The organism is Arthrobacter sp. Y3223151 (assembly GCF_059091125.1).
The window spans coordinates 57,312-113,522 of the sequence record NZ_JBNHGI010000005.1; the positions used below are offsets into that span (position 1 = coordinate 57,312).

Below are 56,211 nucleotides of genomic sequence, written 5' to 3' on the forward strand. Positions count from 1 at the left end.
GTTCGAGGGGCGGTTCCGGTACGCCTGATACAGGGGAGGAACCCATCATGCAGAAGATCACGCCGTGCCTGTGGTTCGACAGCGAGGCCGAAGAGGCGGCACAGTTCTACGTCCAGCTGTTCAAAAACTCGAAGATCCTCGACGTGACGCGCTACGGCGAGACCGGTCCCGGGATGGAAGGCCAGGTGCTGACCGTAGAGTTCGAGTTGGACGGCCAGTCCTTCACGGCCCTGAACGGGGGAGCCCAGTTCACGTTTAATGAGGCCGTCTCCCTGCAGGTGGACTGCGAGGACCAGGCGGAGGTCGACCGGCTCTGGGACGCGCTGACTGCCGACGGCGGTGCCGAGAGCCAATGCGGATGGCTCAAGGACAAGTACGGATTGTCCTGGCAAATCATTCCCTCGGTGCTGCCGCGGCTGATCGGCGGGCCGGATCCGCAGAAGGCCCAGCGTGCCATGGAAGCCATGCTGCAGATGAGGAAGATCGACATCGGCGAACTGCAGCGCGCCTACGACGCCGGCTAGCGCCTTGTGAGCCGCGAGCCCCTTTGTTCGCTCCCGCCGGCCGAGAGCTCACAGGATGCCGGCCGGAAGGTGCGTGTTCCTGACGGCGTCGAAGACGACGTCGGTGAGTCTGTGCTGGCGCGCGAGGACTCCCCGCTGCCTTGCCGCGCCGGTACCGTCGCGAAGGATTCCGTCGACGACGGCCCGTATGGGATCCAGATCGTCCGTTTCCGCCAGCACGGGTCCGACATGTTCGAGCAGTGCTGCGACCACGTTGCGGGCCGGGGCGCGGTCGCTCTTCACAGGGTGCAGCAGTTCTTCTTCCAGTCCCGACCTGCTGGCCCGCCAGGACGCAAGACGCAGCAGCTCCGCCGGTACCGGAGGCGGCGGGCTGCCGTCGCTCCATTGCCGGGCAGCCGTTTCTACCAGCGCCCGGCACAAGGCGGCCACGGCGGCGGCATGTTCCGCTTGCAGGCAGACATCGGCCACGCGGATCTCGACCGTGGGATGCCGTTGACCTAGCCGCGCGTCGAAATAGATCATGCCCTTATCCAGCAGCACGTCGCACTCGAGCAGCATCCCCAACAGTTGGTGGTAGGCAGCGGGGGAGCCGAAGATGCCGGTCGGCCCGGCGGTGGGCCACCGTTTCCAGACCTGGTAGCGGAAGCTGGCGTAGCCACTATCCACGCCCTGCCAGAAGGGGGAGTTGGTGCTCAGCGCGAGCAGGACCGGCAGCCAGACGCGGATCCGGTCAAGCACGGCAACGGCTTCCTCATCGGAGGCAACCGAAACGTGCACGTGGAAACCGCACGTCAGTTGTTCGCGCAGGGTCATGCCGAACCGGGATTCCATGGCCTGGTAGCGCGGCCGCGGCACGAGGCTGGTAGTGGCGGGCAGGGGATAGGTGCCCAATGCTGCAGCCCTGGCGCCAAAACGCCGCGCCTGTCGGTCAGCCTCCGCGCGCCCGGCCCTGATGCCCGCTGCCAGGTCCTGCAGATCCTTGTACGGAGCGGACACCGCTTCGAGCTGTTCCTGCTTGACCTCGGACATCAGGCTGCCCTTGTAGCCGCCGCGGGACGCCGTTGCCCCGGGTGTATCAAGCACCGCAGGTTCTTCCTGCTCCCGGAGCAGTTGTTCCGAGACGGAGGCCAGGGCGCCGGTCTTGGCGTCCACCAGGAGCAGCTCTTCCTCCACGCCAAAGGTTCGCATGCTGTTTAGTGTTCACCACAGGCGGGCTTGGCGAAAGACCGTCGCGGTTCGCCGGACCTTCCGTGGGGGGCGGACGCGGCACGATGACGGAGACCATTCAGGTTGATCAGGTTCGGCTGCGGAGATGACCGCATTCAGGGGTCCCGCCGGGCTGCAAAACGGGATACCGTAGCCGACACGGAGGCGCGCATGCATCTCCGGCAGTGCCCGCAACCGATCAGAATCCCTCGGCCTGATCTTCGGCAAGGCCGCTTTGCAGCCCCGGGATCTGTGCCGTTGTGAGCCGGCTTATATCGGCCTTCAACCTAGGATCGTGCTGTGGAAATCGTTGAAACCATGCTCCCCGGCGTCGGCATGCGATATGACCTCAAGACGAGGACCAACGTCAATTTTTCCCTGGTGATAGACCGGAATGGCGCGGCCGACATCCTGACCTTTGACGAAGACGATCCGGACAGGGCAGTCAGCAAGCTCCAATTGGAATCGGAAGAAGCGTTACAGCTGGCCGAGCTTCTGGGCGCGCCCCGGATCATGCAGCGCTTTGCGGATCTTTCCAGGGAGGTCCCGGGACTGGAAACCAGCCGCTTTAGCGTTCGGCCGGACTCACCGTATGCGGGCCGGCCGCTGGGTGAGAGCAAGGCCCGCAGCCGGACGGGGTGCTCAATCGTGGCGATCATACGCGGGGAGCGCGTGATCACGGGCCCCACCCCACAAGAGCAACTCCTGGCCAACGATGACCTGATAGCCCTGGGATCGGCCGATGGGCTTGCCGCACTCGAAGCTCTCATCAATGCGCCGACCGCCACCTGAACGTGACACACCTGTCGCTCCTCCTGATCGAATTGGGAGTGCTGTTCACCGTCTTATCCGGGCTCGGGCTTCTGGCTCACAGGCTTGGCCTTTCACCGGTCCCGTTTTATCTCCTTTCCGGGTTGCCGTTCGGAGAGGACGGACTGCTGCCGGTGCACGCAGCGGGGCCCTTCGTGGAAACCGCGGGGGAGATCGGCATCGTCCTGTTGCTGCTCCTGCTGGGACTCGAGTTCTCCGCGGCCGAGCTGATGTACAGCCTCAAGCGGCATCGTGTCTCGGGTTTGATCGATTTCCTGCTGAACGCGGTGCCCGGGTTCCTGCTGGGGCTGGTGTTGCAGTTGCCGTGGCAGGCGGCTTTGGCACTTGGGGGAGTCACCTGGATATCCTCGTCCGGCATCATCGCCCGGTTGCTGGATGACCTGGGCCGTTTGGGAAACCGGGAGACGCCGGCGGTGCTGTCGATACTGGTTTTGGAAGACATCGCCATGGCGTTGTTCCTGCCAATCCTGGTTGTCGTCCTTGCCGGCGGCGGAGCTTGGCAGGCAGCGGGGGGAGTTGCCCTGGCCGCCAGCGCTGTGACGCTCGCCCTTGTCGCGGCACGTAAGGCCGGGTACCGGATGGGACGTCTGCTGTCTCATCCCCAAAATGAACAGGTCATGTTGCGCCTCCTCGGCATTACATTGGCGGTTGCCGGAGTGGCCGAGGGTATGGGCGCCAGTGCAGCAGTCGGCGCCTTCCTGGTGGGTATAGCGATTCCCCAGCACTTTGCCGACCGTGCCCGGCATGTCTTAAGCCCGCTGCGCGATCTCTTTGCGGCGATCTTCTTTGTCACCTTCGGTCTGGCCATCGATCCTGCGGACATGTGGCCCATCCTGCCTGCAGCACTGCTGCTGTCCGTCGTGACCGCTGCTACCAAACTGGGTACGGGCTGGTGGGCAGCAGGAAAGGAAGGAGTGCGGCAGCGTGGACGCCTCCGGGCGGGGGCCGCCCTGGTCACCCGGGGTGAATTTTCTGTCGTCATTGCCGGTCTGGCGGTTGCGGCAGGCTACACAGTGGTGGGGCCCATCGCCGCAGCATATGTCATGATCCTGGCGGTCGCGGGTCCACTATTGGCCCGCTTCAGCGATGCCTGGATGCCTCGTACGGGCGGAATGGACGTTCCGAAACCGGGTCCCGAACCGAGGTGAAGGACCTTCATGGCGTAGCCGGGGCACGCGGGACTTCACCGGCATCAAACGCCGAGCGATATCGCAGTGCAACACTAGGTCCGTGACTGCTTTCACGATATCGACCGACCTGCCAGTCTCCGATGCAGAACTGCTTGCGCTCTATGAGTCTGTTGGTTGGGCGGCTTATACCAACAACCCGGATCTGCTCTGTCGTGCGACAAGGAACTCGTCCTTCGTAGCAACGGCTCGGACTCAACACGGCAAGCTAATAGGCCTCGCGCGAACCGTTTCGGACGATGCAACATTCTGTTATGTGCAAGACATCCTGGTGCACCCGGCGTTTCAGGGCACCGGCGTCGGACGTGGCCTTTTCACCCAAATAGAAGAGCGGTACCAGCACGTTCGGCAAATGGTGCTCCTCACCGATGATGAGCCGCAGCAACGCGCCTTCTACCAATCCATGGGACTGACCGAGGGATCGGATTTCGCATCAGGTCCCGTTCGCGTCTTTGCCCGGTTCCGCTGACGCGCGACCGACCAAGACCGAACGGTGCCGTGCGCTTCATCACGCCGCCAAACGCACTTCGGCACAAGCTGACCTAGGGCAGCATTTTTTGAAGTCTCGGCCGTCAGGGGATAGGACGGCCAGCCCGCAGCCGAGCTCCTACTGGTAACGGTGCATATTCGTTTTCGAACTATTCAATGAGTGGAAGCCGTTGCTTCGGTCACAGCGATCAGCAGCCCTAGTGTAAGACCCGGTGCCATGCTCATCGGCCAGCGCTGGGTCTTTTTCTCTTAGGTACGCCCACCAACCATCAGTGCAGCTACACCCCCGCAGAGCGTCGCGGCAACCATAGCCGCGATACCAACTGCCAACACTTTCTTACGCTGGCTTTCCAATCTCCTCCCGGACAGGATCACGGTAATCGTGCCAAGGATAATGACTACCACGATCCCGACAAAGGCCACTGCCTCTTGTCCGGCGTAATTCGGTGGTCGCATGGGAGGCGCAACCGGAGCCAGGTTGTAGCGAAGGTGCATAATCCAGTACAACGAAGCGGCAAGCAGGCCGGTAACCGCGACAGCTATCAATGAAGTTGCCGATCGAGTAATTTTTATCCCTCCATTCACTTGGGACCAGCGTAACCCTCTTGACTGGAACGAATAGTGATCGGTGGTCCGCTTCAACGATTCCTACCAGACGGAGACGTCTTTCCAGGCGTGCGGAGGCCCGCAGTGTGGGCTTTGCACCGGTGGCCTGGCGGAATGTCTCGGAGCTGGAGCCAGGGTCGATGTGGTGTCGAGTCCATGGGGTGTGGTGCCGATGTGGCGGCGGAGGAGGGGCTGATCAAGTATCGGATGCAATGATCACTGTTCTACTGGTAACCGTGCATATTCAGTCTGAAACTATTCGGTCACCCCGTCGCTATGTACCTTTGTGTGATTTGCCGGGAAAAGTTTCTCTGCACTATAGAGTAAGCGTACTCTGCGCTGTAGAGTTCGCATATGCAAAATAAGCCGGCAAGCGCCGAACAAGAAGAAAACGGCATCATGAGCATGGGCCAGAAGGTGAGAGCACTTCGGCATGCCACCTCCATCCCTTTGATAGTCATCGGGCTTGGCGTCATCGTCGGATCTTTAGAGCCCATATGGGCAGCAGATGGGTTTATATGGGCATTACTTCTACCCCCGGCCACGTTTGCGATTCTCTACGCCATCATGCGGATCAGGGCAGATTCACTTGGAATCGGGATGGGACGCGAGGGGTATGGCTGGATCTGTGTGGTCATGCTGCCTGTTTCAGTTCTCACCCCAGTCTCAATCGTCTTGGGCTACACGTTTCTTTTAGGCATCGGACTCTGGATTATAGGGTGGCGTGGTCGCGATAGACGCCTTTGGCCAATGGGTGTAGCCCTTGCCGTCCTCTCGCCACTCTTGAATTTCTTCCTACTTCAAAATCTTGCCTACGCGATGGGTCTGCCCGTCGGCGGATTGTTCTCCGTCCCTTTCTATGGCTTCGATAATGTCGTGCTGGGTCTGGCAGGGGCCGCCACGCTCCTCACGGGGGTTCGGGCTGCCACGCTTGAGCGCAGGACCGTCCAACCGTGACTGAGCAGAGCGGCGAGATGCCGGAGGAAGTGTCATTCGGTTTCGAGGAGATTGTCCATCAGCGGACCCGCCTCGCGATTCTTGCCATCCTTAGCGAAGCCGGGGAAGCTGACTTCGCTTTTCTCCGAAAGACTCTCGGATTGACCGACGGCAACCTTGGCCGGCACCTTGAGATACTCGTTGAAGCCGGATACGTCAGCGCCAGGAAGGGCTATGACGGACGTCGAAGCCGGACTTGGGCGAGACTGACCCCAAAGGGCCAAAGCGCATTGCAGGTAGAAGTTGCGACTCTGAAAATGCTCATCGACCGGGTGGAAAGGTCTCCAGAAAATGACTGATGGTCACCGGTAGCCGGAATCTCCTGGGCCGCATCCTGCGTCGACGAGTGAGAGGTGCGGGCCCTCGGGCGTGAGGATCACGTCGGTGCTTTTCATCGCGGTGTGGTGCCGATGTGGCTGCGGAGGAGGGGCTGATCATGCATCGGATGCAAGGACCACTGTTTTACTTGACATAATGTGGATTATCGGCGTTACGTAAAGGCCTAAGCGGGGACCCAATCCGTAGCGGTTCGCCTCCTGCTGTGGCGCATGTTTACTCGGTCGTTGGCTGCGCGTTCTACCCAGTTTTGCGATGTCCCGGAATGCACCCGCTGACTGGACCATCTCGTGACAGGCCGACTGTGTGCTGCTGGTCGGCCCAATGATCCATGGAGGTTCACAGTCACACGAACTCACGGCCGAACGCCGGCTACAGGCAGCCAGGACTCGATGTCACGCCATGTGGGCGGCGAATTCGAGGCGAGACCCGACAGAGGGCTGGAAAGGCTGTTTTCCGGCAACCGCGTGTGCAATCGGGATCCCCGCGAACGACGTCGGCACTCCCCTGAAACCAGCATCAGGTTGACATAACTCCGCACCCACCTGCTGCCGCCGGAGTTCGGGACTCCGGCGGCAACCTTGGTCCTCAGGCGCCTACGTAGGCCGCCAGGTGCTTGCCGGTCAGTGTGGAACGATCGGCGACGAGATCGGCCGGCGTCCCCTCGAAGACAATGCGGCCGCCGGCATGCCCGGCCCCGGGCCCGATGTCGATAATCCAGTCGGCGTGCGCCATGACGGCCTGGTGGTGCTCGATCACGATGACCGACTTGCCGGAGTCGACGAGGCGGTCCAGCAGGCCGAGCAGCTGCTCGACGTCGGCCAGGTGAAGTCCCGTCGTGGGCTCATCGAGCACGTAGACGTCGCCCTTTTCGGCCATTTGGGTCGCCAGCTTGAGCCGTTGCCGTTCGCCGCCGGACAGCGTGGTGAGCGGTTGGCCGAGCGTCATGTAACCGAGTCCCACGTCGGCGAGCCGTTCCAGGATCTTGTGGGCGGCCGGGGTGCGCGCATCGCCCGTGCCGAAGAACTCCTCGGCCTCGGTCACCGGCATGGCGAGCACCTCCGCGATGTTCCGGCCGCCGAGCGTGTATTCCAGCACCGCCGCCTGGAACCGCTTCCCCTCGCATTCCTCACAGGTGGACTCGACGGTCTCCATGATGCCCAGTTCGGTGTAGATGACGCCGGCGCCGTTGCAGACAGGGCACGCGCCCTCGGAGTTGGAGCTGAACAGAGCCGGCTTGACGCCGTTGGCCTTGGCGAATGCCTTGCGGATCGGCTCGAGCAATCCCGTGTAGGTGGCAGGATTGCTGCGCCGTGACCCTTTGATCGCTCCCTGATCTATCACCACGACGCCGGGGCGGCGGGCGACCGAGCCGTGGATCAGCGAACTCTTGCCCGAGCCGGCGACCCCGGTGATCACCGCGAGCACTCCGAGCGGGACGTCGACGTCCACGTCCTGAAGGTTGTGCGTCGAGGCGCCCCGAACCTCTAGGGCACCCGTGAACGGGCGGACCGACTCCTTCAGGGACGCCCGGTCGTCGAAGTGGCGGCCGGTGGTGGTGTCGCTCCCCCGCAGTTCCTCAACGCTGCCTTCGAAGCAGATCGTCCCGCCCGACGTGCCCGCGCCCGGCCCGAGATCCACGACGTGGTCGGCAATGGCTATGGTCTCGGGCTTGTGCTCCACCACCAGCACGGTGTTGCCCTTGTCCCGCAACTGGAGCAGCAACTGGTTCATCCGCTCGATGTCATGGGGGTGCAGGCCGATGGTGGGTTCGTCAAACACGTAGGTGACGTCGGTGAGCGACGAGCCCAGGTGGCGGATCATCTTGGTGCGCTGTGCCTCTCCCCCGGACAGCGTCCCCGCCGGCCGGTCGAGCGACAGGTAACCCAATCCGATCTCCGCAAACGAATCGAGCAGGTGCTGCAGGCCGGTGAGCAGCGGCGCGACCGACGGCTCTTTCAGATCGCGGATCCACTCGGCCAGGTCGCTGATCTGCATCCGGCAAAGATCTGCGATGTTCTTGCCGCGGATTTTCGACGACAGCGCCTCCTGCGCGAGCCGGGTCCCGTTGCACTCGGGACAGGTGGCAAAGGTGATCGCGCGGTCCACGAAGGCCCGGATGTGCGGCTGCATCGCCTCACGGTCCTTGGAGAGCATCGATTTCTGGACCTTGGGAATCAAGCCCTCATACGTGAGGTTGATCCCCTCCACCTTGATCTTGGTCGGCTCCGAATAGAGCAGCTGGTGGAGCTCCTTCTTGGTGAACTTCGCAATCGGCTTGTCCATCGGCAGTCCTGCGCCGCTGAAGATGCGGCCGTACCACCCGTCCATGCTGTAGCCGGGTACCGTCAGCGCGCCTTCGGAGAGCGACTTCGTCTCGTCGTAGAGCGCGGCCAGGTCGAAATCGCTGACCGAGCCCATGCCCTCGCAACGCGGGCACATCCCGCCGAGGCGGTTGAAGGTCGCCTTCTCCGCCTTGGTCTTGCCGCCGCGCTCGACCGTGATGGCCCCGCTGGCCTTGACCGACGGGACGTTGAAGGAGAAGGCGTTGGGCGACCCGATATACGGGTCGCCCAACCTGCTGAAGAGGATCCGCAGCATGGCGTTGGCGTCGGTGGCCGTGCCCACGGTGGAACGCGGGTTGGCGCCCATCCGTTCCTGGTCCACGATGATTGCGGTGGTCAGGCCGGCGAGGAAGTCGACCTCGGGACGCGACAAGGTCGGCATGAAGCCCTGGACGAACGCGCTGTAGGTCTCGTTGATCAGGCGCTGCGACTCCGCGGCAATGGTGCTGAACACCAACGAACTCTTGCCCGATCCCGAGACCCCGGTAAACACCGTGAGCCGCCGTTTAGGGATCTCGATATTGATGTCCCTGAGGTTGTTCACCCGGGCGCCCTGCACCCGGATCAGGTCGTGGCTGTCCGCCGAATGCAGTGACGCCGGCTGCAGGTCCCTCGTCGTGGCCGTGCTCATTGCTGTCTCCATCCCTTGGGTGCCTCGCCCGCATGGCCCGACCCTGCGCCGGCAAGACCGCTGTCCGCTCGGTTCGTGTGCCTTGCCTGCGGGCGCCACTCCGCCCGCCGCGGCAACGATTACGTCTTTACCTTAATGGACTTGCCCGGAACCCGCTCCGGATTTTTGGTCCCCCGCGGCCGGCGTTACTCCGCCGCCTCGCCGACTGCCTCGAGTGCTTGGCGGATGCGGCGGGACGGTCCGCCCAGGTTCAGGTCCTTCGCGAGCTGCTCAAGCCGTTCTGCCTCTTCGGGGCGCAGCGGCCGGAGGGTGGCATCGAACGTCCCGAGCTCCAGGTCGCGGACGACGCCGACAACGGTCGGGGCGACGTCGAGGTAACCGGCGGCCTCCGTGATCTTGGCCCGCATCCGTGCGGCCATGGCAGCCGTCGGGTCCGCTGCCGCCGCGACGATTCCGTCGAGGCTGCCGTAGTCCTTCAGCAGCCCGGCCGCCGTCTTGTCGCCGATGCCCGCAACTCCGGGCAAGCCGTCGGACGTGTCCCCGCGCAACGTGGCGAAGTCCGCGTACTGGCTGGGCAGCACGCTGTACTTGCGCACCACCGACACGTCGGTCATCACCTCGAGGTTGCTCATGCCCCGGGCCGTGTAGATCACCCGCACCCCGCGGTCGTCGTCCACCAACTGGAAGAGGTCCCGGTCCCCCGTGACGATGTCCACGGGCACGTCGGCCTGGGCCGCGAGACTGCCGATGACGTCGTCGGCCTCGTGGTGGTCCGCGCCGATGACGGTGACATTGAGCGCGTCGAGCACCTCGCGGATCAGGGGCAGTTGTTCCACCAGGCCCGCCGGCGTCTCCTCGATGTCGAGACCGTCCGGCACGGGCCTGGCCACGCGGTGGCTCTTGTATGTGGGGAGCAGTTCGACCCGCCAGGCGGGGCGCCAGTCGTTGTCCCAGCAGGCCACCAGCCGGGTGGGCCGGTAGTCGGTGATCAGCCGGGCCATGATGTCGAGCAGCCCGCGCACGGCGTTCACGGGCGTGCCGTCCTTGGCTTTTATCTTGTCCGGCAGGGCGTGGAAGGCCCGGAAGTACAGCGACGCGGTGTCGAGGAGCATCAATCGTTCGGCCACAAGCTGCCCTTTCGCTGCCGGTGAGGAGCACGTCCCCTGGAGTTGGTACTACCTTAGTGGCATGGCTCCCGGTCCCCTGCGGCACCGCAGCGGCCCAGTGGTGCTGCTGATGGCGGCGGCCCTGCTGGCCGGATGTTCGGGCGCTCCCGGGAGCCTCTCGCCCGCCTCCCCGAGCGCCCGGGATGCCGTGGCTGCCGCCGTGGACCAGAGCCGGGCGGACTACACGGACCGGGTGGTCAACCTCATGATCACCAACACCTCCGCGCAGCCCCTGCTCGTCACCTCCGCGGCGCTGCATTCCCCGCTTTACGACGACGCCGCCGACTGGAAGCCGACGCGCACCGGCGGGACCAAGGTGGCGCCCGGTGCGACGGTGAGCCTGCCGGCTGACCTGCCGGCCGCCCGGTGCTCCGCCGGTCCGTCCCCGACTGCTGCAGAGCATCGGATAGCGGTGACCCTGGACGGCGAGGGCTCCGCGCCGGGCACGGTGGAAGTTCCTGCCGGCGATCCGCACGGTGTGCTCGCGCGCAACTACACCGGGGACTGCCTGGCGCAGGCGGCGGCTTCGGTGGCCGGGCTTCGGGTCGACCCCGGGCTTCAGGTGCTGGCCGGGCGCGGCGCGGCCGTCGTCGGAATCGATGTCCGGCCGTCCGGTGGGAAGGGAGCGCTGGTCATCGAATCCTTCGGGACCACCACCTTGCTCAGCGAAGACGCCGACCACCCGTGGCCCAGGAACATCCGCGTGGCCGGGACGGATCCGGCGTCGCGGCTGGCCCTGCGCGTCGTGCCGACCCGCTGCGATCCCCATGCGCTGGCCGAAGACAAGCTGGGCACCAAGATTCCGGTAACCATCAAGGCGGCGGGCGGATTCGGCGTACTGCGGCTGGACGGCGGACGGGATTTCACCCGCGAGGTATACCGGTTCATCGCCGACGCCTGCTCCTCCGCCGATCGGAGCGGCTAGCGGCGCTGGATGGACCGGAGCGGCTAGCGGCGCAGCAAGAGCCGGTGCCCTTACACTGACAGCTGTGACTGTCTACCCTGCCGAACGCCTGCGCGATCTGGTCCATTCGCTGGCCGCCTCCGGCGACCCTGCCCCCCATCCTGCAGGTAGGCGAGCCCGTGCTGAGGCAGCCTGCCGCGACGTTTGACGGGCAATTGGACGACGCTGACTTGGACGCCCTGCTGGCGCTCCTGCGCCGGACCATGCACGCGGCGCCCGGCGTCGGACTGGCGGCGCCGCAGATCGGAATCCCGCTGCGCATTGCGGTCCTCGAAGACATCTTCCCGACGGCGCCCGAGGTGGCCGCAACCCGGGAACGCGCGCCGCTCCCCTACTTCGCCATCATCAATCCGTCCTACCGCGCCCGCGGCGACGAGACAGCCGCGTTCTATGAGGGGTGCCTATCCTTCGCGGGCTACCAGGCGGTGGTGGAACGCCCCCGCAGCGTCGACCTCGACTTCGAACGGCCCGACGGCGCCCGCGTGCGCGAGACCTTCTCGGGCTGGCAGGCCCGAATCGTGCAGCACGAAACGGACCACCTCTCGGGCACGATGTACGTGGACAAGATGCAGCCCCGGTCCCTCAGCGGCAATGACGAGTACACCCGGCACTGGGCGCAGCCGACGATTGACCTAGCACGCGCAGGCCTGGCCTTCTAGCCCCGCAAGGGGCCGGCACCAGGCCGCAAAAGTGCCGGCACCGTGCCGGCACCAGGCCGCGAACGTCCCGGGAACGTGCCGGCGCAGGCCAGGCCCCCGGCCTACGCCCGGGCTGCGGGATCCGGTTCGGCGGCTGCCGCGCGTCCGCCGTCGTTGTTCGGCGCCGTGGGAAGGTAGGCCGCCCACCAGCGCAGGATCTCGTCGAAGCGCTGCTTCCGGTGCCACGGCGTACCGGTACGGGACAGCTCGTGGTTCTCCCCGGGGAAGATCAGCAATTGCGTGGGCACGCCGCGCTGCTTGAGCCCCACGTAGTAGCGCTGGGCCTGTTCCAGCGGGCAGCGCAGGTCGTCTTCGGAGTGGATGACGAACACCGGCGTCCGGACGGAATCCAGCCCGGCGAACGGGTTCTGGCCGCGCACCTGCTCGGGATCCGTGCCGGTGTATTCGTCCGAGAAGAACCAGCCGATGTCCGAGGAGCCGACGAACGACGGCGGATCCAGGTAGCCCCGCTCCACGATCGCGGCCGTGAACCGGTGGTCCCGGGACACCGTCCAGGCGGTCAGGTAGCCGCCGTAGGATCCGCCCATGATGCCCTGCCGCGTACCGTCCAGCTGCGGGTATTTGGCGAGGGAACCCTCCAGGAACGCCAGGACATCGGCCATGGCGAGGGTTCCCATGTCGCCCTTGACGGCGCGCCCGTGTGCCTGCCCGTAGCCCGCGGAACCCCGCGGGTTGCACATGACGACGGCGTAACCGGCGCGGGCATAGACCTGTGCCTCGTCGAAAACCTCCCAGCCGTACTGCGCGAACGGCCCGCCGTGGATGTTCAGCAGCACGGGATGCGGCCCCGGACCCTCGGGCAGCAGCACCCAGCCGTGCACCGGGTACCCGTCGGCCGAAGCGAAAGTCTCTTCCCGCGGCGCAATGATGCCGGAGTCCCGCAGCGCAGCTGAGAAGTCGGTCAGGCGGGTGAGTCCGCCGCCGGTCACGAGCCCCAGGTCGCCGGCGGTCGACCCGTCCGAGAAACTCACGACGGTGCGGCCCGCCGCCCGGTCGGCCGCCGCTGCGGTCAGCGGTCCGTCGACCAGGACCGCCATGCCGCCGGTTGCCGAGACCTCCACCAGCTGCACGGCGCCGCGCTGCCGGTTGAGGGCCAGCACCGCATCCGGGCCGGCCGCCGCCAGCGTGCCTTCGCCCAGGTCCGTCCCCTCCGGATCGGTCAGGCGGCGCACCTCGTTCGGGGCGGCGACCGGAGCCGCGTACAACGCGGCATTCTGCGCCACGAAGTCCCTCCCGCCGCCGATCAGGCTGCCAAGGTAGAACAGCCAGCGGCCGTCGGCACTGGGCAGGGGCGACGCGGCGGCCAGGAGCGGGCCGGAAAGGTTTGACATCAGCCGCGGGCTGCCGCCGGCAGCGTCGGGCTCCAGCGCGTACACGTCCCGGCGCAGGTCCTCGTCGGCTCCCTCGTGGAGGGCGGCCGTGAAGTAGAGCGTGCGGCCGTCCGGGCTGAACGCCGGGCCGTCATGGTCGGCGTCCGCGAACGTCAGCCGGCGCGCCTCGGGCACCGCGGTAAAATCGGCTTCGCCGTCCCGGCCCGCCTGGCGGGCGGCGCGGCCTACCGGAGCGACCGGCGGTTCGGCCTGCACATCCGGTGCGTCCACCGCGAACAGCTGGACACGCTTGTCCCCGGTATAGCCGACCCCGTTCAGGCGGTACTTGTAGCCGGTGACCAGCCGGGGATCCTCGGCGCCGGGACCAACGCCGTCCATCGTGCCGTAGCGTCCGTCGGCGGGGACCCGGGCCGCGAAGACCAGTCGGCGTGAGTCCGGGGACCAGACGAACGAGGAGACACCCAGTTTCTCGTCGGTGACCGCGACCGGCTCCCCGCCCCGGCTGTCCACCACCATCAGTTGCGCCCGTTCCCCCGGTCCGGCCGCGCGGAGGAACGCCAGACAGAGCCCGTCGGGCGAGTAGGCGGGTGCCGTGTCCCGGAAACCGCGCGTGAGGCGGCGCGGCGCGGCACCGCCGTCGTCCAGCGGGACTTCCCACAGCTGCCCCACGTAGCTGTCCGACGCAAACTCGGGATGCGTGGCCGAAACCGCGGCCCTGCCGCCGTCCGGATGGAGCGTGGGGGCGGACACGGAATTTAATAAAGCAATGTCTTCAGATCGCACGACTGTGAGCCTAGTCTCACCAGCAGGCCGGAGCCAATCGGCCGATCACCGTCCGGCTTTGCCTAGGATGGAGCATGCCCTCCGCCCCGCACTTCCCGGACCTGATCCCGCTGCTGCTCTGCCCGGTCTGCGGGGAAGGACTGATAGCCGCCGGGCCCTCCCCGGCCCAAGGGCTCCGCTGCGCGGACGGCCACCAGTACGACGGCGCCCGGCAGGGGTATGTCAATATGCTCACCGGGCGCGGCACCCGGTTCATCCCGGACAGCGCCGACATGGTCTCCGCCCGGGAGGCGTTCCTGGGCGCCGGCCACTACGCACCCCTGGCGGAGCAGCTGTCCCGAACGGTCGGCGCCCTCCGGCACGGCTCCCCCGCTCCCGTGGTGCTGGATGCCGGCGCCGGCACCGGCTACTACCTCGCAGCCGTCCTCAAGGGGCTGGGCGACGGGCGGGCCGTGGCGCTGGACCTGTCCAAGTTCGCCCTCCGGCGCGCGGCCCGGACGCTGCCGGATGCCTTGTGCCTGGTCTGGGACCTCTGGAAGCCGCTGCCGCTGGCGGCCGGGACCGTAGACCTGATCCTCAACGTGTTTGCCCCCCGCAACCCGGCCGAATTCGCCCGGGTGCTGAAACCGAACGGGCACCTGGTGGTTGCCACCGCTGCGCCGGGGCACCTGGACGAGCTGCGTGACGTGGTCCCGCTGCTGGCCGTCGACACCGACAAGGCTGACCGGCTGGAGGCGGCCCTGGGCGGCGAATTCGAAGAGCTGGCCGCCGATCCGCTGCAGGTGCCGCTTCAGTTGGACACGGAGGACATCGTGCGGCTGGTGATGATGGGGCCCAACGCCCACCACACCGACGCCGACGCGGTGCGTGCGGCCGTCGGGGAGGCCGGTCGACCGCTTCAGGTCACCGCGCGTTTCACCGTGAGCACCTACCGGCGCCGCGGCCGCGGCGGGCAGCCCGTCCGCCCCGCCGGCTAGCGCGGCCGGAAGCCCGTCCGCCCAGCCGGCTAGCGCGGCCGGGAGCCCGAGCGCCCCCGCTAGCCGCGGCCGGGCCTGGCTGGGGTTTTCTTCCGGACGCCCGGATTCAGGTCGACGAACATCCACTTCAGGAACAGCTGGATCAAGGGTCCGATGGCCAGGACGAACACCAGCGTGCCGAGGCCCACGACGCCGCCGAGCAGCCACCCGGCGAGGGTTGCCGCCGCTTCGATGCCGGTGCGGACTATCCAGACCTGCCACCCGGTGGCGGCGTGCAGGCCGGTCATCAGGCCGTCCCGGGGTCCGGGTCCGAGGCCTGCCCCGATATACAGCGCGCTGGCCGCCGCCAGCAGGACCAGTCCGGCAGTGAACGAGAGAACCTGCACGGCCAGGTGGTCCCAGAACGGGATGAGCAACAGCCCGAAGTCGGCGAAAAACCCGACGAGGATGGCGTTCGCGACCGTTCCCGCGCCCGGCTTTTGCCGCAGCGGGATCCACAACAGCAGCACGGCCGCGCTGATGGCCACCGTGGCCCAGCCGAAGCTGATGCCCGTGGTCCTGGCCACGCCCTGGCTGAGCACATCCCAGGGGGCCGAGCCAAGGTTGGCCCGGATCATCAGCGCGATGGCGATCCCGTACGCAAAGAGGCCGGCCAGCAGCCGCAGCGTCCTCAGGGACAGCCGATTGCTGGTCAGCAGGGTTCGCATGGCCGGCTCCGGGGTGCGCGGCAGGGCGCGGTGTTCAGCACTGGATCATCCTATCCGGCAACGCCCCCCGGCCCGCCGGACGGCCTTTCTGGTCACAACTTGGCCACGATACGCCCCGGACCGCCCGGAAGTGGCGGATTTCACTCCGCCGCGCGCCGTCGTCGGGCATGATGGAGGTATCAAGGGCAGCAGCAGCCCGCGGTTGTGCACGCGCGAAAGAGGCAGGCCTACGTGACTGCGGCTGCTCCAACATCAGGGGGTACTGATGATCGAATGGCTCGTCGCCAACAGCTGGGTCCTCTGGCTGGCCGTGTTCCTGATCCTGGCCATCGTCGAAATGATGACGCTGGACCTCTTCTTCATCATGATGTCCTCCGGCGCGCTCGTGGCCCTGTTCGGAGCGCTGCTCGGCCTGCCCTTCTGGATGCAGGTGGTCATCTTCTGCGTGGTCGCGCTGCTGATGGTGCTTTTCGTCCGACCGGTAGCGCTACGGCATCTGCGCAGCGGACCGCGGGACCTCGCCACCAACATTGACCGGCTGATCGGCGAATCGGCGATGACCCTCGAATCCGTCACCGGCCATTCCGGCGTGGTGAAGATCGGCGGCGACACCTGGTCGGCCCGGTCGGCGGACGGGTCGGCCATCCCGGCCGGCCAGCGCGTTTCGGTGGCCCGGATCGAGGGGGCAACCGCCGTCGTGACACCGCAGCGCGCAGACGGGCCGCTGCCGGCCCAGTAAGACCCGGGCGGGCATCGTGCCGGCACCGTGACCCACTGACACCACTCTTAGAGGGGAACTATGGATAGCAATATCGGAATCTGGATCGTGCTGCTGGTCCTGATCGTCTTCGTCGTGATCGTGCTGGTCCGCGCCGTGCGGATCATCCCGCAGGCACGGGCGGGCGTCGTGGAACGGCTGGGCAAGTACCAGCGCACGCTGAACCCCGGGTTGACCATCCTGATCCCCTTCGTGGACCGGCTGCTGCCGCTGCTGGATCTGCGCGAACAGGTCGTGTCCTTTCCGCCGCAGCCGGTCATCACCGAAGACAACCTGGTGGTCTCCATCGACACCGTCGTCTACTTCCAGGTGACCGATGCCCGCGCCGCGACCTATGAGATCGCCAACTACATCCAGGCAGTGGAGCAGCTGACCACCACCACCCTCCGCAACGTGGTGGGCGGCCTGAACCTGGAAGAGGCGCTGACCTCACGCGACCAGATCAACGGCCAGCTCCGCGGCGTCCTGGACGAAGCCACCGGACGCTGGGGCATCCGCGTCTCCCGCGTGGAACTCAAGGCGATCGATCCGCCCCACTCCATCCAGGACTCGATGGAAAAGCAGATGCGGGCCGAGCGCGACCGCCGGGCGGCCATCCTGACCGCCGAAGGCACAAAACAGTCCCAGATCCTGACGGCCGAAGGCCAGCGCCAGGCGGCCATCCTCGCCGCCGAAGGCGACGCCAAGGCAGCGATCCTGCGTGCCGACGGCGAGGCCCAGGCAATCCAGAAGGTGTTCGACGCCATCCACAAGGGCAACCCCACGCAAAAGCTGCTGGCCTACCAGTACCTGCAGACGCTGCCCAAGATCGCCGAAGGCGAGTCGAACAAGCTCTGGATCATCCCCAGCGAGGTCGGCGAAGCCCTCAAGGGCATTGGCAGCCTGCTGGGAACGGCCACGCCGGACAGCGAGACGGCCCCGGCCGCCTCAACAACCGGCAGCGAACTGCGCGGCTGAGACAGCAGAAGCAATCACGGGGCCGGGAGCCCGGAGCGTCAGCCCGTTGGATGCTCCGCGCTCCCGGCTTTGGTTTACCCGAGACCGCCGCCCGGACTATAATGGGTGGTTTGCCGGGAAGTTGCCGCCTACAACCATCCTTGACGCAGGCGGGATTCGCGTTATCATCACGGCCGGGAACAGACGGCCGCCCGCCGACGTTGAGACTGTTAGCGAGCCATCGCGGACGCGGTCCAGCCGCCGGTCCGCCACAAGACAAGAGGGAGAGATCATGAGCGATCGTAGCCTGCGGGGTATGCGCCTCGGAGCGCAGAGCATGGAGACTGAATCCGGTGTCGAACCGGCTCCGCGCCAGCGCGTTGAGTACCGTTGCGAGGACGGCGAGCAGGTGTTCGTGACCTTTGCCGCAGAAGCCGAGATCCCCCCGGTATGGGTTTCCAAGTCGGGCAAGGAAGCACTCCTGGTCAACGGAGAAAAGCCCGTCGACCCGAATGCCAAGCCAGTGCGCACCCACTGGGACATGCTGCTGGAACGCCGCAGCGTTGAGGAGCTCGAACAGATCCTCGAGGACCGCCTGACCAAGCTGCGCGAACGCCGCGGGGAACGGCGCACGGCTTAAAGCCTGACCGCACATCCTTACAGAGAGGGAGCGCGCCCTGACGGGTGCGCTCCCTCTCTCTTTTGTGCCGTCGGGTTCTTCGGCGGTCAGCGTTTCCGGGCGCGGAGTCTCCGCCACTTGTCCGCGATCCCCCATTTGGTGACCAGCAGGATGGACTCCAGCACGATGCCGCCGCTCATTTTCGAGTCGCCGTATTCGCGTTCGACGAAGGTGATCGGCACTTCACGGACCGCCAGTCCTGCCTTCAGGGTCTGCCAGGTGAGGTCGATCTGGAAGCAGTAACCAACCGATTCCACGCTGTCCAGGTCGATGGCGCGCAGGGTTCCGGCCTTGAAAGCGTTAAAGCCGCCGGTGATGTCCCGAATGGCCACGCCCAGCATGAGCCGGGAGTACAGGCTGCCGGCCAAGGAAATGGCCTTGCGGTGGAGGGGCCAGTTGACCACCTTCCCGCCCGGAATCCACCGCGAACCCTTGACCATATCGGCGCCGCCATCGAGTGCGCCCAATAACCGGGTCAGCTCCTCGGGCTGGTGGGAGCCGTCGGCGTCCATCTCCACCAGGACGTCGTACCCGGCGTCAAGCCCCCAGCGGAAGCCGGCGATGTAGGCGGCGCCCAGCCCCGCCTTCCCTTCGCGGTGAAGGACGTGGATGGCGGAGTCGTCGGCCGCCAGCCGGTCGGCCAAAGTTCCGGTGCCGTCCGGGGAATTGTCGTCGACCACCAGGATGTCCGAGCCGGGTACGGCGGTGCGGAGGCGGGCTACTGTCTTCGGGAGGGACTCGATCTCGTTATACGTCGGGATGATGGTGACGACCCGCACTCAGTGGCCTTTCGAACGTTGTGCTGCAAACCGCAGATTTCCTCGTGCCGGAGATACCCCGGGGGCCTCCGCATCGACGGTCCAGTATAGGCCATGAGTTTGTACCGGAGGCCGGCGGGCACGCCCGGCCGCGCGGCCTCAGGTGGAAGGAAGGGTAGGTCCGCACGCCTTCGGGCCACGAAAGCAAACCTGTGGGGGAACGCAGACATGTTTTCTACTGACGTGCGGACCTACCCTGGAAGTGCCGGTTCGTCAAGGGACATCAGGCGCAACCGCCCGCAGGCAGGTGCCGCCAGCAGCCTCTCTCCCCGGCACGGACCGACATCCGCGAAGAAATACCGGCCCATTGAGAGTTCAGCCTACTGGCTGAGCGGGATGTGTCAATACCGCTCTGACCTGCGGTTTTGTCCATACCCGCACGTCAGAGCGGGGCTCCCGGCCGCCAAAAGTCACCGAAATCAAACAAATCGTTCAGATTTTTCGGAGTCAGCCCAAACCGGACCCGCCTCAGGAGCCGTCATAAATGGTTACTCCATTCATCACCGTGCGGACACACACCGGCAACCTGCCGCTGTCCAGGGAGGGCAGCATCGGCGTACCGGCCCGCGCATCGGTGCTCCAGGCGGACACCCGCGAGTCGGGAGTCTGGATGGAGAGTTCGTCCGCGTCCCAGACGGCGAACGTCGCGGGAGTACCCGGAGCCAACTGGCCCTCCATGGGGTTCCGTTCTCCCGCGGCCCGCCACCCGGCCCTGGTGTGCGCCAGGAACGCCGCCCGGGCCGAGATCTGCTCGGACCGGTTATGGTGCTCCAGGCACGCCTTCACGGCGGCCCACGGGCTTTGTTCCGTGACCGGGGCGTCGGATCCGATCGCGACCGGAACGCCCGCAGTCTGCAGCGTTCCCACTGCGTTCATGGCGAGTGCCGATTCGGCGCCCAGCCGCGTGGCGTACATGCCTTCCGCCCCGCCCCAATAGGCGTCGAAGAGCGGCTGCATGCTGGCGGTGACCCCGTGCCGGAGCATCCGCTCCAGCGCCCCTTCGGGCACCATTTCCACATGTTCGAGGCGGGGGCGGGCCGAACGTACCGCAGCGTCCCCGACGCGTTCGGCGGCCAGGTCCAGGGCGTCGAGCACCCGCAGCAGACCGGCATCGCCAATCACGTGGAAACCCGCCTGGATGCCCTGCTCCGCCGTCAGTTCCACATGCCGCGCCGCAGCCTCGGTGTCGAGATAGAGCGTCCCGTGGGCCCCCGGGAGGTCGGCGTAGCCCGCACTGACGGCCGCCGAATGCGATCCGATGGACCCGTCCATGGTCAGGTCCCCGCCCAGCCCCCGCAGGCGGCCGGAAAAGTAGTGCACCGTTTCCTTGACCTGTTCGGCGGAGGTCATCAGCTCCCCCCAATACGGCAGGATCCTCGGTCCGGGCTCGGCATCGCCGAGCGCGAGCAGCGCCAGCAGGTCCTCTGCGGGCCCCAGTTGCGGGGCGGCCATCTCCGTGACGGCGACGTACCCGCGGGACGCAGCGTGCCGCAGGGCCAGCCGCTGGAGCTCTTCACGCCGGCCTGCTGCAGGGGTCTGGACCGCGGCCCGGGCCCGTTCAAGGGCCGGCCCGCTGACCGTCCCGGTAACCGACCAGCCCGGCACCTCCGAGAGCGACAGGCGGGACGCCAGCGCGCCGGAGACGGCCGCCGAATGGACATCCACCCGCGTCAGGAAGACCTCCGCTCCGCCGGCCGCCCGGTCCAGTTCGCCGGCGGAGGGGGCGCGGTTCTCGGGCCACCGGGTTTCGTCCCAACCGTGGCCCAGGACGGGGCCGCCGTCCTGCCGGGCAGCGGCGGCGACGGCGTCGAGCAGTTCCACCAGCGATGCGCAGCCGGTCAGGTTGAGCGAGGACAGGGCGAGCCCCGTCTGCGTCACGTGGGCGTGCGCGTCCACGAAACCGGGCGCCACCAGGCGTCCATCGAGGTCGACGACCCGCATGCTGCCGTCGGCGATGGACGTCGCGGCATGCTCCGACCCGATCCAGGCCACGGTGCCGCCGTCGACGAGCATCGCCGTGGCGTACGGGTCGGCGGCGCTGTAGATGCTGCCATTGCGGTACAGCGTGAGGCCCGTGGCAGCGGGCAGGACAGATTCGCTCATGGAAATCCTTTCAAAAGGGTGGTGCGCGCGGGGCCGCGCTATTCGGCCACGGCGGCGTAGGCGACGACGCCCCGGCGGACCAAGCCAATGGCCTGCCTGCCGCGGGCCGCGAGCTGAGGATCGAGGGCGGGCACTTTGATCAGCTGGTCCAGCAGGTCGATCACCTGCTTGGCCCACCGGACAAAGTCGCCGGCGGCCAGGTCCGTGCCCTTGAGCGCGGTCTGCAGGGACCGGCCGCTGGCCCACTTGTACATCGGCCAGGCGAGTCCCAGCTCCGGCTCGCCGGTGAGCGGCAGCCGGTGCTGTTCCTCGAGATCGGTCAGCTGCGACCACTCACGGACGGCGATCATGACCGACGCTTCCATGGCCGCCGAGGGCATCTTGGGCCGGATGCCGGCCTCTTCCCGCTTGGCCTGGTACACGAGGCAGGAGACGAAGGCCGCCAGTTCCGCGGCGGTGAGCCCCGCGAAGGCGTCCTGCTCCAAGCACAGCGCCACCAGCAGGTCACGGTCGCCGTAGATCCGCCGCAACCGTTCTCCGGCGGGGCTGATGGCGACGCCGTCGCCGCCGGTCTCCAGGTAGCCATAGCTGTCGAGCACCTGGCAGACCCGGTCGAAGGTCTTGGCGATGGTGTTCGTGCGGCCCTGGATCTGCGTCACCAGCTGGTCGGTTTCCTTGCGGAGATTCCACCAGCGCTCGGCCCAGCGGGCATGGTCTTCCCGGTCGCTGCAGCCGTGGCAGGGGTGGGCCTTGAGTTTTCGCCGCAGGTCGTTGATCTGCCGCTCGGCCTGTGTCCCGCCGGGGACGATGAAGTCACGGTGCTCGCTCCCCCGCCGCGGCGGGCGCTTGTCGTGCAGGGCATTGCGCAGCGAGGACGCCAGATCGCGGCGTTCCTTGGGGCTGCGCGCATTGAACGTCTTGGGGATCCGGATGGTGGAGAGTACCTCCACCGGGCCCTGGAAGTCGTCGACGGAGATGCGGCGGATGTGCTTTTCCTGGGTCAGCACCGTGGGACGGGGCTCGCGGGCGGCTTCGTCCCGGTCCAGCACCACGGCGTAGCCGAGGTTCCGGCCCGCAGAAATATCGATGATGTCGCCGCGGCGCAGGCGGTCCAGGGACGATGCCGCCGCCGAGCGGAGGTGCCGGGACTGGGTGCGGGAGGCGCGTTTCTCGACCTCGTTCAGGTCCCGGCGCAGGCGCGCGTATTCGTTAAAGTCGCCCAGGTGGCAGCTCATGGCCTTCTCGTAGCCGGCCAGCGATTCTTCCCGGCTGCGCACCTGCTTGGCCAGGCCGACCACGGAGCGGTCGGCCTGGAACTGTGCGAACGAGGTCTCCAGGATCTCCCGGGCCGGGCCGCGGCCGAACTGCGCGATCAGGTTGATGCTCATGTTGTAGGTGGGCCGGAAGCTGGAGTTCAGCGGATAGGTCCGCCGTGACGCCAGGCCCGCTACGGCTCCCGGATCGGTACCGGGCTGCCAGAGCACCACGGCATGGCCCTCGACGTCGATGCCCCGCCTGCCCGCGCGGCCGGTGAGCTGCGTGTACTCCCCCGCCGTGATGTCGACGTGCGCCTCGCCGTTGAACTTGTCCAGTTTCTCCAGCACCACCGTCCGCGCCGGCATATTGACGCCCAGCGCCAGCGTCTCCGTGGCGAAGACGGCGCGGACCAGATTGTCGGCGAAGAGCTTCTCCACCACCTCCTTGAACGTCGGCAGCATGCCGGCGTGGTGGGCGGAAAACCCGCGGGACAGGCCTTCGCGCCAGGTCCAGAAGCCCAGCACGTCCAAGTCCTCTTCGGCGATGTCCTGCACGGCCTCGTCCACCCGGCGGACGATGACGGCGCGTTCCTTCTCCGTGGTGAGCAGCAACCCGGATTCCAGGCACTGCTTGACGGCGGCGTCGCAGCCGTTGCGGGAGAAAATGAACGTGATGGCCGGCAGCAGTCCCTCGCTGTCGAGCTTGGCGATGACCTGCGGCCGGCTGGCGCGCCGAATCCGGGTCAGCGCCTGCCGGGGTGGTTCGGGCGCGCGCCGCCCGCGCCGGCCGCCGGAACGGCCCCAGTTGGCGCTGCGGTTGAGCCGGTGCTCGGCCGACGCCAGTTTCAACAGCTCCGGGTTCACCTCGTAGGCGCGGCCGCTGCCGGCTTCCTGCGCGGTTTCGTCGAAGGCGACGTCGCCGGCGAAAAGATCGAACAAGTCCGAGCCGACCATGACGTGCTGCCACAGCGGGACGGGGCGGTGCTCGGACACCACCACGTCGGTGTCGCCGCGGACGGTGTCCAGCCAGGCACCGAATTCCTCCGCGTTGGAGACGGTCGCAGACAGTGAGACCAACTGCACGTCGTCGGGCAGGTGGATGATGACCTCTTCCCACACGGCGCCGCGGAACCGGTCGGCCAGGTAGTGGACTTCGTCCATCACCACATAGGCCAGGTCCAGCAGGGTGTCGGAATTGGCGTACAGCATGTTCCGCAATACCTCGGTAGTCATCACCACCACGTCCGCGTGCGGATTAACCGAGGTGTCCCCGGTGAGCAGCCCCACCCGCTCGGCGCCGTAGGTGGCCACGAGCTCGTTGTACTTCTGGTTGCTCAGGGCCTTGATCGGCGTCGTATAGAACGCCTTAAGTCCCCGCTGCAGGGCCATGTAGACGGCGAACTCGCCGACGACGGTCTTGCCGGCGCCGGTGGGAGCCGCGACCAGGACGCCGCGGCCGCGCTCCAGGGCCTCGCACGCCTCGCGCTGGAACGGGTCGAGTTCGAATCCGAGCGTCTGGCTGAACGAGTACAGCCGGGTCTTCGAGAAGGCCACCCGTTCGGCGGCCGCAAGGTAGCGTTCGGAGGGGGAACTCATAGCAAAAGCCTATCCGCTTAAATCCGCCGGCCCGATGGGTGCCGCCGACCCCTGACCGGCCGCAGCCTATTTGGCTCCGTCCTGCTCCGGGTCGTCGGCCTTCAGCTGATCGAGCGGCGTGGCCTGGTCGACGCCGGCGGCGACTTCCGCTTCGCGGACCTTGCGCCGCTTGTCCCGCCGCTTGTCGTTGAGCAGGCTGATGCCGGTTGCCACGAAGAACAACGCCAGCAAGGGGGCCGCCAGCAGGAACATGGACATGGCGTCCGGGCCGGGGGCGGCCATCGCCGCCACCAGGCAGACCACGAACACCACGATCCGCCAGCTCTTGATCACGCGGCGGCCGGACAGCAGACCGGCGAAATTCAGCCCCACCAACACCACGGGGAGCAGGAACGCGATGCCGAGGGAAAGGAACATCCGCATCACGAACGTCAGGTAGTCGGTGGCCAGGATCTGGTTCACGCCGCCTTCCGGCGTGAACATGGTCAGGACCTTGACGATCTCCGGGAGCACGATCCAGCCGAAGTAGATCCCGAGCAGGAACAGCGGCACGGCGGCGACCATGAAGCCGAGCGTGTAGCGGCGTTCCTTGGTCTTCAGGCCGGGCGTGATGAAGGCCCACACCTGATAGATCCACACCGGGGAGCTGACCAGCAGCCCCAGGAAGATGGAGACCTGGATTTTCAGGTCGAACGGAGATCCGACACTGCCGTAGTTGATTTCCGCGCGCCGGCCCTCTTCCGCCGAGATTTCCATCAGCGGTGCCTGGACGGCGACCATCACGGGGTCGTACAGGAACCAGCCGGCGACCGCGCCGAGCAAGACGGCAATGCCGGAAATGATGAGCCGGTTGCGGAGCTCTTTCAGATGGGCCTTGAGCGGCATCCGCCCCTCAGGGTTGGCCTTTCGGCCTTTCTTACCGGCCACGGCCCTTACTGCTGGTGCGGCGATGGGGATCCGCCGTTCGCATTCGGCTGCTGTCCGCGGTTGTCAGTGTTGTTCCGCGGCGGGTTGACCACGCGGCCCTCGACGGGTTCCGAGTCCGGGTCGGCGGTGGACGCGTCGTCGTCCTTCATCTGCTTCACCTCGGACTTGAAGATCCGCATGGACTGGCCCAGGCTGCGGGCAAGGCCCGGCAGCTTCGGTGCGCCGAAGAGCAGCAGCACAATGATGACCAGAATAATGATGGTCCAGGGGTTATCGAAGAGTCGTCCCATGCGTGGTTCCTTTCGTCTAGTCCATCCTATGCCATCGGCGGGTCAGGACAGCCGCAGGTCGCGCAGGGACTGCCGCTGCCCGCGGGCCGTACGCCGGGCGAACCGGCGCCGCCGCCGCTCCTCGCGCCGCCGCTCCTTGCCCTGGACGTATTCCTCCTTGAGTACCGCGGAGTCGGCGAAGAGTGCCAGCCGGGGGCGGTGCGGGTCGGCGGGCTGCTGTTCCGTTGGGAGTCCGCCGGCCAGCCGGTCGGCCGCCGCCTCGAATTCACGCAAAGTTCGCACGAACTGGCGGAAAATCCGCCAGCCGAGCAGGGCGATGAACACCAGGGCCAGCGCGCAGAGGGCAACCCAGAGCAGGATCCAGAACCAAAGGGGCATGCTGTCCACTCTAGCTTCCGGCCGAAGCCGGGGCCTCGCGGTAGGCCTCCAGCGCCTGCCGCAGCCATTCCCGGGTCTGGCCCGCCGCCTCCGCCGGCTCCAGCACGGCAACTTCGCCGCCGTGGCGTGCCGCCAGGCCGGGCAGCACCGCCGTGCTGGAGAGCCGGATTTCGGCCGCGAGCGAACCGTCCGCCAGGACCGCGCGGCGCCGGGCATTGTATTGGTCGGCCAGTTCGGCCAGGCGCTCGGAGATCCGCAGCACCACCACCTGGTCCGTCTCCTGCGGGGTGAACAGGCTGTCGGGGAATTCGCTGCTCCGTTCCGCCGGCGGCTCAAAGTGCTCGGCCGTGGCGGCCAGGGAGCGCATGCGGTCCACCCGGAACTGCCGCACGGCCTGCTGGCGGTGGCACCAGGCCTCGGTGTACCAGTGTCCGTCCACGGCGAAGACCCGGAGCGGGTCGATCCGGCGGTTCGTCATCTCATCCCGCGACGGCACAAGGTAGTCGATGTCCACGCTCCGCCGGGCGGCCGCGGCTTCCTGCAGCGCGAGCACCTCGGGCGTGCTGTCCTCGGCCGCCAGATCCGCGGCGATGGCCGTGTGGCGGGCGGCAACCCCGCCGGCCGCCGCCAGCAGCTTGCTGAGCGCGCTGCGCAGGGCGGGCTGCTCCCCCACCCCGGGCACGGTCTCGAGGGCCTGCAGGCCGACCACCAGCGAGAGCGCCTCGTCCAGGCTCAGGCGCACCGGCTTGTCGATCTCGTCGGCGTTGTTGATGGAGATGGTGCCGTCTTCCCAGAACGCTTCGATGAGCTGGTCCGGGCCGTAGCCGGGAGTCCCGCAGACGAACAGCAGGTTCAGGTCCTTGATCAGCTGGTTCTTGCTGATCTTGAACTTCTCGGCGGTGGCGTCCAGCGGCACCCCCGGATTCGCCGTGACGTAGGAGACCAGGTCCAGCAGCCGCGGCAGATGGTCCAGCGACCCCGTCTTCCGTGCCGGCCGTGAACCGTCCTCCAGCAGGGCGTACGACGGCGGTGCCTGGGTCGCGGCGGCCAGGGCGCCTTCCAGCCGGCGCACCACGGCGCCGCGCAGCTCGTCCGGGCCCTGGACCAAGGCGTTGGCGCCGTGCGAGGCAATTTCCTCCGCCAGCACCTCCGCGTCCCCGTAGCCAAGGGTGACGGCGTCCCAGCCCGCCGGGGGCCGGACACCCTCGGCGGCGGCGGCCGCCGCGCGCAGCGAGTTGGCTTTGTCCTGCCGGAGCAGGAGCACGGCGGTCCCGTTGTCCTCCGGCGCCTGCAGCCCGTCCAGCACCGGGCGCATGGCGAAGCCCTCCGGGATGCTGTAGGTCCCGTTCAGCTTTTTGATGGCGGAGGTGACCCTGGACAGCCGGAAGGTTCGCTGGGCGTCCCGGTCCAGGTCGCGGCCGGCCAGGTACCAGTGGCCGTACCGGTTGCCCAGCCCCCAGGGCTCGACCCGCCGCGGCTGCGGCCGGCCGTCCTTGGGCGACCGGTAGTCGAAGGAGACGGGGGCGTGGTCCAGCACCGCCTTGAGCAGCGGTTCGAAGGCCGGCTCCGCGGTCCGGATGCGCGGTTCCACCCCGATCAGTGGATCACCCTCGGCCAGGGCGCCCTGCACGTCGAGCCGGCGCACGGCCCGGGCGGCCGCCGACCCCAGCGAGGCCTGCTGCCACAAGCGGGAGGCGAGCGAGAGCACCGCGCTCTCCCGGGCGGTGAAGTGGAGTTCCGGCAACCGGTACTTGTGCCGGTCGATCCGGTACCGCAGCCCGCTGTTGTCGTTCTCGTAGAGCGTGTCGTCCGGGAACGTCTCCACCGGGATGCCCATTTCCCGCAGGTCCTCCTTGTCCCGCTCGAACAGCCGGTTGAAGGCGTCGTCGCTGGTCGCCTCGCGATACGGCGGGATCAGCGCGCGCAGCTCTTCCTTGCTGTAGCCCCGACGGCGTTCCAGCAGCGCGATCAGCAGGTTGAGGAGTCGTTCGGTCTTGGAGGCGGACATAGTTGAAACGTTACTGGCTGGAGGGTTTCGGGGCGAAGTCAACGCCGAAGGGGCGGAGTAACGATGAACTAACGTTCTCCGTCGCTCCGCCCCCGGCCGGTTGGTGGGCTCAGCGGACGCCGAGCAGGTCCACCACGAAGATCAGCGATTCGCCCGGCGCGATCGCGGACCCTGCGCCGCGGTCGCCGTAGGCGAGGTGGGCCGGGATCTCCAGCCGGCGGCGGCCGCCCACCTTCATGCCCAACAGGCCCTGGTCCCAGCCCTGGATGACCTGACCGACGCCGACGCGGAAGTCCAGCGGTGCGCCGCGGTTCCACGATGCGTCGAACTCTTCGCCGGTGGACCAGGCAACGCCCACGTAGTGGGTGGACACGGTGTCGCCGGCCTTGGCCTCGGCGCCGTCTCCCACGATGATGTCTTCGATCACCAGGTCCTGCGGGGTTTCGGTCCCGGGGAAGTCGATCTCGGGTTTGGTGCGGTCGTATTCGCGCTTGCCAAAAGACATGCTGAACCTCTCTTGCTTGACGTGTATCTGGTGCTGCGTCGGCTACGTTACCGCACGGTGCGGCGGCATCCCTTACTGGACGTCCGTCAGCTCCACGTAGAAGATGAGGTCCCCCACGGCATCTCCCTGGCCCTGGACGTAGGCCAGTTCGGTGGGAATGGACAGCATGACCTTCGAGCCTTCCTTCAGGCCGGCCAGCCCCTTGGTCCAGCCTTCGATGACGCCGTCCAGCGGGAATTCGGTCGCTTCTCCACGGGAGAAGCTGGAGTCGAATTCGGTGCCCGCGGCCCAGTTCCACCCGGCGTAGTTCGCCTTCACGGTGCTGGTTTCGGTGGCCTCCTTGCCGTCGCCTTCTTCGATGACCTTCACGATCAGGTTGTCCGGGGCGTCGTTTCCTTCCGGGATCTTGACCGCGGGGACGCCCTCGTCGTCGAGCGTGATTTCCGGCAGTTTGCCGGCCTTCTCCAGTTCGGCGACCTCGGCCGCGTCGGCCTTGACGCCCTTGTCCTTGACGTCCTGCACGGTCAGGAACAGCAGCTGCGGGTTCTGCGCGGGCGCGGAGGCGCCGGCCTCGGCCGGCGGCTGGACGTAGTAGGCGATCTCGCTGCCCGGATTGGAACCGAGCAGCGCCTCGTACAGGGCGGGGTCGGCGGTCTCGAAGCCCTCGCTCAGTTCCACCGTCTGGTCGGCCAGGCCGGAGTACGTCTCGCCGAGTTGTTCGCCGGTGACGGCGTCCTTGGCCAGCAGCCGGTAGCGGATCCACTGGCCCGCGGCAGCACCGTCCCCCTCGCCTTCGGTGATGACTTCGGCCCGGGATTCGGGCAGCTCCAGCGGCGCGGCGAATTCGACGGCGGGGGCGGCGCCCTCTGCGCCGGAGGTCACGGAGATGTCATCCAGGCTGTCCGAACCCGAATCGCCGTTGCCGCCGCACGCGGTGAGCAGCAGGGCGGCCGGCAGGAGGATGGAGAGTATTTTGCGCACAATCGACTTTCTTATCGCGGAACTTGCGGGCACGGGACATTCTCGCAGAGAAATCTGGTGATCCGCTTGGAATACGGGGCGGGCGTCACAACGTGGCGAGCAGCGCCTCGACCCTGGGGTCTTCGCTCTTGAACGGGTCCTTGCAGAGGATGGTCTGCTGAGAGCGGTCGTTGAGCTTCAGGTGGACCCAGTCGACGGTGAAGTCGCGGCCGTTTTCCCGGGCCGCGCGGACAAAGTCGCCGCGCAGTTTGGCGCGGGTGGTCTGCGGCGGCCGGTCCACGGCGTCCTTGACGTCCTGTTCCTCCACCACCCGGGCCACCTCGCCGCGTGCCTGCAGCAGGTGGTAGAGGCCGCGCCGGCTGGAGATGTCGTGGTAGGTCAAATCCACCTGCGCGATACGCGGGTGATCCAAATCGATGGCCTGGCGGTCCATGATCCGGTTGATCAGCCGCTTCTTGATGGCCCAGTCGATCTCCCGCTCGATGCCGCGGTGGTCGCCCGATTCGACCGCCGCCAGGGTCCGTTCCCACAAATCGAGGATGCGTTCCACGTGCGGGCTGTGTGCCCCGTTGGCCTGGACGAACCCGCGCGCCTTGGCCAGGTATTCCTGCTGCATGGCCAGCGCGGACATCTCCCGCCCGCTGGCCAGTTTCAGCGGCCGGCGGCCGGTCAGGTCGTGCGAGATGTCCCGGATGCTGCGGATCGGGTTTTCCAGCCGGAGGTCGCGCATGATGACCCCTGCTTCGATCATCCGCAGCAGCAGGTCCACCGTCCCGACCTTGAGCATGGTGGTGGACTCGGACATGTTTGAGTCGCCGTTGATGACATGCAGCCGCCGGTAGTACTCGGCGTCTGCGTGCGGTTCGTCCCTCGTGTTGATGATCGGCCGTGACCGGGTGGTGGCGGACGAGACGCCCTCCCAAATGTGGTCGGCGCGCTGGGAGAAGGCGTAGATGGAGCCGTTTTGGGTCTTGAGCACCTTGCCGGCGCCGACCAGGATCTGCCGCGTCACCAGGAACGGGATCATGATGTCGGCCAGCCGGGAGAATTCCAGTTTGCGCGGGATCAGGTAGTTTTCGTGGCTGCCGTAGGAATTCCCGGCGGAATCGGTGTTGTTCTTGAACAGGTAGACGCTGCCGCCGAAACCCTCCCGCGCCAGGCGCTCCTGGGCTTCGTTCATCAGGTCTTCGAGGATCAGTTCCCCCGCCCGGTCCTGCGCCACCAGTTGGGCGACGTCGTCGCATTCCGCGGTCGCGTACTCCGGATGGGACCCGACGTCCAGGTAGAGCCGGGACCCGTTGGTCAGGAACACGTTGGACGACCTGCCCCACGTGACCACCTTGCGGAAGAGGTAGCGGGCCACCTCTTCGGGCGAGAGCGGGCGCGAGTCCGGCGCCGAATAGGAAATGCCGAATTCGGTCTCGATCCCGAAGATGCGTCGGTCCATGGCTAGCCGTCCATTCCCTCGCCTAATATCCGGTCCAGTTCTGCGGTCGGCAACCGGCGGAAGGCGCGCCGGCTCCCGCGGGTGGACAGCGGGTCGCGGTCCAGGACGGCGACTTCCAGTCCCTCGGGACGCAGTTCCCTGCCCTGCCCCGCGTCCTGCTCGCCGGTCCCGCCGGACAGGGCGGCCACCGCCGCCCGGACCGCGCCGGAAAAGTCCCGGTCGGCCGCCCGGTTGCCGCGCAGCCTCTCGCCCACCGCCTCGGCCGAACCACCCATCACCACGAAGCCGCGTTCGTCGGCGATGGACCCGTCGAAGGTCAGCCGGAACAGCCGGTCTTCGGCCGGCGTATCGCCGACCTCGGCGACGGCAAGCTCCACTTCGAACGGCTTGCTGTCGGCGGTGAACACGGCGCCCAGGCTTTGCGCGTAGACGCTGGCGAGGCCACGGCCGGTGACGTCGTCCCGGTCGTAGGAGTAGCCGCGCACGTCGGCGTAGCGGACGCCGGCCTGGCGCAGGCTTTCGAACTCGTTGTATTTGCCGACCGCGGCGAACGCGATCCGGTCGTAGATTTCCCCGATCTTGTGCAGCGCCGGCGAGGGGTTTTCGGCGACCAGCGCGATTCCCTCGGAGCAGCTGAGCACCACCACCGAACGTCCCCGGGCGATGCCTTTCCGGGCGAAGTCCGCCCGGTCCTTCATCAGCTGTTCGGGCGAGACATAGAACTGCTGCGTCATGCTCAGGCCTCCCGTCCGGCCACGGCGCGCGCGCCGATGACGGCCTCGGACGTGGCGGCCAGTTCCCGGTCCGGGATCCGGCGGGCGCCGGCGGCGTTGACGGTGTAGATCACGGGCCAGACCTGCCGGACGGCATCCGGTCCCCCGGTCGCCGAGTCGTCGTCGGCGGCGTCGTACAGGGCTTCGATGGCCACCCGGACCGCTGCCGCTTCCTCCAGGTTCGGCTGCCAGAGCTTCTTCAGCGCCCCGCGGGCAAAGACCGACCCGGACCCCACGCTGTGGTGTTCCTGCTCCTCATAGCGTCCGCCCGTGACATCGTAGGAGAACAGCCGGCCCACCCGGCGCTCGGCATCGAAACCGGCGAACAGCGGGATGACCGCGAGGCCCTGCATCGCCATCGGCAGGTTCGACCGGATCATCGCCCCCAGCCGGTTGGCCTTGCCGTCGAGGCTGAGCAGCGTGCCTTCGATCTTCTCGTAGTGCTCGAGTTCCACCTGGAAGAGCCGCGTGATGTCCAGGGCGATTCCGGCGGTGCCGGCGATGCCCAGCAGCGAATGGGAGTCGGCCGGAAAGACCTTTTCAATATGCCGGCTGGCAATCACGTTGCCCATGGTTGCCCGCCGGTCGCCGGCCATGAGCACGCCGCCGGCGAACGTCATCGAGACGATGGTGGTGCCGTGGGGCACCATCGGTGCCGCCCCCGCCGGCAGCTGCTGGGCCCCGCGGGCGCCCGGCAGCAGATCCGGGGCGGTGCGCGCCAGATACTCGCTGAAGGAGGCGGTGGCTGAATGGGAAATCTGGGCGAAAACCGAGCCCGGACCGCCGGCCGGCATGTCCATCAACTACTGGCCGCCCTTCTGCACGAAACCGCGCACGAATTCTTCAGCGTTCTGTTCCAGCACGCCGTCGATCTCGTCCAGCAGATCATCCGTGCCTTCGGTCTCGGCCTGCCCGGCGGGCGCGGCGGCAGGCTCGGGCGTGGGCTCGTCGTCGTACTCTTCGTCGTCGCGGTGCGAGTCCACGTTCTTGCGGTCCTGGGTTGCCATGATGGCCTCCTTCTGGTGGGACGATCGACTCTGTCCTAGTCCTTATGTTGCCACGTGGGGCTCGTCCGCGGGGCCCAGCAACGCCGTGATGAACTCCTCTGCCGACGAAGCTTCCTCGAAGAGCCTGCCGGTCAGTGCGCGGTTGCCGCGCAACGGCTCGCGGGTGGGGATGCGCTGCAGCCGGCGCCGGTCGGGAAGATCGAAAATCACCGAGTCCCAGCTGGCCCCGACGACCTCGCGGGGGAAGTGCTGAATGCACTTCCCGCGGAAGTAGGCCCGGGTGTCCTCGGGCGGCTCGCCCACGGCGGCGTCGATCTGGGCGTCCGAGAGCAGCCGGCGGATCCGGCCGCGTGCGGCCAGGCGGTGGTAGAGGCCCTTCTCGGGCCGGACGTCGGCATATTGCAGGTCGATCAGGCCCAGGCGCGGGTCGCCCCATTCCATGCCGTCCCGGTCCCGGTAGGCCTGAAGCAGTTTGAGCTTGGCCACCCAGTCCAGCTGGTCGGCGGCGTCCATCGGGTCCCGGCGGAGTGTCTCCAGCACCGCAGCCCAGCGCCGCAGCACGTCCGCGGTCTGGCCGCTGTCCGTCCCGTGCCGGCGGCAATGCTCCACCGCTGCCTGCAGGTAGATCTCCTGCAGGTCCAGGCCTGTGACCATGCTGCCGTCCTTGAGCGGGACCTTCTGCTGCAGGGAGGGGTCGTGGCTGATCGCCTGCAGGGCCTGCACCGGGTCGGCGAGCTGGACGTCCGGCACCTCGCCGTGTTCGATCATGGACAGCACGACGGCGGTGGTGCCCATCTTGAGAAAAATCGACACCTCGCTCAGGTTCGCGTCGCCGATGATCACGTGCAGCCGCCGGTACTTGTCCGCGACCGCATGCGGTTCGTCCCGGGTGTTGATGATGGGCCGCCGGATGGTGGTCTCCAACCCCACTTCGGCCTCGAAGAAATCCGCCCGCTGGCTGACCTGGTAACCCGGGGTGCGGCCGTTGCTGCCCAGCCCCACCCGCCCGGCACCGCACACGACCTGCCGGGACACGAAAAACGGAATCAAGCCGGTGACGATCCGGTTGAACGGCACGCTGCGCGGCATCAGGTAGTTCTCGTGCGCGCCGTAGGAGACCGACTTGTTGTCCGTGTTGTTCTTGTACAGGTTGACCGGCGAGAATCCCGGCGTGGCGGCGATCCTGCGCATCGCCGCGAGCACGACGGCGTCGCCCGCCTTGTCCCAGCGCACCGCATCCAGCGGGTTGGTCACCTCGGGCGAGGAGTATTCCGGGTGGGCGTGGTCCACGTACAGCCGGGCCCCGTTGCTGAGCACCATGTTCATGAGCACGCCGGAGGATTCGTCCGTGTAGAACTCGCTGCCGGCCGCGCGGCCGCCGGCCAGCGCTATCTGCTCGGCGTCGAGGATCGGCGGGACATCGGTCAGCTGGGACGGGTCGGCCTGGTCGCGCGACAGGTCGAATCCCCGGGCATCGTGCAGCGGCTCCTCGTCGGTGTAATCCCACCGGGTGCCGGCCAGGTTCCCCAGGCCCTTCCGCATGGTCGCCGCGTACGCGTTGATCACCTGCGAGGAGAGCACCGTGGAGTTGGCCAGGGGTTCGCCGGGAGCATGGATGCCATACTCCGTCTCCGAACCCATCACGCGATAGACGCTCACAGGTACTGCCCGGTGTTCGACATCGTTTCGATGGCCTTGCCGGCCTCCTGCCCGGCTTTGCCCTGCACGATGGTGCGGATGTAGGTGATCCGCTCGCCCTTCTTGCCGGAAATCCGGGCCCAGTCGTCCGGGTTGGTGGTGTTGGGGAGGTCCTCGTGCTCGCGGAATTCGTCCACCACGGCGCTGAGCAGATGCTCGATCCGCAGGCCCTTCTGCTGGTTGGTCAGCAGGTCCTTGATGGCGTTCTTCTTGGCCCGGTCCACCACGTTCTGGATGACGGCGCCGGAATTGAAGTCCTTGAAGTACAGCATTTCCGTGTCGCCGCTGGCGTAGGTGACTTCCAGGTACTCGTTGGACTTGTCCGTGGAGTACATCTCCTCGACCGTGCGCTGGATCATTGCGTCGATGGTGGCCTTGCGGTCCTGCCCGTGTTCGGCGAGGTCCTCGGCATGGATGGGCAGATTGGTGGTGAGGTACTTGGCGAAGATGTCCGCGGCCGCCTCGGCGTCCGGCCGGTGGATCTTGATCTTCACGTCCAGCCGGCCGGGGCGAAGGATGGCCGGGTCGATCATGTCCTCGCGGTTGGAGGCGCCGATGACGATCACGTTCTCCAGCTTCTCGACGCCGTCGATCTCGGACAGCAGCTGCGGCACGATGGTCGTTTCGACGTCGGACGAGACGCCGGTGCCGCGGGTGCGGAACAGCGAATCCATTTCGTCGAAGAAGACCACCACCGGGCTCCCGTCGGATGCCTTCTCGCGTGCCCGGGCGAAAATCAGCCGGATGTGCCGCTCGGTCTCGCCTACGTACTTGTCCAGCAGTTCCGGTCCCTTGATGTTCAGGAAGTAGCTGCGGGTGTCCGTGCCGCTGCGCTCGATGGCCTTGGCGGCCAGGGAGTTGGCCACGGCCTTGGCGATCAGCGTCTTGCCGCAGCCGGGAGGGCCGTAGAGCAGGATGCCCTTGGGGGCCTTCAGGCCGTGCTCGCGGTAGAGGTCGGGATGCAGGAAGGGAAGCTCGACGGCGTCGCGGATCTGGTCGATCTGCGGTCCGAGGCCGCCGATGTCCTCGTAGGAGATGTCCGGCACTTCCTCGAGGATAAGGTTCTCCACCTCGCTGCGCGGAATCTTCTCCAGCGCGTAACCGCTGCGGGCGTCGATGGACACGGCGTCGCCGACCCGGAGCCGTTCGGTCCGCAGGGCGCCGGACAGCTTGACGACGCGTTCCTCGTCGGCCCGTCCGACCACCAGGACGCGGTCGCCGTCGAGCATCTCCTTGATGGTGACAAGCTCGCCGGAGCGCTCGAAGCCGAGCGCGGCGATCACTGTCAGCGATTCATTGAGCAGGACCTCCTGGCCGGGGGCGAGGTGGTCCATCTTCACCAGCGGGCTGACCGCGACGCGCAGCTTGCGCCCGGACTGCACGATGTCGACGCTCTCCTGCACCACGGCAGCGTTGCTCGTGCCGGGCCGCGGCCTTTGCGCCTTGTTGACCTGGGTGATGGTCGCGAAGCTGAAGGGGGTTTCGCCGTCGCGTTCGAGGGCGGACTTAAGCCGGACGATCTCGCTCTTCGCGGTCTCGAGCGTGGAGACGAGGCGGGAATTGTTTTGCGTGGCCGCGGCCAACTGCTTGTCCAGGTGGCGCAGTTTGTCGCGCAGGACGTTGATCTGGCGCTGGGCGACCGTCAGCGCGTCGCGCTGGTCGTCCTGCCGTTCAGCCGGTGCCGGTTGGTTGTTCTGGTTCTGGTCGTTCATCACCGCGACCTGCTTCCGTGATCGGTTCCTTCCCTAGACACTAACCGGCACCCGCGCCGGCTGCACCTGTCTACGAAAGAAAACGCCAAACCGAGACATCTTGTTCCGATGCCCTCACGGAAGCGGCCGCGCCCCGTCCTCAGTCGGTTTCGGGATTGATGTCCTTGAACGCTCCCCGCTGCACGGTGGAGGCGGCGTCCTTGGCAACGCGGCGGAGCCGGCGGTCGGACACGGTCCGCTCCCCCAGCGCCTCGGCATTCCAATCGTCCTCGTCGCCGGTCCACGCCTGCACGTCCTCGGCGGCGAAGCCGGTCTTGGACGGACGGCGCTTGGGCGTCAGGCCCGTCTCGCCGCCGGCCAGCCGGCGGGCCGTGAGCAGGAAACCGGTGTGCGCCACCATGCGGTGGTCGGGACGGACGGCCAGGCCCTCCAGGTGCCAGCCGCGGACCATCGACTCCCAGCCGTCGGGCTCGGTGAACCGGCCGTCGGCCCGGATCGCCTCGGCGGTACGTGACAATTGGGTAACGGTCGCGACGTAGCTGATCCAGACGCCGCCGGGCGCCAGCACCGTCGCCACGGCGTCGAGGCATTCCCACGGCGCCAGCATATCCAGCACCACCCGGTCCACGCTGCCGGGTTCCTCGGTTTTGACGACTTCGTCCTGGAAATCGCCCAGCGAGATCTGCCAGGCGGGGTGCGGCCCGCCGAAGAACGTTTCCACGTTGCCGCGGGCGACGTCGGCAAATTCCTCGCGCCGCTCGAACGAGTGCAGCCGTCCGCCGTCGCCCACGGCGCGCAGCAGCGAAATGCTCAGCGCACCCGAGCCGACCCCGGCCTCCACCACCCGGGCGCCCGGGAAGATGTCCGCCATGGTCACGATCTGGGCGGCGTCCTTGGGGTAGACCACGGCGGCACCGCGTGGCATGGAGAGCACGAAGTCCGAAAGCAGCGGGCGCAGGGCCTGGTACCGGTGGCCCACCGTGTTTGCCACGACGGTGCCCTCTTCCCGTCCGATCACCTCGTCATGCGGCAGGAAGCCCTTGTGCGTATGGAACGCGCCACCGGGCGTCAGGGTGATGGTGTTCATCCGGCCCTTTTCGTCCGTGAGCTGGACCCGTTCCCCGGGCCGAAACGGCCCGCGTCGCTGGTCGGCGCCGTGCGCGCTGGTGAAGGAGCTCATGCGTGGATCACTTCCGGTCGTTGTGTGTGCGGCCGCGGCGGTGTCTGCCGGGCCGGTTCGTCGATTGTATTCCGGCCGGCGGCCGGGTTTCGGCGCGCACGGCCGGCGGGATCAGAGCCTGCCGGCCTTGCCGGTGATGGCCCGGACCACCGTGCTTTGCTGGAGCACCCCGGTGACGCGGCCGTCGGCGTCGATCACGGCGTACTCGCTGCCGGCCAGCCGGGCCAGGTACTGCACGAGCTCCTGCCCGGCGGCGGCCTCGGGGACGTAGGCACCCGGCGCCAAGGCCCGGGAGACGGCCGCGGCGGGCGTACCGGTGGCGGCCTGCGGCGGCACCTGGTCCAGTGCCGTGCGGTCCACTACTGCTTCGGGCTGGCCGGTCGCGGCGGTGAGCACCACGGAGAGCCCGGGGTCGCCTTGGATCAGCTGCCGCACCTGGTCCACCGTGGCGGTGGCGGGCAGCGACGCGGCCGGGAGCTTGAGCTGCCCGGCGCTGACGGACGGCAGCCGCAGCCGCATCCGGGCGTGCGAGATGGCCGAACTGGCGCCCATCCAGAGGAAACCGCACACCAGCACCATCAGCACCACCAGCTGCAGGTCCGGCGTTCCGCCCCGCAGCAGCGGGACGCCGATCACGCCGATCACCAGCAGCACCACGATGGCGCGGCCGGCCCAGCCCGCCGCCACGGTCCCCTTCTCCTGGCTGCCGGTCGCCTTCCAGACGGCGGTCTCCACCAGTCGCCCGCCGTCCAACGGGAGCCCCGGCAGGATATTGAAGACGGCCACCAGGAAGTTGGCCCAGATGAAGATGTCGGTCAGTAGGAACGGAATCGGTTCGCCGCGGAACAGCGGCAGCACCAGCAGGCCGGCGCCGGCCAGGGCAAAGTTGGCCACGGGCCCGGACAAGGCCACCAGCAGGGACTTGCCCGGCGTGGCGTTGAAGTTGTCGAACTGCGTGTGGCCGCCCCAGAGGTTGAGCACGATTTTGGCCGACGGCCACCGGAAGGTCCTGGCCGTCAGGGCGTGGGCGAGTTCGTGCACCAGCACCGAGAACAGCAGCAGCAGCGCGTAGCCGAAGGCCACGGCGTAGGCTCCCACGCCGATTTCCGGCATCAGGCGCTGCACCTGGGGGCCGAAGATCAGCACGATGAAGGCGGCGATCACGAACCAGGACCAGGCCAGGACCACCGGGACACCGAACATGCGGCCCAGGGGAATCCCTTCGCTGCGCTCCTTCTCCTCGGCCGGCCGGGGGGTCTGCCCGCTCATACTCCTGCTTCCTGGGCGGCGCCCGCCAGGACGCGTTCCACGTCCCCCAGGCCCTTTCCGGCCAGGCTGTCCCAGTGCGGGCGCCCCGGTGCCGGCGGCACGGGCACGACGTGCGGGATGGCCACGGTCACGAGGCCGGCGGCTTCGGCGGAGGCAACTCCGGGGACCGAGTCTTCCAGCGCCACGACGTACTGCTTGTCGGCGCCGGGCAGGTGGCCGCTGAGCCAGTCGAAGGCCTGCTGGTACGGTTCCGGGTCCGGCTTGCCGCGCGTCACCATGTCACCGGTGACGACGTGGCGGAAGCTGCCCTCGGGCAGCGCCCTGACCACTTCGGCGGCGAGCTTGGTCTCGCTCATGGTCACCAGGACGGACGGAATGCCTGCTTCGGCCAGCTCCGCGAGCAGCTCCCGCGCGCCGGGGCGCCACGGGGTGCGGCCGCGGACACGTTCGGTCACGGCGTCGATCAGCCGGTCGACAATCTCGCGGATGCCCAGCTCGACGCCGGCCTGCTGCAGCACGGCCGCCGAAGTCTCCAGCGCGTTGCCCACCAGCTTTTTGCCCAGTTCGTCGTTCCACACGCCGCCGAACGACGCAACCAATTCGGATTCGGCTTCGATCCAGTACGGCTCGGTGTCGACGAGCGTTCCGTCCATGTCCCAGAAAACGGCCTGCAGGCCGGACGACGGGTGGCTGGACGCAGCGGGGGAAGGGGAAATTTCGGGCATGCATCCAGTCTACGGGCCCTTCCTGCCCGGCCCCGGCATCGGCCCCGTCACGGGCTCCGGCACGGGGCTCCGGCACCGGAATCGGGGGCTATGCTGGGCGCGAATCGAATGTCGGCTCACTGACAAGCCGTGCCGGGAGGATTAGGGTGAAACCGTGAGTACTCAGGACAGTGGCGACCTGCCCACGGAAGGCGACGGCGAGCAGCGCGGTTTGCACTTGCTGTTCCCGCAGACGAAGCCCGGCGAGCCACCGCGGCGTTATACCGTGATGCTGGCCGCCTTCGAAGGCTGGAACGATGCCGGCGAAGCCGCCACGGACGCCGTCAAGTACCTGAGCCGGCTCTGGGACAGCCACAAGGTGGCCACGGTGGACCCGGATCTTTATTACGATTTCCAGTTCACCCGGCCGGTGGTGCACCGCACCGCTTCAGGGGAACGCCGGATCAAATGGCCGACGACGAAACTGACCCGCAGCAGCATCCCGGGCAGCCTGCTGGACATTATCTTTGTCCACGGGGTGGAGCCGTCCTACCGCTGGCGCGCCTACACCGCGGAGCTGTTGGCCCACGCCGAAGAGCTGGGCGTGGACTGCATCATCCTGGTCGGCGCCCTCTTGGCCGACGTGCCGCACACGCGCCCCATTCCCGTCACGGTCACCAGCGACGACGACGACGTCCGCCGCGCCCTGAATACCGAATCCAGCCAGTACGAAGGCCCCACCGGAATCGTCGGAGTGTTGTCCGATGTCGCCTCGCTGGCCGGCATTCCCACCATGTCCGTCTGGGCCGCGGTGCCGCACTACGTGGGACAGTCGCCCTCCCCCAAGGCCGAGCTGGCTTTGCTGCACCGGCTGGAGGACATCCTGCAGGTCCCGCTGGAAGTGTCGGTCCTGAGCGAAGAAGCCGAAGCGTGGGAGCGCGGCGTGGACGAACTTGCCACCGAGGATCCGGAAGTCGCCGCCTACGTGCGGCAGCTGGAGGAAGCCAAGGACACGGCCGAGTTGCCGGAGGCGACCGGGGAATCCATCGCCCGCGAATTTGAGCGCTACCTCAAGAAGCGCGGGAAAGAGTAGGGGCCTGCACGGGAACCACACGCCGCTTAGCCGGTTGGGGCGGGCCCTGTCGTGTCGACTTCGTCGCCACGCCGGGTCCCTGCCCGCCCCGCCCTTCTCGCTCGTTCCTCGCTCGGCGATGCGCGGCTTAGTGGTTCCCGCCTCCGGCCCCGGTTCTTGGCTTAGAGCCGGATACCGAGGAGCGCGTCGAGCAGCGCCGCGAACTGCTCGGCGCCGTCACCGGCCTGCCCTGCGGCCTGCTGCCGGGAGTGCTCGGCGAAGCCGTCGATTTCGGCCAGAGCCGCGGGTGCGTTGAGGTCGTTCGAGAGCGCCCGGCGGATTTGCTGCGAAAGCTCGGGTACCTGCTCGGCCCGCACAAAGGGGGCCGCGCCGCGCCACGCAGAAAGCCGCGCCTGCGCCTGGCGGAGCAGGTCCTCGGTCCAGAACCAGTCGCTGCGGTAATGCTGGCCCAGCAGCACGGTGCGGATCGCTGCAGGCTCCACGCCTTCTTCGCGCAGGGCCGAGACCAGCACGAGGTTGCCCTTGGACTTGCTCATTTTTTCGCCGTCGAGGCCGACCATGCCGGCGTGCATGAAGTGCTTGGCCAGCGGCTTGCCGGTCATGGCGTAGGCGTGCCCGGCGCTCATTTCGTGATGCGGGAAGCTCAGGTCCGAGCCGCCGGCCTGGACGTCGAAGGTCTCCGGCAGGAATCTGCGCGCGATCACCGAACACTCGATGTGCCAGCCGGGGCGGCCGGGGCCGAGCGAGGCGCCCGGCCACTCGGGTTCGCCGTCGCGGGCGACGCGCCACAACAGTGCGTCCAGCGGGTGTTTCTTGCCCGGGCGCTCCGGATCGCCGCCGCGCTCGGCAAAGAGCGGCAGCATCTGGTCTTCGGTCAGCCTGGAGGTGGCGCCGTTGTGCCAGCCCGGTCCCGCTGCGGCCACGGAATCGAAGTAGACGTCGCCGTCGGGCTCGCCGCCGGTGCCGGGCACGCGGTAGGCGAGGCCGCGGGCCAGCAGGTCCTCCACCACCGGAACGATCCACTCGATCGATTCCACCGCTCCGATGTACTCCCCGGGCGGGATGACGTTGAGCTCTTCCATGTCCGTGCGGAACAGCTCGGTCTGGTCCTTCGCCAGCAGCTGCCAGTCCATGCCGGTGGCCGCGGCGCGTTCCAGCAGCGGATCGTCGATGTCCGTGACATTCTGCACATACTTGACGGTGCGACCGGCGTCGCGCCAATAGCGGTTGAGCAGGTCGAAGGCCACGTAGGTGGCGGCATGGCCCATGTGCGTGGCGTCGTACGGGGTGATGCCGCAGACGTACAGGCTTCCCGTCGAGGACGGCTCAAGCCGTACCAGCGACCCCACGGAGGTGTCGTGGATGGTCAGTTCGTCTTTGCCGCCCGGAATTTCGGGTACGGCACGGGCATTCCAACCAAGCACTCTTGAGTTTCCTTCCGATGAGGTGCACGGACGCAGATGGCGGGCGGGCCGCCGTCGTAAATTACGCTCCTAACATTCAAGGATGCAGGAGCCGGATAAATTCCCGCGGGTCAGGCGTTGATGACTCCGGCGCCCAGCAGCACGAACAACAGCGCGCCCAGGGCGATCCGGTACCAGACGAAGAGCCGGTAGCTGCGGGTGGACACGTACTTCAGGAACCATCCGATGATCACGAAGCCGACGCCGAAGGCCACCACCGTGGCCAACGCCGTCTCCCCCAGCCCGTACGGCCCGGGTTCGCCGAAGCTCTTGGCCAGCTGGTACAGGCCCGAGGCGAAGACCGCCGGAATCGCCAGCAGGAACGAGTACCGGGCGGCGGCCTCGCGGGTGTAGCCCATCAACAGGCCGGCGGTGATGGTGCCGCCGGAGCGGGAGACGCCCGGGATCAGGGCCAGCGCCTGGGCCAGCCCGTACAGGATGCCGTGCTTGTAGGTGAGCTTGTCCAGCGTGCGCACCTGGCGGCCGATGGAGTCGGCGATGGCCAGGAACACGCCGAAGACAATCAGCATGGTGGCCACGATCCACAGGCTGCGGAAGGTGGATTCGATCTGGTCCTGGAACAGCAGCCCGAGCACGCCGATGGGGATCGAGCCGATGATGACCAGCCAGCCCATCCGGGCGTCCGGGTCGTTCCGGGGTACCTTGCCGGTGAGCGAGCCGAACCAGGCCTTAATGATGTTGACGATATCGCGCCAGAAATAGACGACGACGGCGGTCTCCGTGCCCAGCTGGGTGATGGCGGTGAAGGCGGCCCCGGGGTCGGCGGCACCGGGCAGGAGCTCTCCGACGATGCGCAGGTGGGCGCTGGACGAGATCGGGAGGAACTCGGTCAGGCCCTGGACGAGCCCCAGGATGATTGCTTCTAGCCAATTCACATCCTCGACCTTATGGCACCAAGGCGCGCGAAACGGAAACGGACACAGCCGCGGCGGCGAAGATCCGCCCACGGTATGACCCCGGGTGCCCGGCGTGGGCCGGTGCGGACGGGCCGCCCGTCCGGGAGGACGGGGCACGCGCTGCGCCGCACGCGCGTCGCTCGGCGGGCCGCTGCCAAGGGCGCGGCGGCGCAGGCCATAAGCTGGCTTTATGGAGCACAATCGCTTGGGTCACAGCGGGCTGAAGGTCCCGCAGCTGTCGCTGGGAACGATGACGTGGGGAGAGGAAACGGACGAGGAGGCCGCCGGCACGATGCTGCGCGCCTACCTGGACGCCGGCGGCACGCTCCTGGACACCGCCGCGCCGTACGCCGAAGGCCGCAGCGAGGCCATGCTCGGGGCGTTCCTGGGCGAGCTGGTTCCCCGGCAGGAGGTGCTGGTGGTCTCCAAGGCGGGCGTGACGCGCAGCGAGGGCCGGCGTGAGGTGGACACGTCCCGCGGCGCCATGTTGCGCAGCCTGGACGCCAGCCTGGCCCGGCTGGGCACGGACTACCTGGACCTGTGGCTGGTCCATCTCTGGGACGACGGCGGCGCGCCGCTGGAAGAGACCCTGTCCGCCCTCGAGCACGCGGTGTCGTCGGGCCGCGCCCGTTATGTGGGAGTGTCCAACTACTCCGGCTGGCAGCTGGCCCGGGCGGCCTCGATCAGCCCTGTTCCGCTGGTCGCGGTGCAGAACGAATATTCGCTGCTGCACCGCCGGGCCGAACACGAAGTCATTCCGGCGGCGCGGGCCCTCGGGCCGGGCCTGATGGCCTGGTCGCCGCTGGGACGCGGCGTCCTGACCGGCAAGTACCGCACGGGCATTCCGGCCGATTCCCGGGCCGCCTCCGAGCAGCACGCCGGGTACGTGGAACCGTACCTGAGCGGCCGGCCGGCCCGGATCGTGGATGCGCTGGCCACGGCGGCGCGCGGCCTGGACGTCCGGCCGCTGGACCTGGCGCTGAGCTGGCTGCTGCAGCGGCCCGCCGTCGGCACGGCCGTGGTGGGTCCCCGCACACCCGCCCAGCTGGCAGAAATCCTGAAGGCGCCGTTGGACGCCCTGCCCGCCGCGATCGGCCAGGCCCTGGACGAGATTTCCACGCCGTAACGTCCCGCCCTTAGGCGCGGCGGAGCCGGCGCCTAGGCGCTTGATCGGGTCCGGGCGGCCCCGGGGCGTGCTACTTTTCTTCGATCTCCAGATCGTCGTCGAACGGGTCCACCACGTCGTCGGGTTCGTCCATGCCCTCGTCGTCCGACTCGTCGTAAATGACCAGCGGCGTCACTTCGCCGTAAGCATCGTAGAGCGCGTCCTCGTAGGTTTCGAACGATTCCATAATGGACGAGAAGGCCGCTTCCACGGCAGGATCGTCATCGCCCCGGCGGCTGGATGCGGCGGCCAGATGCTCCTGCAGGGCGGAAACCAGTGACTCGAGTGCGACGCGCGGATCAATGCTCATGCTGTAGACGTTAGCCGCATTGTGGAGAATAAGTGAAGAGAACAGGAGGGCAATGAGAGAACAATTTCTAGGTGCCGCCGTCACCCGCGAACGCGACTACGCCCGGCAGTACGAATACCTGGTCCTGACCGTGAACAAAGACGAATCCGTCGGCGAAGCCCGCCGCGCGCTGACCGAGCACGCCGAGTACGGCAAGTGGGATCTGGTCCGGACCCGGCTGTACCTGGGCGGCGGCCGCAAGTACTGGCTCCGCCGCAGGGTGCTCAAGGTCGAACGCACCGCCTGACCGGGCTCAGGCGGTGCGTTTGCCCGGGTCAGTCTTCCAGCGGCCCCAGCCAGGCCGTTGCCACGGTGCTGTGCGCTGACTCGTCGTCCGAGGGGTGGTAGAGCCCGGCCAGCACGTCCCGGTACAGCCGCTCCAGTTCACCGCCGCGGAAATACCCGCCGCCGCCGGAGACGCGTACCGCCTTCTCCACCACGTCCTTGGCGGTTTCGGTGGCCCTGATCTTGATGCCGGACAGTTTGGCGAACCAGAACTTGCCGTGGTCGGCCAGCGTGTCCACGTCGCGGGCGATGGACGCCAACTGCGGGTACAGCCCGTCCATGGCCAGGGCGGCGTCGGCCACCCGCCAGCGGATGTCCGGATCCTGCGCGTAGCTCTTGCCCGTTTTCAGCGAACGACGGCGGTGCACGGCTTCCACCGCGAGGTCCAGGGCCCGGGTGCCGATTCCCGCATAGACGGACGAGAGCAGGATTTCGAAGCACGAGAAGATGCCGAAGATCAACGGATCCGGGTTGGGCCCCACCGGCAGTTTCCGGAAGATCCGCTCCGGCGCGGCAACCGCGCCTTCCAGCACCGTGGTGTTGGACTGGCTGGCGCGCATGCCCAGCGTGTTCCAGTCGTCCTTGATCCGGTAGCCGGGCTCGTCCCGGTCGATGAACCCCCACACCAGCTGGGGTTCGGTGCCGGAATCGTCGCGGCCGAAGACGCCGAGCCGCGTCCAGGCGGGCGAGAGGCTGGTGAACACCTTCGTACCGGTGAACTCGTAACCGCCGTCCCCGCGGGGTGCGGCGACGGTGCGCGAATCGAAGAGGACCTGGTCATTGCCGGCCTCGGAGACCCCGAACCCGAAGACTTCGCCGCGGCCGGCCTCCGCCAAGACGTAGTCCATGCTGTCGTCGCCGCGGGCCTTGAGGACCCGCGCGACGCCGGTCCACACCAGGTGCATGTTGACCGCCAGCGCCGTGGCGGGCGCCGCGGTGGCCAGCCGCATCTGCGCCCTGGTTGCCTCCTCCAGCGTGTAGCCCAGGCCGCCGTCTTCCTCCGGGACGAACATTTTCAGGTAGCCCGCCTCGACGAGATCGGCGAAGTCTTCGTGGAAGAAGCTGTTCGCTTCGTCGTACCCTGCGGCCCGGCCCCTGATGGTCTCGAGCAGGTCGTCCGGGAGCAGTTCTTCAACACTGGCGGGCATGCCGGTGGTCCTTTCGTCGTCGTTCCAAGAGGTCAGTAGGTGGTGAGCAGGCGCTGCAGGACGCGGGTGCCGAACTTCAGCGAGTCCACCGGCACCCGTTCGTCCACGCCGTGGAACATCCCGGTGAAGTCCAGGTCGTCGGGCAACCGCAGCGGAGCGAAGCCGTAGCCGGTGATGCCCAGCCGGGCCAGCGCCTTGTTGTCCGTGCCGCCGGAGAGCGTGTACGGGAGCACCACGGCGTCCGGATCCTCATGCGCGAGCGAATCGATCATGGCGTCCACCAGATTCCCGGCGAACGGCACCTCCAGCGACCTGTCCTGGTGCACGTAGCTGACCTGCACGTCGGGGCCGGCCAGTTCGCGGATGGTGGCCAGCACGAGCTCTTCCTGCCCGGGCAGTGTCCGGGCGTCGATCCGTGCCTCGGCCAGCCCGGGGATCACGTTTTCCTTGTAGCCGGCCTTCAACACCGTCGGGTTGGACGTGTTCTGCAGGGTGGCGCCGACAAAACGGGCCAGGGTGCCCAGTTCCTTGAGCAGGATGTCCGGGTTGTCCGGGTCGAATTCGACGCCGGTCAGCTCGGTCACCCCGTCGAGGAACCGGCGGGTGGTGTCCGTCAGCTCGATCGGCCACTGGTGCGCCCCGATCCGGGCCACCGCGGCCGCCAGCGTGGTCACCGCGTTGTCCGTATTGATCTGGGAACCGTGCCCGGCCCGGCCGGCGACTGCCAGCCGCAGCCACGCGATCCCCTTCTCCGCGGTCTGGAGCAGGTAGGCGCGGCGGCCGCCGATGGTGGCCGAGAAGCCGCCCACTTCCGAGATGGCCTCGGTGGCGCCGTCGAAAAGCTCGGGACGGTTCTCTACCGCCCAGCGCGCCCCGTACGTGCCGCCGGCCTCTTCGTCGGCGAAGAACGCGAAGACGATGTCGCGGCGCGGCCGGGTGCCGCTGCGTGCCATGTGCCGCGCCACCGAGAGGATCATCGCGTCCATGTCCTTCATGTCCACGGCGCCCCGGCCCCAGATGAGCCCGTCCCGCTCCTCGCCGCTGAACGGATCCACCTGCCAGTCATCGGCTTGCGCCGGCACCACGTCCAGGTGTCCGTGCACGACCAGCGCCGGCGCCGAGGGGTCCGTGCCGGCCATCCTCGTGACGACAGACGTCCGGCCGGGCGCGGACTCGAACACGTCGGTGGCCAGCCCGGCTTCTTCCAACAGTCCGGCCGCGTACTCGGCGGCCAGCCGCTCCCCCGGCCCCTCGTTGCCGCCGTAGTTGGAGGTGTCGATCCGGATCAGTTCCTGGCAGATCTCGGCCACTTCTTCGTGCGGGCTCGGTACAGTCATGAAGGCTCCTCGGAATCGATGTCTGTCCCCAGCCTAACGAGCGGGAGCGGCCGAGTGCAGCAGCTGTCCGCAGGCGGCGCCGCGGCGCGGGCAGCGGGGCGGCGCCGAAGCTGCGCCCCGCTGCCGGCATCGTCGGGCGCACGGAGGGCCCGATTCAACAGTTCGAGCAAAACATGTTAGAGTTTTTCTCGCTGCTTTCGACGGAATCGGTGCGCCTGACGGCCGCTGGAGAACCGGCGAAAGTCCACCTGCGCGGGTGGCGGAATGGTAGACGCGCTAGCTTGAGGTGCTAGTCCTCTTATTGAGGGTGAGGGTTCGAGTCCCTTCCTGCGCACAGAGAAAGCCCCGGATTTCCGGGGCTTTTTTGTGCCCGCAGAGCGCACAGACCGCCGGCCTCCCCGGCGGCGGCGTGCCTAGGGAGACGGCATCCGCCGCTGGCCGATGGCGGCCGATTCGGCGCGCACCACGGCGACCGCCTCCTGGACGATGCCGCTGTCGTCGTCCTCCGCAGCATGTGCCCGGCGCACAAACCCGCCGGCATCACCCCGGCCGGCCCGCACCGCCCGCAAGGGGGCAAGCAGGGCGGCCCGGCGCAGCCACGGGTCCTCTTCTTCCGCCCACCGATCGAGGATCGCTTCCGCACGCGTGCGGGACTGGCCGGTCAGCCCCTGGATCAAGGGACCGACGACGTCAACGGCGAGCGGGTCGGCCAGGGCCGCAAGGCGCGCGTCGCGCAGGAAGCCTTCCAGCCGGGTGAGGTCCGAGCCTCGCAAGAGACGTTGGTTCGACTGCAGCAGCACCACGGCGGCCAGGCGCCGCTCGAAGACCGGCCGGGCCCACAGTTCGGAGCTGAGGGCGGTCACCTCGTCGTGCGAGAGCGGCCGGAACTTCCGCCCGGCGTCCCGGACCGTACCCCGGACCGCGCCGACCGACGCACCGTAGTAGCGCAATCCTTCGCCCGCCCCGTTCTGCGCTTCCGCCCGTTCCCAGGAGGCTTCCCGCCGCAACGTGAGGTCGATGAATTCTGCCGCCTCGCTCATCCATCAAGTCTTTCATTCACTCGGCGTCCCGGCCGGTTCCCTCCTGTCCGGGTGCCCGTTCGGCACCGGCTTCTTCCTGGCCGGGTGCCCGTTCGTTGCCTCCTTCTTCCTGGCCGGTGTAGGTGCGCAGCAGGTCCTTCGCGCCGTCGGCCGCCTGCCCTTCCTGATCAAGCGACCGCTGCATGGTTTCGGCGTTTTCCCGGCCGGCAGGGAACGGCGGGAGCAGCGGAACATCGGGATCGGTGAGCACCTCGATGAGATACGGCCGGTCGGCGGCCAGTGCCTCATCCCATGCGGCCCCGAGCTGCTCGGGGTCCTCGACCCGCTTCCCGTGCAGTCCGAGCAGCCGTGCGTAGCCCGCGTAGTCGACATCGGGCAGGGCCTGGCTGTCGGCGAACCGCGGCTCGGCCTCCATTTCCCGTTGTTCCCAGGTCACTTCGGCGAGTTCCCGGTTGTTCAGGACGCAGACCACAAAACGGGGGTCCATCCACCGCTGCCAGAGCCGGCCGACGGTAATCAGTTCGGCCAGGCCGCTCATCTGCATGGCCCCGTCCCCCGTGAGGGCAACAACCACCCGTTCCGGGCCGGCCAGCTTGGCGGCGATGCCGTACGGTATCGAACAGCCCATGCTTGCCAGGGTGCTGGAGAGGTGCGCCTGGGCGCCCGCCGGCAGCCGCAGCTGCCGGGCATACCAGTAGACGGAACTGCCAACATCGACGGCGAGCAGGCCGTCCGGCGGGAATCTTTCGCTCAGCTCAAAGGCCACCCGTTCCGGGTTGACCGGTTGCGCCGGCGTCATGGCCCGCTGCCGCGACAGCTCGCGCGACTGCCGCACCCAGCCTTCCACCTGCTCTCGCCACTGGCCGGCGGGGCGGTCCTCCAGCAGCGGCAGCAGCGCCGCCAGGGTCGTGGCGGCGTCGCCGGTGAGCGCCGCCTCGACCGGATAGCGGTTGCCGATGGCACTGGCATCATTGTCGATCTGCACGGCACGCGCGGCGCCCGGCGGCGGGTAGAACTCCGTCCAGGGGTCGTTGGAGCCGACGATCAGCAAGGTGTCGCAGTGTGCCAGCAGTTGGCCGCTGGCGGCGGTGCCCAGGTGACCCATGGTTCCGGCCGCAAGAGGCAGCGACTCGTCCACATAGGGCTTGCCGAGCAGGCTGGTGGCGATGCCGGCCCCGAGCTTCTCCGCCACCGCAACCACCTGCCCGCGGGCATCCCGCGCTCCCTGTCCTACCAGCAGGGCAACCCGCTGCCCGGCGTTGAGCACGGCCGCGGCCGCGCGCAGGTCGTCCGGGTCCGGGACCACGTGCGGGGCACGCCAGATCGGCGCGGTGGTCACCACGCCATGGGAGTGCTCGAGTTCGGGGGCGGGAAGTTTCTGGATGTCGTGCGGAATGATCACCACGGCCGGGCCGCGGCCGCTCAGGGCCGCCTTGAAGGCGCGGTCCAGCACCAGCGGAACCTGCTCCGGGGTGCTCACCTGCTGCCGGAAGGTGGCCACGTCCTTGGTCAGGTTGGCCAGGTCCACTTCCTGCATGTACCCGGAGCCGAGCGCGGTGCGCGACTGCTGCCCGACGATGGCCACTACCGGGACGCTGTCGAGTTTGGCGTCGTACAGGCCGTTGAGCAGGTGTATGGCGCCGGGACCCTGGGTGGCCGTGACCACCCCCACCCCGCCCGTGTACTTGGCGTGCCCCACCGCCATGAAGGCGGCATTTTCCTCGTGCCGGGCCTGGACGAACTCGATCGTCCCCGCGCGCCGCAGAGCGCCCATGAACGTGTTGATGCCGTCGCCGCTGTAGCCGAAGATCCGCGACACCTGCCACGCGCGAAGCCGATCGACAATAAGGTCTGCAACGAGCCGCTGGGCCATATCCACTCCACTCGTAATCCTCAGGGTGCTTACTGTCTATCATCCCTATCATCCGGTGCCGTCGTTTTATACCCTTCCCGGAGCCGCGCCGCGGCCGGCATGCAAAGATGGCGGCATGGAACTGGACGGAGAACTGGCGGCCCATCCCGTCCGGCAGGGCGCGGCGGACCAGCGGGACATCGACCTGTACCGCACGCTCAGCGCCGACATTGCCGCGGGCGTCGCGGTCGTGTCGACGCGGTGGCGGAACCGGGACTACGCGGCGACCGTCAGCGGTTATCTCTCGGTGTCCTACGATCCGCCCACCATGCTGGTCAGCCTCTTCGAGGAGTCGAGGATTTGCGACGCCGTGGCCGAGTCGGGGACCTGGGCCTTGAGCCTGCTGGCGTCGCAGCACCAGGGCACGGCGAACTGGCTGGCGAGCCCGGGCAATCCGGTGGAAGGCCTGCTCAACCAGGTGCCGTACCGGCGCGGCCCGGCCACCGGTGCCGCGGTGATCGGCGGGGCCCCCGCGTGGTTCGAGCTGAGGACGACGGCGGTGCATCCGGCGGCCACCCACCTGCTGATCGTCGGCGAGGTGCTGGCCATGGGCCGGGACGCTGCCGGTTCGGAAAGCGCCGATCCGCTCATCCACTTCGGCTCCTCCTACCGGCGCCTGGGCCGGTAGCAGCGCCGCACCACAGCCCCGGAGCGCGCGATGCCGGCGCCTGGGCCGGTAGCAGCCGGTCAGGGCAGCGCCGGCGGCCCGGAGTAGGCGCCTTCCCAGACCGCCCGCGTTCCGGATTCGCCGGTCAGCACCACCGCCACCGTGGCGCCCGCACACACGGCCAGCACGGCGACGGCGACCACCGCCGCGATGACACGGTATCCGGCGCCAAGCCTGCGCCGGGAGGAGGCGTCCGCCGTCGTTCCGTAGCGGAACCACAGCCACAGCCCCAGCGCCGCGGCGAAAAGGCCGGCGACCCACGGCAGCAGCATGTCGCCCAACCGCATGTGTTCGACGGCCAGCGGCGTCTGGTCGATCCTGAGGAACAACCAGTGGCCGGCCTGTTGGGTGACCGGCACCAGCACCAGGGCCAGCAAGGCGATCAGGGGGGTGGCAATCCCCAGGCGCCGCCTCGCCGCCGGCCAGAGCAGGGTGAGCGCAACGCACAGCGCCGCCAGCGGAACGAACACCACGGTGGCGTGGACCAGGAGCACGTGCAGCGGCAGCGAATTGATTTCGTACTCCACCGGATCCGCTCCTTGTGTCCCAGACCTGGCCCATCAACCGGTAAGACGCCCGCGTAATACGTAGCGGTTCAGCCGGGAGCCCGGCGGCCGGTCCATTGTCTTACCCGGCCGCCTGCTCTATGAATGGACTATGACGGCCACGCTGAGAGCCCTGGAAACCGCTGTTCCGGATACCATCCTGATCCAGTCGGAGGCGCGGGACGTGTTCTCCACGCAACCGGGCTTGACGCGCCTGGGACAGCGCCTGGTGACCACATCGTTCGACCAGTCCGGCATCGACACCCGGTACACCGCCGTCGAGGAACTCACGACGGCCAAGCGGGCGGACAACCCGGTGTTCTTCGACGCCGAATCCCGGCAGCTGCTCTCTCCCAGCACGAAGGTGCGGAACGACATTTTCGCGGACAAGGCTACCCCGCTGTTCATTGAGGCGGCCGGCAAGGCGCTTGCCTCCTGCGAGGGGATCGGCCCGGCGGACATCACGCACCTCATCACCGTCTCCTGCACCGGGTTCTTCAACCCGGGCCCCGACTACAAGATCGTGCGTGCGCTGGGGCTCAGTCCCGCCGTCCAGCGCTACCATCTCGGCTTCATGGGCTGCTACGCGGCATTCCCGGCCCTGCGGGCGGCCAAATCGTTCTGCGACGCCGATCCGCAGGCGGTGGTGATGGTCGTATCGGCCGAACTCTGCACGCTGCACGTGCGCACGTCCAACGACCCGGACACCATCGTGGGCTCCTCCCTGTTCGCGGACGGCGCGGCGGCGGCGGTCATCACCGCGCGCGGCCTGGACGAGACCGGACCGGCCATCCGGCTGGACCACTTCGAAACCGTCCTCACACCCGTCGGCGAGGAATCCATGGCCTGGAACATCGGCGACGAGGGCTTCGAAATGGTCCTGGGGACCTACGTTCCGCACATCATCGACGAACACATCGTCGGTGCGCTGGAGCCGCTGCTGGCCCGTGAACCGGACCTGGCGGCAAGACCCTACCGCGACATTGAGCACTGGGCGATCCATCCGGGCGGCCGCAGCATCCTGGACAAGGTCGAGGCCAAACTGGAGCTGACCGGGGAACAGCTCGTGCCGGCCCGGGAAACGCTGCGGCGGTACGGGAACATGTCCAGCGCCACCGTGATGTTTGTGCTCAAACACATACTGGAGCAACCGGCGGGGTCCGGGGAGGAACGGATCTGCTCGATGGCCTTCGGCCCGGGCCTGACGGTGGAAACCGGCCTGTTCACCAAGACCGTGCCTGCCGCCGCCCTCCAGGCCCGCCAGGTTTCCGCGGCAGCGGCGGTGTAGGGCGGGAACGGACCGCAGTGGCCGCCCGCCCACCGGATCGCAAGGCGTCGACGTTCCTGACCCTCCGCGCCACGGACGCAGTGGAGGAAATGGACAAGCCGGACTGCGACCCCGCGATGCTGCGGCGCACCTACGCCCAGTTTCCGCTGATCAACCGGGCGGTGTCCGGTTGGCACGGCATCTACCGGCGCCTGCTCCGCCCGCGCCTGGCCGGCCTCGTGGCCCCCACCCTGCTGGATATCGGCTCCGGCGGCGGCGACGTTCCCCGGCTACTCGCCCGCCTGGCCGCCCGGGACGGCCTCGACCTGCGGATCACGGCCATCGATCCCGACCCGCGCGCGCATGCCTTCGCCGTGTCCCGGCCGCGGCCGCCCAGCCTCGAGTTCCGGCAGGCCTTCAGCTCGGAACTGGTGGCCGAAGGGCGCAGCTTCGACGCCGTGGTGTCCAACCACTTGCTCCACCACCTGGACGCCCCCGAGCTGGCCGGGCTGCTGGCCGACTCGCAGCGGTTGTCACGGGCCCTCGCAGTCCACAGCGACATCATCCGCAGCCGCACGGCGTATGTGCTCTTCGCCGCCGGGACGCTGCCGTTTTTCCACCGCTCCTTCATCCGCCGGGACGGGCTGACCTCCATCCGCCGCAGCTACACCCCGGAGGAATTGCGCGCCGCCGTCCCGCCGGATTGGCAGGTGCTGCCCGATTCGCGTTTCCGGCAACTCTTGATCCACGAGACCGATGCCTGAGGCGGCGCTCCCCCGGGGCCGCCCCGTGGAAGCGCCCGGCGACCGCCTGCTCGACGTCGCCGTGGTCGGCGGCGGCCCGGTGGGTTTGTTGATGGCCATTCTGCTGGCCCGGCGCGGGATGGACGTCGCGGTCCTGGAGCGGCGCGGCGCACGCAGCAGCCACTCCCGGGCGATCGGGATCCATCCGCCGGCTTTGGCCGTGCTCGACGACGCGGGCGTGGGTCCGCAGCTGTTAGCGGCCGGCGTCCGCATCCGCCGGGGCGTGGCCCGCAGCCGCGGCCGGGACGTCGCGTCGCTCTCGTTCGACGGCCTTCCCGACGCGCATCCCTACGTGCTGGCCGTGCCGCAGGTCATCACCGAACGGCTGCTGGAAGAACGGCTGGAGGCGCTGCGTCCCGGGGCGCTGCGCCGCGCGGTGGCGGTGCAGGGGGCGCACGACGACGGCGCGACCGTGAAGTTGTCCTGTCGCCACGGCGCGGGACCGGAACCGGCGGCGGGCACGGGCAGGGCTCCCGTACCGCCTGCGGGCGTGGCACCGGCAGCTGCTGCGGAGACGGTGCGGGCCAGGCTGGTGGTGGCGGCCGACGGCGCCTATTCCGCCCTGCGCCACCAGCTCGGCGTCGGGGTGCGGACGCGGGTGTATCCGGACGCCTACCTGATGGGAGACTTCGCCGACACCACCGGCGACGGCAGCAACGCCGTGCTCTATTTGGAGGCGGGCGGGATCGTCGAATCCTTCCCGCTCCCCGGTGGTACCCGGCGCTGGGTGGCCAGGATGCCCGGCGTGGTCAGCCACCCGACGCCGGACGGCCTCGCCTCCCTGGTCAGGCGGCGCACCGGCGCCGGCCCGGACCCCGACAGCTGCACCATGCTCAGCGCCTTCTCCGTCAGCTCCCGGATGCCGCGGCGGCTGATAGCCGGGCGCGTCGCGCTGGTCGGCGACGCGGCACACCAGGTCAGCCCGATCGGCGGGCAGGGCATGAACCTGGGCTGGCTGGATGCCGCGGCCCTGGCTCCGATCGTGGCCGCGGCCCTGGCGGGAGACCGGACGGGCACGGCGTTGCGAGGATACGAGGCGGACCGGCGGCGGGCGGCCAACACCGCCATCTGGCAGGCGCACCTGAATATGGCCTTGGGCAGGCCGTTGCCGCCGCCGGTGCTCGCGGCACGCAACCGCCTGTTCAGCACGCTCAGCCGCTTCCCCGGAGTGCAGGACACGGTGGCCAGCCGCTTCACCATGCACTGATCCGTCATCAAGCGGCCGGGGCTTACCCGGGCGGCTAAAGTGGCTGCTAGACAAATTCGGCGGCACGTCGATTTTCCCGAGCCGGAGACGTCCCGGCTGACACGGTCTGGAGGTGGGCATGGTCGGCGCGGAGCGCATCGCCGTGCTGTCGCTGCATACCTCGCCGCTGGCCCTCCCCGGCGGGGGCGATGCCGGCGGCATGAACGTCTACGTGCGCGCCTTGGCGCGGGAGCAGGCGGCGCTGGGCACCGCCGTCGACGTTTTCACCCGCTCCCTGCACGACGGGCAGGAACCGGTGGAACATCCCCGCGCCGGCGTCCGCGTGATCCACCTGGACGGGGCCCCAGCCGACGCGGTGACCAAGGAAGACCTGCCCCAGCGGCTGGCCGCGCTGGAGGCTTCGCTGCGGCAGTTCACGCAGCGGGACGGGGCACGGTACGACGTGCTGCACTCGCACTACTGGCTTTCTGGTGCCGTGGGGCTGCGGCTGCAGCACGACTGGCACATTCCACTGGTGCACTCGATGCACACGATGGGGCTGGTCAAAAACCTGCACCTGCAGCCCGGCGAACCGCCGGAGCCGGCCTCCCGGATCGACGGCGAACAAGCCATAGCGTCCGGATCCGGCCGGCTGATCGCCAATACCCTGACCGAGGCGGCCGAGTTGGTCGACCTCTACGGCGCGGACGAGGGGACGGTGGACGTGATCCCGCCCGGCGTGGACCTGCACACCTTCCGCCCCGACGGCCGCCGCGCGGACCGGGAGGCCGCGGGGATCGGCGCGGATACCTTCCACCTGGTGTTTGCCGGCCGCATCCAGGTGCTGAAAGGGCCGCAGGTCCTGCTGGCCGCCGCGGCGGAACTGCGCCGCCAGCGGCCCGACATCCGGCTGCGCGTGTCGATCATCGGCGAGATCAGCGGGTCCGCCGGGCTTGACCTGCCGGCGCTGGCCGGGAAGCTGGGGCTGGCGGACACGGTGACGCTCTCGCCCCCCGTGGAGCCGCGCGCCTTGGCGGCCACCTTCCGCAGCGCCGATGTGGTGGCGGTGCCGTCTTTCAGCGAATCCTTCGGCTTGGTCGCCCTGGAAGCGCAGGCGTGCGGCACGCCCGTCGTTGCCACCAACGTGGGCGGGCTGCCGGTGGCGGTCAGCCACGGGCTCACCGGGCTGCTGGTGGACGGGCACGACCCGGCCCGCTGGGCCGGGGCCCTCCGCGAGCTCCACGACTATCCGGAGTTCCGCCGCCGGCTGGGCGCCAATGCGGCGGTGCACGCCTCGTCCTTCGGCTGGGAGCAGACCGCCGCGCTGACGGCGCACAGCTACCAGCTCGCGGTGGACCACTTCCGCCGCTGAACCTGCGGCGCCGGCACGGCATGGGATCCGGGCTGCGGCACGGCTAGGATTCATGGGTGCCAACCCCCGATTTCCGCATCCGCCGCGCCACCCGAGACGCCATCCCCGCCACGCTCGACATGAAGCTCGCCGCCTGGCGTGAGACCTACTCATCCCAGCGGCCGGAAAGCTTCTTCGCCGCCGAGGCGGCCCGGCGGGAGCAGCAGATCGACTGGTGGTCCCGCGGGCTGTCGGCGGGTGCGGAACTGTGGGTCGCCGAAGATCCCGCCGGACGGATCATCGGCTGCTCGGGCGGCGGCCCCGTGCAGGACGACGACGCCGACGCCGGCGTGCCGCACGAACTGCAGATGCTCTACGTGCTGGCGGAGGCCTACGGGACCGGGCTTGGGCGGCAATTGCTGGAGGCGGCGATCGGCGGCGGGCCGGCGCTGCTCTGGGTCCTCGAGGACAACCCGCGCGCCCAGGCGTTCTACCGCAAGCACGGATTCAGCCCGGACGGACGCCGCGAGCCGCTGACCGGCCTGTGGGAGGGGCTGCACGAAATCCGGATGGTCCGGCGGGGCGGCTAAACCCGTTCGAGCTCGGCGCGAATGGCGGCGATGCCGCGCCACACCTCCTGGAAGCTGGTGGACAGCGGCGAGAGCCCCAGCCGGAGGCCGTCGGGCTCGCGGAAGTCCGGTATCACGCCCTGCTCCCAGAGCCTGCCGGTAATCTGCTTGAAGTCCGGGTGGTCGATGGTGACGTGGCCGCCGCGTTCGGCCGGATCAAGCGGCGAAGCGATGGCGACGCCGAAACCGGCCAACGCCTCCTGCACGGCTT

Annotated in this window: 54 protein-coding genes and 1 tRNA gene (1 of these 55 cut by a window edge); 22 read left to right on the forward strand and 33 right to left on the reverse strand. The window is 68.1% G+C overall.

Features of this window, described 5'->3' with window-relative positions; translation table 11 throughout:
* Positions 1–47 precede the first annotated feature (47 nt).
* Entirely contained in the window at positions 48–524 is a 477-nt protein-coding gene (locus AC5RUP_RS09240) for a VOC family protein (RefSeq protein WP_494091475.1), read from the forward strand.
* A 48-nt stretch (positions 525–572) separates the two neighbouring features.
* On the opposite strand, the gene AC5RUP_RS09245 is transcribed toward AC5RUP_RS09240, so the two are convergent.
* Complete coding sequence (locus AC5RUP_RS09245; RefSeq protein WP_494091476.1) at positions 573–1,712, reverse strand: glutamate--cysteine ligase; 1,140 nt, start codon at positions 1,710–1,712, stop codon at positions 573–575.
* 318 nt (positions 1,713–2,030) lie between these two features.
* Between AC5RUP_RS09245 and AC5RUP_RS09250 the strand changes: the two genes are divergently transcribed.
* The 3 genes from AC5RUP_RS09250 to AC5RUP_RS09260 all read left to right on the forward strand — a co-directional run bounded on the left by AC5RUP_RS09250 (position 2,031) and on the right by AC5RUP_RS09260 (position 4,217).
* Positions 2,031–2,522 (forward strand): cation:proton antiporter regulatory subunit, encoded by a 492-nt coding sequence (locus AC5RUP_RS09250; protein WP_494131519.1) that lies wholly within the window; start codon positions 2,031–2,033, stop codon positions 2,520–2,522.
* 2 nt (positions 2,523–2,524) lie between these two features.
* Entirely contained in the window at positions 2,525–3,709 is a 1,185-nt protein-coding gene (locus AC5RUP_RS09255) for a cation:proton antiporter (RefSeq protein WP_494158482.1), read from the forward strand.
* Positions 3,710–3,791: 82 nt separating this feature from the next.
* Complete coding sequence (locus AC5RUP_RS09260) at positions 3,792–4,217, forward strand: GNAT family N-acetyltransferase (RefSeq protein ID WP_494153756.1); 426 nt, start codon at positions 3,792–3,794, stop codon at positions 4,215–4,217.
* Between the two features lie 269 nt (positions 4,218–4,486).
* On the opposite strand, the gene AC5RUP_RS09265 is transcribed toward AC5RUP_RS09260, so the two are convergent.
* Positions 4,487–4,879: a hypothetical protein gene (locus tag AC5RUP_RS09265; protein WP_494153757.1), complete on the reverse strand. Its 393-nt coding sequence runs from the start codon at positions 4,877–4,879 to the stop codon at positions 4,487–4,489.
* A 318-nt stretch (positions 4,880–5,197) separates the two neighbouring features.
* Between AC5RUP_RS09265 and AC5RUP_RS09270 the strand changes: the two genes are divergently transcribed.
* Positions 5,198–5,800 carry a hypothetical protein gene (locus AC5RUP_RS09270; protein WP_494153758.1) on the forward strand — a complete coding sequence of 201 codons (603 nt, stop codon included), beginning with the start codon at positions 5,198–5,200 and terminating at the stop codon, positions 5,798–5,800.
* Positions 5,797–6,138, forward strand: coding sequence for a winged helix-turn-helix domain-containing protein (locus tag AC5RUP_RS09275; protein WP_494131515.1), 342 nt, complete (start codon positions 5,797–5,799; stop codon positions 6,136–6,138). Before AC5RUP_RS09270 ends, AC5RUP_RS09275 begins: the two co-directional genes overlap by 4 nt.
* Before the next feature lie 625 nt (positions 6,139–6,763).
* Here AC5RUP_RS09275 and AC5RUP_RS09280 read toward each other — a convergent pair.
* Both AC5RUP_RS09280 and AC5RUP_RS09285 read right to left on the reverse strand, forming a co-directional pair.
* Complete coding sequence (locus AC5RUP_RS09280; RefSeq protein ID WP_494153759.1) at positions 6,764–9,151, reverse strand: ATP-binding cassette domain-containing protein; 2,388 nt, start codon at positions 9,149–9,151, stop codon at positions 6,764–6,766.
* 185 nt (positions 9,152–9,336) lie between these two features.
* Positions 9,337–10,278 (reverse strand): 5'-3' exonuclease, encoded by a 942-nt coding sequence (locus tag AC5RUP_RS09285; protein ID WP_494153760.1) that lies wholly within the window; start codon positions 10,276–10,278, stop codon positions 9,337–9,339.
* Positions 10,279–10,339: 61 nt separating this feature from the next.
* Here AC5RUP_RS09285 and AC5RUP_RS09290 point away from each other — a divergent pair, with 61 nt between their 5' ends.
* Positions 10,340–11,242, forward strand: a complete 903-nt coding sequence (locus AC5RUP_RS09290) for a hypothetical protein (protein ID WP_494153761.1) — start codon at positions 10,340–10,342, stop codon at positions 11,240–11,242.
* A 158-nt stretch (positions 11,243–11,400) separates the two neighbouring features.
* The gene (locus AC5RUP_RS09295; protein WP_494153762.1) at positions 11,401–11,940 is read left to right on the forward strand and encodes a peptide deformylase; all 540 of its coding nucleotides are present in this window, start codon (positions 11,401–11,403) and stop codon (positions 11,938–11,940) included.
* A 101-nt stretch (positions 11,941–12,041) separates the two neighbouring features.
* On the opposite strand, the gene AC5RUP_RS09300 is transcribed toward AC5RUP_RS09295, so the two are convergent.
* Positions 12,042–14,114, reverse strand: a complete 2,073-nt coding sequence (locus tag AC5RUP_RS09300) for a S9 family peptidase (protein WP_494158483.1) — start codon at positions 14,112–14,114, stop codon at positions 12,042–12,044.
* A gap of 74 nt (positions 14,115–14,188) precedes the next feature.
* Between AC5RUP_RS09300 and AC5RUP_RS09305 the strand changes: the two genes are divergently transcribed.
* The gene (locus tag AC5RUP_RS09305) at positions 14,189–15,091 is read left to right on the forward strand and encodes a methyltransferase domain-containing protein (protein WP_494158484.1); all 903 of its coding nucleotides are present in this window, start codon (positions 14,189–14,191) and stop codon (positions 15,089–15,091) included.
* A gap of 59 nt (positions 15,092–15,150) precedes the next feature.
* On the opposite strand, the gene yczE is transcribed toward AC5RUP_RS09305, so the two are convergent.
* The gene (gene yczE / locus AC5RUP_RS09310; RefSeq protein ID WP_494154556.1) at positions 15,151–15,798 is read right to left on the reverse strand and encodes a membrane protein YczE; all 648 of its coding nucleotides are present in this window, start codon (positions 15,796–15,798) and stop codon (positions 15,151–15,153) included.
* A 265-nt stretch (positions 15,799–16,063) separates the two neighbouring features.
* Here yczE and AC5RUP_RS09315 point away from each other — a divergent pair, with 265 nt between their 5' ends.
* The 3 genes from AC5RUP_RS09315 (at position 16,064) to AC5RUP_RS09325 (ending at position 18,152) form a co-directional block, all read left to right on the forward strand.
* Positions 16,064–16,537 (forward strand): NfeD family protein, encoded by a 474-nt coding sequence (locus tag AC5RUP_RS09315; RefSeq protein ID WP_494067841.1) that lies wholly within the window; start codon positions 16,064–16,066, stop codon positions 16,535–16,537.
* A 60-nt stretch (positions 16,538–16,597) separates the two neighbouring features.
* Positions 16,598–17,533 (forward strand): SPFH domain-containing protein, encoded by a 936-nt coding sequence (locus AC5RUP_RS09320; protein WP_494091487.1) that lies wholly within the window; start codon positions 16,598–16,600, stop codon positions 17,531–17,533.
* 271 nt (positions 17,534–17,804) lie between these two features.
* Positions 17,805–18,152 (forward strand): RNA polymerase-binding protein RbpA, encoded by a 348-nt coding sequence (locus AC5RUP_RS09325; protein ID WP_493978444.1) that lies wholly within the window; start codon positions 17,805–17,807, stop codon positions 18,150–18,152.
* 86 nt (positions 18,153–18,238) lie between these two features.
* On the opposite strand, the gene AC5RUP_RS09330 is transcribed toward AC5RUP_RS09325, so the two are convergent.
* The 18 genes from AC5RUP_RS09330 to AC5RUP_RS09415 form a co-directional block, all read right to left on the reverse strand.
* Entirely contained in the window at positions 18,239–18,970 is a 732-nt protein-coding gene (locus AC5RUP_RS09330) for a polyprenol monophosphomannose synthase (protein ID WP_494091488.1), read from the reverse strand.
* Positions 18,971–19,477: 507 nt separating this feature from the next.
* Positions 19,478–21,112: an amidohydrolase gene (locus AC5RUP_RS09335; RefSeq protein WP_494158485.1), complete on the reverse strand. Its 1,635-nt coding sequence runs from the start codon at positions 21,110–21,112 to the stop codon at positions 19,478–19,480.
* Between the two features lie 38 nt (positions 21,113–21,150).
* A complete protein-coding gene (locus AC5RUP_RS09340) occupies positions 21,151–23,964 on the reverse strand; it encodes a DEAD/DEAH box helicase (protein ID WP_494154567.1) in 2,814 nt (937 codons plus the stop codon).
* A gap of 66 nt (positions 23,965–24,030) precedes the next feature.
* On the reverse strand, positions 24,031–24,891 hold the full coding sequence (gene tatC, locus AC5RUP_RS09345; protein WP_494154566.1) for a twin-arginine translocase subunit TatC: 861 nt from the start codon (positions 24,889–24,891) through the stop codon (positions 24,031–24,033).
* A 5-nt stretch (positions 24,892–24,896) separates the two neighbouring features.
* Positions 24,897–25,181 (reverse strand): Sec-independent protein translocase subunit TatA, encoded by a 285-nt coding sequence (gene tatA / locus AC5RUP_RS09350; RefSeq protein ID WP_494049940.1) that lies wholly within the window; start codon positions 25,179–25,181, stop codon positions 24,897–24,899.
* 42 nt (positions 25,182–25,223) lie between these two features.
* Complete coding sequence (locus AC5RUP_RS09355; RefSeq protein WP_494067834.1) at positions 25,224–25,559, reverse strand: hypothetical protein; 336 nt, start codon at positions 25,557–25,559, stop codon at positions 25,224–25,226.
* 10 nt (positions 25,560–25,569) lie between these two features.
* The gene (locus AC5RUP_RS09360; protein ID WP_494158486.1) at positions 25,570–27,567 is read right to left on the reverse strand and encodes a helix-turn-helix transcriptional regulator; all 1,998 of its coding nucleotides are present in this window, start codon (positions 27,565–27,567) and stop codon (positions 25,570–25,572) included.
* Between the two features lie 109 nt (positions 27,568–27,676).
* Positions 27,677–28,072: an FKBP-type peptidyl-prolyl cis-trans isomerase gene (locus tag AC5RUP_RS09365; protein WP_493978452.1), complete on the reverse strand. Its 396-nt coding sequence runs from the start codon at positions 28,070–28,072 to the stop codon at positions 27,677–27,679.
* Positions 28,073–28,144: 72 nt separating this feature from the next.
* The gene (locus tag AC5RUP_RS09370) at positions 28,145–29,053 is read right to left on the reverse strand and encodes an FKBP-type peptidyl-prolyl cis-trans isomerase (protein WP_494090695.1); all 909 of its coding nucleotides are present in this window, start codon (positions 29,051–29,053) and stop codon (positions 28,145–28,147) included.
* A gap of 85 nt (positions 29,054–29,138) precedes the next feature.
* A complete protein-coding gene (gene pafA / locus AC5RUP_RS09375) occupies positions 29,139–30,500 on the reverse strand; it encodes a Pup--protein ligase (protein WP_494131503.1) in 1,362 nt (453 codons plus the stop codon).
* A 2-nt stretch (positions 30,501–30,502) separates the two neighbouring features.
* Entirely contained in the window at positions 30,503–31,234 is a 732-nt protein-coding gene (prcA, locus tag AC5RUP_RS09380) for a proteasome subunit alpha (RefSeq protein WP_494131502.1), read from the reverse strand.
* A 2-nt stretch (positions 31,235–31,236) separates the two neighbouring features.
* A complete protein-coding gene (prcB, locus tag AC5RUP_RS09385) occupies positions 31,237–32,073 on the reverse strand; it encodes a proteasome subunit beta (protein ID WP_494090702.1) in 837 nt (278 codons plus the stop codon).
* A gap of 3 nt (positions 32,074–32,076) precedes the next feature.
* The gene (locus AC5RUP_RS09390; protein WP_494131501.1) at positions 32,077–32,280 is read right to left on the reverse strand and encodes a ubiquitin-like protein Pup; all 204 of its coding nucleotides are present in this window, start codon (positions 32,278–32,280) and stop codon (positions 32,077–32,079) included.
* A 42-nt stretch (positions 32,281–32,322) separates the two neighbouring features.
* The gene (gene dop / locus AC5RUP_RS09395; protein WP_494132578.1) at positions 32,323–33,921 is read right to left on the reverse strand and encodes a depupylase/deamidase Dop; all 1,599 of its coding nucleotides are present in this window, start codon (positions 33,919–33,921) and stop codon (positions 32,323–32,325) included.
* Between the two features lie 14 nt (positions 33,922–33,935).
* Positions 33,936–35,624: a proteasome ATPase gene (arc, locus tag AC5RUP_RS09400; RefSeq protein WP_493978557.1), complete on the reverse strand. Its 1,689-nt coding sequence runs from the start codon at positions 35,622–35,624 to the stop codon at positions 33,936–33,938.
* Between the two features lie 205 nt (positions 35,625–35,829).
* Positions 35,830–36,870 carry a tRNA (adenine-N1)-methyltransferase gene (locus AC5RUP_RS09405; RefSeq protein WP_494131500.1) on the reverse strand — a complete coding sequence of 347 codons (1,041 nt, stop codon included), beginning with the start codon at positions 36,868–36,870 and terminating at the stop codon, positions 35,830–35,832.
* 111 nt (positions 36,871–36,981) lie between these two features.
* Positions 36,982–38,139 (reverse strand): site-2 protease family protein, encoded by a 1,158-nt coding sequence (locus tag AC5RUP_RS09410; RefSeq protein WP_494131499.1) that lies wholly within the window; start codon positions 38,137–38,139, stop codon positions 36,982–36,984.
* Positions 38,136–38,864: an HAD family hydrolase gene (locus AC5RUP_RS09415; protein WP_494131498.1), complete on the reverse strand. Its 729-nt coding sequence runs from the start codon at positions 38,862–38,864 to the stop codon at positions 38,136–38,138. Before AC5RUP_RS09415 ends, AC5RUP_RS09410 begins: the two co-directional genes overlap by 4 nt.
* Before the next feature lie 211 nt (positions 38,865–39,075).
* On the opposite strand from AC5RUP_RS09415, the gene AC5RUP_RS09420 reads away from it, so the two are divergent.
* Positions 39,076–39,936: a PAC2 family protein gene (locus AC5RUP_RS09420; protein ID WP_494067933.1), complete on the forward strand. Its 861-nt coding sequence runs from the start codon at positions 39,076–39,078 to the stop codon at positions 39,934–39,936.
* Positions 39,937–40,097: 161 nt separating this feature from the next.
* Here AC5RUP_RS09420 and mshC read toward each other — a convergent pair whose 3' ends face one another.
* Both mshC and AC5RUP_RS09430 read right to left on the reverse strand, forming a co-directional pair.
* Positions 40,098–41,360, reverse strand: a complete 1,263-nt coding sequence (gene mshC / locus AC5RUP_RS09425; RefSeq protein ID WP_494153937.1) for a cysteine--1-D-myo-inosityl 2-amino-2-deoxy-alpha-D-glucopyranoside ligase — start codon at positions 41,358–41,360, stop codon at positions 40,098–40,100.
* 110 nt (positions 41,361–41,470) lie between these two features.
* Complete coding sequence (locus tag AC5RUP_RS09430; RefSeq protein WP_494067825.1) at positions 41,471–42,295, reverse strand: undecaprenyl-diphosphate phosphatase; 825 nt, start codon at positions 42,293–42,295, stop codon at positions 41,471–41,473.
* A 211-nt stretch (positions 42,296–42,506) separates the two neighbouring features.
* On the opposite strand from AC5RUP_RS09430, the gene AC5RUP_RS09435 reads away from it, so the two are divergent.
* Entirely contained in the window at positions 42,507–43,442 is a 936-nt protein-coding gene (locus tag AC5RUP_RS09435; RefSeq protein ID WP_494067824.1) for an aldo/keto reductase, read from the forward strand.
* A gap of 70 nt (positions 43,443–43,512) precedes the next feature.
* On the opposite strand, the gene AC5RUP_RS09440 is transcribed toward AC5RUP_RS09435, so the two are convergent.
* Positions 43,513–43,791 carry a hypothetical protein gene (locus AC5RUP_RS09440; RefSeq protein ID WP_493978463.1) on the reverse strand — a complete coding sequence of 93 codons (279 nt, stop codon included), beginning with the start codon at positions 43,789–43,791 and terminating at the stop codon, positions 43,513–43,515.
* A 52-nt stretch (positions 43,792–43,843) separates the two neighbouring features.
* On the opposite strand from AC5RUP_RS09440, the gene AC5RUP_RS09445 reads away from it, so the two are divergent.
* Positions 43,844–44,077 carry a DUF5703 family protein gene (locus AC5RUP_RS09445; RefSeq protein ID WP_493999711.1) on the forward strand — a complete coding sequence of 78 codons (234 nt, stop codon included), beginning with the start codon at positions 43,844–43,846 and terminating at the stop codon, positions 44,075–44,077.
* A 28-nt stretch (positions 44,078–44,105) separates the two neighbouring features.
* Here the strand turns inward: AC5RUP_RS09445 and AC5RUP_RS09450 are convergent, their stop codons facing one another.
* Together AC5RUP_RS09450 and AC5RUP_RS09455 are read right to left on the reverse strand one after the other, a co-directional pair.
* Positions 44,106–45,263, reverse strand: coding sequence for an acyl-CoA dehydrogenase family protein (locus AC5RUP_RS09450; protein WP_494154842.1), 1,158 nt, complete (start codon positions 45,261–45,263; stop codon positions 44,106–44,108).
* A gap of 32 nt (positions 45,264–45,295) precedes the next feature.
* The gene (locus AC5RUP_RS09455) at positions 45,296–46,600 is read right to left on the reverse strand and encodes a M20/M25/M40 family metallo-hydrolase (protein ID WP_494067822.1); all 1,305 of its coding nucleotides are present in this window, start codon (positions 46,598–46,600) and stop codon (positions 45,296–45,298) included.
* 250 nt (positions 46,601–46,850) lie between these two features.
* Here AC5RUP_RS09455 and AC5RUP_RS09460 point away from each other — a divergent pair.
* Positions 46,851–46,934: transfer RNA gene (locus AC5RUP_RS09460), tRNA-Leu, on the forward strand.
* A 79-nt stretch (positions 46,935–47,013) separates the two neighbouring features.
* Here AC5RUP_RS09460 and AC5RUP_RS09465 read toward each other — a convergent pair.
* Both AC5RUP_RS09465 and AC5RUP_RS09470 read right to left on the reverse strand, forming a co-directional pair.
* Positions 47,014–47,640: a DNA alkylation repair protein gene (locus tag AC5RUP_RS09465; protein ID WP_494158487.1), complete on the reverse strand. Its 627-nt coding sequence runs from the start codon at positions 47,638–47,640 to the stop codon at positions 47,014–47,016.
* A 16-nt stretch (positions 47,641–47,656) separates the two neighbouring features.
* Positions 47,657–49,513: a thiamine pyrophosphate-requiring protein gene (locus AC5RUP_RS09470; protein ID WP_494154918.1), complete on the reverse strand. Its 1,857-nt coding sequence runs from the start codon at positions 49,511–49,513 to the stop codon at positions 47,657–47,659.
* Positions 49,514–49,628: 115 nt separating this feature from the next.
* On the opposite strand from AC5RUP_RS09470, the gene AC5RUP_RS09475 reads away from it, so the two are divergent.
* A complete protein-coding gene (locus AC5RUP_RS09475; RefSeq protein ID WP_494131492.1) occupies positions 49,629–50,180 on the forward strand; it encodes a flavin reductase family protein in 552 nt (183 codons plus the stop codon).
* A gap of 59 nt (positions 50,181–50,239) precedes the next feature.
* Here the strand turns inward: AC5RUP_RS09475 and AC5RUP_RS09480 are convergent, their stop codons facing one another.
* The gene (locus tag AC5RUP_RS09480) at positions 50,240–50,746 is read right to left on the reverse strand and encodes a hypothetical protein (RefSeq protein WP_494155061.1); all 507 of its coding nucleotides are present in this window, start codon (positions 50,744–50,746) and stop codon (positions 50,240–50,242) included.
* 130 nt (positions 50,747–50,876) lie between these two features.
* Here AC5RUP_RS09480 and AC5RUP_RS09485 point away from each other — a divergent pair, with 130 nt between their 5' ends.
* The 5 genes from AC5RUP_RS09485 (at position 50,877) to AC5RUP_RS09505 (ending at position 55,961) form a co-directional block, all read left to right on the forward strand.
* Positions 50,877–52,052: a type III polyketide synthase gene (locus tag AC5RUP_RS09485; protein WP_494155062.1), complete on the forward strand. Its 1,176-nt coding sequence runs from the start codon at positions 50,877–50,879 to the stop codon at positions 52,050–52,052.
* 17 nt (positions 52,053–52,069) lie between these two features.
* Positions 52,070–52,795, forward strand: coding sequence for a class I SAM-dependent methyltransferase (locus AC5RUP_RS09490; RefSeq protein ID WP_494158488.1), 726 nt, complete (start codon positions 52,070–52,072; stop codon positions 52,793–52,795).
* Between the two features lie 25 nt (positions 52,796–52,820).
* Positions 52,821–54,041: an FAD-dependent oxidoreductase gene (locus tag AC5RUP_RS09495; RefSeq protein WP_494158489.1), complete on the forward strand. Its 1,221-nt coding sequence runs from the start codon at positions 52,821–52,823 to the stop codon at positions 54,039–54,041.
* Between the two features lie 118 nt (positions 54,042–54,159).
* The gene (gene mshA, locus AC5RUP_RS09500; RefSeq protein WP_494158490.1) at positions 54,160–55,392 is read left to right on the forward strand and encodes a D-inositol-3-phosphate glycosyltransferase; all 1,233 of its coding nucleotides are present in this window, start codon (positions 54,160–54,162) and stop codon (positions 55,390–55,392) included.
* Positions 55,393–55,448: 56 nt separating this feature from the next.
* A complete protein-coding gene (locus AC5RUP_RS09505; protein WP_494154841.1) occupies positions 55,449–55,961 on the forward strand; it encodes a GNAT family N-acetyltransferase in 513 nt (170 codons plus the stop codon).
* Here AC5RUP_RS09505 and AC5RUP_RS09510 read toward each other — a convergent pair.
* On the reverse strand, positions 55,958–56,211 hold the 3' end of the coding sequence (locus AC5RUP_RS09510) for a kynureninase (RefSeq protein ID WP_494154840.1). The gene runs 976 nt beyond the window's last position; only the last 254 of its 1,230 coding nucleotides appear in the window; the start codon falls outside the window, past its right edge; the stop codon is at positions 55,958–55,960. The genes AC5RUP_RS09505 and AC5RUP_RS09510 overlap by 4 nt on opposite strands.

Coding starts and splice junctions, on each gene's coding strand:
- AC5RUP_RS09305 (WP_494158484.1), top strand. CDS start 14,189: ATGCCCTCCGCCCCGCACTTCCCGGACCTGATCCCGCTGCTGCTCTGC.
- AC5RUP_RS09405 (WP_494131500.1), bottom strand. CDS start 36,870: ATGAGCTCCTTCACCAGCGCGCACGGCGCCGACCAGCGACGCGGGCCG.
- AC5RUP_RS09415 (WP_494131498.1), bottom strand. CDS start 38,864: ATGCCCGAAATTTCCCCTTCCCCCGCTGCGTCCAGCCACCCGTCGTCC.
- dop (WP_494132578.1), bottom strand. CDS start 33,921: ATGGGTTCGGAGACGGAGTATGGCATCCATGCTCCCGGCGAACCCCTG.
- AC5RUP_RS09470 (WP_494154918.1), bottom strand. CDS start 49,513: ATGGCCCAGCGGCTCGTTGCAGACCTTATTGTCGATCGGCTTCGCGCG.
- AC5RUP_RS09315 (WP_494067841.1), top strand. CDS start 16,064: ATGATCGAATGGCTCGTCGCCAACAGCTGGGTCCTCTGGCTGGCCGTG.
- AC5RUP_RS09340 (WP_494154567.1), bottom strand. CDS start 23,964: ATGAGTTCCCCCTCCGAACGCTACCTTGCGGCCGCCGAACGGGTGGCC.
- AC5RUP_RS09455 (WP_494067822.1), bottom strand. CDS start 46,600: ATGACTGTACCGAGCCCGCACGAAGAAGTGGCCGAGATCTGCCAGGAA.
- tatA (WP_494049940.1), bottom strand. CDS start 25,181: ATGGGACGACTCTTCGATAACCCCTGGACCATCATTATTCTGGTCATC.
- pafA (WP_494131503.1), bottom strand. CDS start 30,500: ATGGACCGACGCATCTTCGGGATCGAGACCGAATTCGGCATTTCCTAT.
- AC5RUP_RS09245 (WP_494091476.1), bottom strand. CDS start 1,712: ATGCGAACCTTTGGCGTGGAGGAAGAGCTGCTCCTGGTGGACGCCAAG.
- AC5RUP_RS09485 (WP_494155062.1), top strand. CDS start 50,877: ATGACGGCCACGCTGAGAGCCCTGGAAACCGCTGTTCCGGATACCATC.
- AC5RUP_RS09435 (WP_494067824.1), top strand. CDS start 42,507: ATGGAGCACAATCGCTTGGGTCACAGCGGGCTGAAGGTCCCGCAGCTG.
- AC5RUP_RS09270 (WP_494153758.1), top strand. CDS start 5,198: ATGCAAAATAAGCCGGCAAGCGCCGAACAAGAAGAAAACGGCATCATG.
- AC5RUP_RS09360 (WP_494158486.1), bottom strand. CDS start 27,567: ATGTCCGCCTCCAAGACCGAACGACTCCTCAACCTGCTGATCGCGCTG.
- AC5RUP_RS09450 (WP_494154842.1), bottom strand. CDS start 45,263: ATGCCCGCCAGTGTTGAAGAACTGCTCCCGGACGACCTGCTCGAGACC.
- prcB (WP_494090702.1), bottom strand. CDS start 32,073: ATGGACATGCCGGCCGGCGGTCCGGGCTCGGTTTTCGCCCAGATTTCC.
- AC5RUP_RS09280 (WP_494153759.1), bottom strand. CDS start 9,151: ATGAGCACGGCCACGACGAGGGACCTGCAGCCGGCGTCACTGCATTCG.
- AC5RUP_RS09240 (WP_494091475.1), top strand. CDS start 48: ATGCAGAAGATCACGCCGTGCCTGTGGTTCGACAGCGAGGCCGAAGAG.
- prcA (WP_494131502.1), bottom strand. CDS start 31,234: ATGACGCAGCAGTTCTATGTCTCGCCCGAACAGCTGATGAAGGACCGG.
- yczE (WP_494154556.1), bottom strand. CDS start 15,798: ATGCGAACCCTGCTGACCAGCAATCGGCTGTCCCTGAGGACGCTGCGG.
- AC5RUP_RS09290 (WP_494153761.1), top strand. CDS start 10,340: ATGGCTCCCGGTCCCCTGCGGCACCGCAGCGGCCCAGTGGTGCTGCTG.
- AC5RUP_RS09365 (WP_493978452.1), bottom strand. CDS start 28,072: ATGTCTTTTGGCAAGCGCGAATACGACCGCACCAAACCCGAGATCGAC.
- AC5RUP_RS09445 (WP_493999711.1), top strand. CDS start 43,844: ATGAGAGAACAATTTCTAGGTGCCGCCGTCACCCGCGAACGCGACTAC.
- AC5RUP_RS09325 (WP_493978444.1), top strand. CDS start 17,805: ATGAGCGATCGTAGCCTGCGGGGTATGCGCCTCGGAGCGCAGAGCATG.
- AC5RUP_RS09440 (WP_493978463.1), bottom strand. CDS start 43,791: ATGAGCATTGATCCGCGCGTCGCACTCGAGTCACTGGTTTCCGCCCTG.
- AC5RUP_RS09390 (WP_494131501.1), bottom strand. CDS start 32,280: ATGGCAACCCAGGACCGCAAGAACGTGGACTCGCACCGCGACGACGAA.
- AC5RUP_RS09465 (WP_494158487.1), bottom strand. CDS start 47,640: ATGAGCGAGGCGGCAGAATTCATCGACCTCACGTTGCGGCGGGAAGCC.
- AC5RUP_RS09410 (WP_494131499.1), bottom strand. CDS start 38,139: ATGAGCGGGCAGACCCCCCGGCCGGCCGAGGAGAAGGAGCGCAGCGAA.
- AC5RUP_RS09335 (WP_494158485.1), bottom strand. CDS start 21,112: ATGAGCGAATCTGTCCTGCCCGCTGCCACGGGCCTCACGCTGTACCGC.
- AC5RUP_RS09320 (WP_494091487.1), top strand. CDS start 16,598: ATGGATAGCAATATCGGAATCTGGATCGTGCTGCTGGTCCTGATCGTC.
- mshA (WP_494158490.1), top strand. CDS start 54,160: ATGGTCGGCGCGGAGCGCATCGCCGTGCTGTCGCTGCATACCTCGCCG.
- AC5RUP_RS09355 (WP_494067834.1), bottom strand. CDS start 25,559: ATGCCCCTTTGGTTCTGGATCCTGCTCTGGGTTGCCCTCTGCGCGCTG.
- AC5RUP_RS09475 (WP_494131492.1), top strand. CDS start 49,629: ATGGAACTGGACGGAGAACTGGCGGCCCATCCCGTCCGGCAGGGCGCG.